Here is a 42,985-nt window from a genome sequence, read left to right as displayed (position 1 = left end):
CCCTCGCCGACTGGATCGCCACCCGCGGCTACGCCGCCTGATCCACACACCACCAACGACAAGGGCCGGCCCCGAACGGGGCCGGCCCTTTCGTCGTACGTCGGGTCAGGCCGCGTAGCGGGCGGCCAGGTCGACCGTGCGACGGGCGGCAGCCACCATCGCCCGGTCGGCGAACCGGCCGTCCGGCAGCACCACGGTCCCGGAGTCCCGGGTCTGCGCCTCGGCCACCGCGGCGAGCAGTTCCTCGGCCCGCGCGACCTCCCGCTCCGCCGGCCGGAACGCCTCGGCGATCACCGGTAGCTGGCGCGGGTGGATGGCCGCCCGACCGAGGAGGCCGAGCCGCCGGCCCACCGCGCAGGAGGCGGCCAGGCCGTCGGCGTCGGCCACGTTCGGGTACACCGACATGGCGGGCGGGGGCAGGGTGGCGGCGCGGGCCGCCACCACGATCCGGCCGCGCGCCCACGCCAGACCGGCCTCGTCGTCGACGCCGAGGTCGGAGCGCAGGTCGGCCTCGCCGAGGCCGATCGAGGCCACCGCAGGGTCGGCGGTGGCGATGGCGTACGCGGCCTCCAGGCCGAGGGCCGACTCGACCAACGGGTGCAGCGGGGTGTCCACCCGGGCGGCGAGGGCGGCGACGGCGGTCGCCGACTCCACCTTCGGCAGCCGCAGGCCCGCCAGCCCGGGGCGGCCGACCACCGCGGCCAGGTCGGCGTCGACGTCCGGGCCGGTCAGCTCGTTGACCCGGACCTGGACCGGCACGGGGTGCGACTGCCCGAGGAACTCGGCGACGGCCTGCCGCGCGTACGCCTTGCGGTCGGCGAGCACCGCGTCCTCGAGGTCGAGGATCACCGCGTCGGCACCGGAGGCGACCGCCTTGGCGAACCGGTCCGGCCGGTCACCCGGCACGTAGAGCCAGGTCAGCAGCATTCAGATCACCCCCTTCTCGCGCAGTTCCGCCAACTCGCCGTCGGCCAGGCCCAGCGACCGCAACACCGCGTCGGTGTCCTGGCCGTGCCGGCGCCCGGCATGCCGGATGTCCCCCGGCGTCTCCGAGAGCCGGAACGGCACGTTCTGCATCCGTACCTCGCCCAACTCCTCGTCATCGACGGTGCGGACGGTGCCGAGCGCGGCGTACTGCGGGTCGGCGAGGATGTCACGCACGTCGTAGACCGGGGCGACGGCCGCCTCGGCGGCCTCGAACGCGGCCACCACCTCGTCCCGGTCGCGCCGCGCGACCCAGGCGCCCACGGCGGCGTCCAGTTCGTCGGCGTGCGCGGCCCGGCCGCTGCCGGTGGCGAACCACGGCTCGTCCACCAGTTCCGGCCGGCCGACCAGCCGCAGCACCCGCTCGGCGATGCTCTGGGCGCTGGTCGACACCGCCACCCAGCGCCCGTCGGCGCAGCGGTACGTGTTGCGCGGCGCGTTGTTGTTGGACCGGTTGCCCAGCCGGGGCTGGACGTAGCCGAGCTGGTCGTACCAGGTGATCTGGGGTCCCAGCATCGCCATGATCGGCTCGATGATGGCGAGGTCCACCACCTGGCCGGCGCCGGTGAGGTCGCGGGCCCGCAGGGCCAGCATGACCGCGTACGCGGCGGCGAGCGCGGTGACCGAGTCGGCCAGCCCGAACGGCGGCAGCGTCGGCGGGCCGTCCGGCTCGCCGGTGGCGGCGGCGAAGCCGCTCATCGCCTCGGCGAGGGTGCCGAAGCCCGGCCGCCGCGCGTACGGGCCGACCTGACCGAAACCGCTGATCCGGGCGATCACCAGCCGGGGGTTGACCTCGTGCAGCTCGGCCGGGCCGAGCCCCCACCGTTCCAGGGTGCCGGGGCGGAAGTTCTCCACCAGCACGTCCGCGTCGGCGATCAGGCGGCGCAGCAGTTCGGCGCCCCGCGGGTCGGACAGGTTCAGGGTCACCGTGCGCTTGTTGCGCCCGAGCACCTTCCACCACAGCCCGACGCCGACCTTCGCCGGGCCGTGCCCCCGCGACGGGTCCGGCTTGGCCGGATGCTCCACCTTGACCACGTCGGCGCCGAAGTCGCCGAGGAACGCCGCCGCGAGCGGCCCGGCGAAGAGGGTGGCCAGGTCGACCACCTTCACCCCGTCGAGCGGGCGGGTCCGGTCGGCACCGGGGTCAGCTGGGCTGTTCACGGCGTTCCCTTCGTCGCGTCGACGGCGGCGAGGAAGACGTCGCCGTTGCCGAGCGCCGCCCCGCCCGACGTGGTTCCGGCGGTGAGCCCGGTGACCAGCAGCCGCCCGTCGGCGCCGAGGGTCGCGTAGACGTTCTCCTCGCCGAAGGCGTCGGCGGCGTCGTCGCGGGCGGTGCCGTACTGGGCCACCCCGGCCTGGCGGCCCCGCGCGTCCAGCCGCAGGGTCAGCACGTCCGCGCCGCCGACCGGCAGGCCGAGCACGCTGCCGGTGAAACCGACCACGGCGACCGCACCGTCGGGCAGCGCCACGACGTCCGCACCCGCGTCCGCGCCCCGCCCGCCGGTCACCGTCCGCCAGCGCTGCCGGCCGGTCCCGGTGTACGCCACGGTGAGCACGTCGCTGCCGCCGGCGGTGGCCTCGCCGCCGGTGGAGCCGGTGGTGACCACGAGGCCGTCGGCGCTGATCGCGACACCGCCGAGCAGGTCGTCGCCCGCGCCGCCCACCGAGGTCACCCACGTCCGGGTGCCGCTGGCGTCGAACCGGGCCAGCCACCCGTCGCTGCCGCCCAGCGCGGTGGTGTCGGGCAGGCCGGCGGAGGTGCCGCCGGCCACGTACACGCCCTCGGCGTCGGCCGTCACCGCGTACGCCTTGTCCTCGCCGGAACCGCCGAACTGCCGGCTCCAGGCGATCCGCCCGTCCGGGGTGATGCGGGCCAGGACCGCGTCCTTGTCGCCGGCGCCACTCTGCCCGGCGAACGAGCCGCTGGTGTAGCCGGCGACGTAGGCACCGCCGTCGGGGGCGGCCGCGACGGCGTAGAACCGGTCGGCCCTGGCCGGGTCACCGGCCTGGGTGAGCCAGGCCCGCTGCCCCGTCCCGGTCAACTTGACGACGAAGCCGTCGTCGGCGGGGCTGCCCGGGTGCGTCCCGTCGAGGTCGCCGCGGGTGTAGCCGGCGGCGACCACCCCGCCGTCGGCGAGCGGCACCACGCCGTGGAGGCGGTCGTTGGCGGCCGTGCCGAACTGCCTCGTCCAGGCCGGGGCCCCGCCCGCCGTGACGCGGCTGACCACGGCGTCCAGCCCGCCGGCGTACGGCTGGCCGGCGACCGGGCCGGAGGCGGCGTACCCGAGGGTGGTGCTGCCGTCGGGGTGGGCGGCCACGCCCCCGGCCCAGTCGGTGCCCACGGTGCCGTGCGGCGGCCCGGGCAGCCCGGCCGGCGGGGTGACGCTCAGCGTCGCCGCCAGGTGCCTCAGTCCGTCCGCGAAGGCGGGTCGCCAGACGTCCCAGTCGTGCCCCCCGTCGAGCACCCGGAACTCCGCGGCGATCGCGTCGGAGCGGCGCACGGTGTTGTAGAGGGTGGCGGCCTCGTAGTCGAGGTCGTGGGCGGCGTCGGCCGGGTCGGGGTTCGCCCACTCGTCGTCGCCGACCGCGACGTACATCCGCACCGGGGACTCCGCGTCCAGGCCCGGCAGCAGGGCCGGGTAGTTCAGTCGCCGGTAGACCTCGTCGGAGAAGCGCTGCTCGCCGGAGCCGAAGCCGCCGAACTCGCGCGCCGACGAGTCGGCCGGCGGCAGCGGCCGGTACACCGCCGGGCTGAGCACCAGCGCGTGGCCGAACAGGTCCTGGTGGGCCAGGGCGTAGCGCAGCGCGCCGGCGCCGCCCATCGAGTAGCCGCCGACCAGGCGCGCCCCCCGGTGGGCCGCGGTGCGGTAGGTGGCGTCGACGTGCCGCACCAGGTCCCGGGTGAGGGCGGTCTCCACCGGCCGGCCGGGTTGGTCCGCGCCGGTGTACCCGGAGTCGACGTACCAGCTGCCGCGGCTGCTCCACGGCGCGTCGGGCAGCACCGCGATCACCGGCGGCACGTCGCCGTCGGCGATCAGCCGGTCCAGGTCGGCCTTGACCCGGGTCCACGCCTGCATGGTGTCGCCCCGCCCGTGCAGCAGGTACAGCACCGGGTAGCGGCTCGCCGTCGCCTCGCCGTAGCCGTGCGGCAGGTAGACGGTGTAGTCGATCGGAGCGCCCAGCGCCGCGGAGGGCGCCGCGGCGGTGGTCAGCGTGCCCGCGCGGAGCCGCTCCGCGCCGGCCGCGCCGGGCACCGCGCCGGCCAGGCCGAACGCGAGGAGCACAGCGGCCACGCCGCCGCCGATCCGCCAACGTCTTCTCATCAGGGTCACTCCTCGGCGGGAAGGTCGGCGGCGCAGCGGAAGCCGACCTGGTCGGATCGGGTCAGGCCGGCGCCGAGCAGCAGCAGCTTCACCGACACGTCCGGCGGTTGCGGGCCGCCGTCGAGATACCAGTCGGAGCCCTCCGCCCGGTACGCGGCGCCACCCTTGAGGATCACGAAGCGGGTCCGCCCGTCGGAGTGCTCGCTCTCGGTCAGGTTCCACACCAGCGGTTCCCGGCGGTGCAGCAGCCCCGCCTCGGCGGCCACCTGCCACTCGTCCTCGGTGGGCAGCCGCAGCCCGGCCCAGGCCGCGTAGGCCCGGGCGTCGGCGAGGTCGACGCCGGTTACCGGGGCGTCGGCCGGGCCCTGTCCGGCGGTGAACCGCTCGGGGCGCGCCGGACGGTGGCCGGTGACGCGCAGGAACTCGGCGTACCGGCCGTGGGTGACCTCGTGGGTGTCGATGGCGAACCGGCCGAGCCGCACGGCGCGGCGCAGCGTGCCGGTGTGGTGCAGCCGGGGCGGCAGCGGCTTCCACTCGTCGACGTACGGGGTCTCGCCGTAGAGCCCGGTCTCCCGCACCCGGTGGCGCACGAGCAGCTCCCGCCGGCCGCCGTCGACCGCCACCATGCCGTCGGGCACGTCGCGCCGGGGCGCCCCCGGCACGCGCAGCCGCTGCGCCGTGCGGGCCGGGAAGGACGGGTCGCCGACCGCCGCCGGGTGCGACGGCACCGACGCGTCGGCGGTGGCGACGACCGCGGCGACCGCCCCGGCCGGCAGCGGACCACCGACGGTGACCGTGCCGTCCGGCTCGGCGGTGACGGCCAGCTCGGCGCCGGTGACCAGGTCGACGAAGCGCCGGCCGGGACGCGGTGCGGTACGCAGCCACGGCCCGTCGTGGTCGTCGCCCCGGTTCGCCACCGTCCACAGCGGCTCGCCGTCGTGCGTCCAGCGGGACGCGTACACCTGACCGTAGCCGGGGTGGTCGGCGAGCGGGACCCAGTCCTCGGCGCGCAGCCACGCGGCGTGGCTGGCCTGCACCCGGCGCATCGCCCGCAGCACGGCGCGGTCCCGGTCGTTCCAGCCCACCCAGACGCCGAACACGCTCTCCCAGACCAGCACGCCGCAGCCGTTGAGCCAGGCGGAGTGCAGCTCGTCGAGGTGGCTGCGGTGCCAGCGGCGGGTGTGGTGCAGCATGTGCCGGCGCTCGAACCACTTGGCGCGCAGCACGCCGGGGACCTCGGAGTCGGCGAACCACTGCGCCCACGACATCGCGTGGTCGGCGATGCGGGCCAGCGGCACCCGGCTCTCGCCTTCGAGGACGATGCCGGGGCGGACGGCGTCCAGCTCCCGGCGCAGCTCGTCGGCGCCCTCCTTGAGGGTGTCGAGGAAGACCCCGTCGACGCCGAGCTTGCCGGCCAGCGCGGCGACCTCCTGCGCGTCGGTGCCGGCCTCGCGCCGGGTGCCGGTGTCCCACGGGTTGTAGTCGACGAACACCCGCACCCCGCGCCGCTGGAAGGCGCGCACCACCTCGGGCAGCTCGGGGACGTCGCGGTAGAAGTCGAACTGGTTGCGTTCGTCCAGCCCGATCACCGGGTACGCGTGCCACAGGACGATCCCGTCGAAGCCCCCGAAGTCCCGCTCGGCGGCGTCGAGGAACGCGTCGACGGTGAAGACGCCCCGCTCGTGGTCGTAGAGCGTCTCGTCCCACAGCCAGGCGAGGCAGACGCTGAAGCAGTCGCCGGGGATCTCGTCGTAGTGCGCGCCGGTGTAGCCGAGGCGGGCACGGGCGTCGGCGCGCCAGCGGGTGAGCTGCTCCCGCCAGGCCGGCCAGTCGGCCGGGTCGTCCGGGGCGGCGAAGATCTTCGCCTCGTCCAGCGTGGTCAGGTCGGCGTGCCCGCCCAGCGGGACCTCCGTCGGCCGGTCGATGGGGCGCGGCACGTAGGGGTTGAAGCTCACGGGGCACCTCGGTAGGTCGCGGCGTACAGGTCCTCGATGGCGGCCCGGTCGGGCAGCGCGGTGGACGCGCCGGGGCGTTGCGCGCACGCCGCGCCGGCCGCGCAGGCCCAGCGCAGGACGGCGGCGACGGCGCCGGCGTCGCGCGCGGCGCCGCGTTCGGCCCAGCCGACGGCGAGGGCGCCGGTGAAGGCGTCCCCGGCGGCGGTGGTGTCCACCGCCGCGATGCGCGGCGCCGGGATGTCCAGTCGCGAACCGCGCCGGTCGGCGTACGCGGCGCCCCGAGCGCCGAGCGTCAGCACCACCCGGGGCACCAGCTCCAGCAGCGCGTCGAGCAGGACGGCCGGCTCGCCGGCGGCCGTCGCGGCGACGACGGCCGCCTCGTGCTCGTTGACGACCAGCACGTCGACCAGCCCGAGCAGCTCCGCCGGCAACGGCGCCGCCGGCGCGGCGTTGAGCACCACCGTGGTGCCCGCGGCGCGGGCCCGGCCGGCGGCCTCCACCACGGTCGGCAGCGGCACCTCCAACTGGAGCAGCAGCACGTCGGCCGCGCCGATCGCCGCCCCGTCGGCGGCGTCCAGGTCGGTCAGCGCGGCGTTCGCGCCGGGGGCGACCACGATGAAGTTCTCCGCCGCCCGGTCGACCCCGATCAGGGCGACCCCCGAGGGGCCGGGGACGGTACGCAGGCCACGCACGTCCACCCCGGCGGCGACCAGGTTGTCCCGCAGCTGCTGCCCGAACTCGTCGGCGCCGACGGCGCCCACGAACGCGCAGTGCGCGCCCGCCCGGGCGGCGGCGACGGCCTGGTTGGCGCCCTTGCCGCCGGGCACGGTCCGGAAATCCTCCCCGAGCACCGTCTCGCCGGGGCGGGGCAGCTGCGGCGCGGTAACCACCAGGTCCAGGTTGGCGCTGCCCACCACGACGACCCGCGCGCTCACGCCGGCCCGCCCTCGGTCGTGGCGACGCCGACGGGCGCCCCGGCGGCACCCGGCTCGGCGAGGGCGACGGTGCGGGCGGCCAGCTCGTCGAAGCCGATGCCGTCGAATCCGGCGATGCTGCTGGCGAGCCGGCCGCGCAGCGGGCCGACCCACCGCTCGGGCAGCCCGGACGCGCCGGTCAGCGCCCCGGTCACCGCGCCGACGGTGGCCCCGGTGGAGTCGGTGTCCCAGCCGCCGCTGACGACCGCGCAGATGGACCGTTCCAGCTCGCCCCGCCCGTACGCGAGGGCGGCGGCGACCAGCGCGGCGTTGTTGCGCACGTGCACCCAGTGCAGGTGGCCGTGCCGGGCGTACAGCTCGTCCATCACCGCCTCCCAGTCGTCCGTGCGCGAGCCGAGGGCGCGCGCCTCCCGGACCGTGGCGGCGAACCGGCTGCGCGGCGGCAGCACCGCCTCGCCGGCGTCGAGCACCTCGTCGACGTCGCCCGCCACCGTGGCGGCGGCGGCCAGGGCCGCGACCCACATCGCCCCGTACACGCCGGCGCGGACGTGGCTGACCGTGGCGTCGCGCCAGGCCAGCTCGGCGGCCAGGTCGGGGCGGCCGGGGTTGACCCAGCCGTACACGTCGGTGCGGATCTGGGCGCCGATCCACTCCCGGAACGGGTTGTGCCGCCGCGCGGTCCCCGGCGGGGCCAGCCCCAGCAGCAGGTTGCGGTAGGCCACCCGTTCGGCGGTGAAGACCCGCCCGCCGGGCAGCCAGTCCAGCCACGCCTGCGCCACGTCGGCGCTGGTGAAGTCCCGCCCGTACGTCTCCAGCACGCGCAGCGCCAGCAGCGCGAAGTTCAGGTCGTCGTCCTCGGGCATCCCGTCGATGTTCTCGGCCAGGCTGGTCGGGGCGCTGCGCCGGTTCCACGGCCAGCGGCCCGCCACGTCGGCGGGCAGCCCCCGGGCGGTGAACCAGTCGCGCAGCGGCCAGCGGCCGGTGGCGACGAGGATCTCCCGGATCCCGTGGCGGGGGATCTTCTCGACCGGCTTGCCGAGCAGGCAGCCGGCCGCCCGGCCGAGCCACGCGCCGTGCACCCGGTCGTACGCGGCCGGGCCGGCGGGCAGCGACCACTCCGCCGGCCAGGTGGCGCGGACGGCGGCCAGTTCCTCGGGCTCGTCGGGGCTGCCGGCTCCCGGCAGCGCGTCGGCCTCGTCGAGCAGCCGCGTGGCGAGGGCCCGCAGCCGGGGTGCCGCGGGCGTGGGCGACGCCCCGCTGACCGGCGGGGTGAGGTCCCCGCCGGCCGCGCGCCACTGCTCGGCGATCGCGCCGACGTCGCGCCCCTCGTCCCGGCTGGCCGCGATCTCGTGCGGCAGCAGGTCCTCGGGCTGCACCCAGGTGATCCTCACCGGCCCGACTCCCCGGGCGCCTGCTCCGGCCCGGCGGGGTCGGCGCCCCGCGCCGGAGCGTCGGCGAGGCCGGCGAAGCGCTCGGCCCGGCGGGCGAAGCGCTCGCGGTCGCGGTCGAAGACCTCCGTGGCCACCGCGGCGAGCACCCGGGCGGGCGCGACCAGGTCGGTGCGGGAGGCGGTGGCGACCGCCTCCGACCACTCCGCCGGCACCGCCGCCGCGCCGCCGAGCGCCCCGGCGATCGCCGCCGCCATGGTGGCGGTCGAGTCGGCGTCCCGGCCGTAGTTGACCGCGCCGAGCACCGCGGCGCGGAAGTCGCCGCCGGCCACCACCAGCATGCCGATCGCCACCGGCAGTTCCTCGATGGCGTGCAGCCGGCTCGGCCGCCGGGCGCCCAGCCCCGGGCTGCGGTACTCCTCCCCCACCGTGTCGAAGGGGGCGACCGCACCGCGCAGCGGGCCGATGGCGGCCCGCCAGTCGTGGTGGCCCCGGGCCTCCTTGACCACCGCGTCGATGGCCGCCCGGGTGCCGTCGCGGGCCAGGTCCAGCGCGGCGGCGACCACGTCCTCGACGCCCGCGCCGGGGGTCGCGGCGGCGGCGACCGCGGCGGCGAAGACCGCCGCGGCCTCCCGCCCGTAGCTGTGCTGGTGCGCTCCGGCGATCTCCACCGCCTCGGCGTACGCCCCGGCCGGGTCGCCCGCGTTGACGATGCCGACCGGGGCCATGTACATGGCGGCGCCGCAGTTGACGATGTTGCCCACCCCGCCCTCGCGGGGGTCGGCGTGCGCGTGGTGCAGGCGGGTGACCAACCACCGCTCGGCGGCGGCGAGCCGGTGGAAGGTCACCCCCTCGCGCTCCAGGTCCGGGATGTACACCACCCGCTCGATCAGGTCGGGGACGAGCAGTTCCACCACGTCGTAGGCGTCCAGGTGGTCGCGCTTGGCCGCGTACGCCCGCACCAGCGCGTGGGTCATCAACGTGTCGTCGGTGATGTGCCCGTCACCCTTGTGGTACGGCGCGAGTGGCCGCGCGGTCGCCCAGTCGGCGTGGTACGGGGGCACGATGCCCTCCACCCAGCCGCCGAAGCGGGCGCGGATCTGCTCCGGAAGTGCCGTCTCGGTCGCCCCGCCGAGGGCGTCACCCACGGCGGCGCCGACGAGACATCCGACCGACTTGTCGAGAAGGAGAGACATGGTTACCTCAGAACCTGCTTGCCACCGTCGACCAGCTGCGTGCCGAGCTGGTCCAGGGTGATCTTGTTGGCGAAGTACTGCTGGAGGGCCGGGGTGGCGTACTTGGTCTTCCACTCCGGGTAGCCGTCGGCCTTCTGGAACGGCGCGACGGTCAGGTCGGCGGCGCTGTCGGCGGCCACGTCCCAGCCCTGCTTGCCGCCGGTGAGCTTGACCAGCTCCTCGTTGGCCTGCCTGCCGGTCGGGATCAGCCAGTCGCCCTTGGCGAGGGTGGCCATGTTGGTCGGGTTGAGGAAGAACTCCAGGAACTGCGCGGCCTGCTTCTTGTGCGCGGAGTCCTCACTGACGGACAGCGTCTGCGGGTTCGCCGCGTGGGTGGCGGACAGGCCCTTCAGCGGCGGCAGGGTGACCCACTCGAAGCCGGCCGGCGCCTGCTCGACCATCTGCTGACGCAGCGACACCGAGCCGGGCAGCATCGCGTACTTGCCGCCGAAGAAGCCGGGCAGGGTGTCCGCGCCGCTCATCCCGAGCGCCTCCGGCGAGGCCGACTTCGCGGTGTAGATCATGTCGTGGATGCGCTTCGGGACCTCCTTCTCGGCGTCGCCCACCTTGACCTCGGTGCGGCCGCCGTCGGTGTGGAAGAACTTCCCGTCGAAGTTGAGCGCCAGGTTCAGCACGCGGTTGGTGGGCGACTTCAGGGCCCAGGCCGCGCCGTACTGACCCGGCTTGGTGAGCTTCTGCGCGTTGGCCTGGAACTCGTCCCAGGTCCAGCCGCCGTCGGCCGGCGGCACCGCGATGCCGGCGGCGTCGAGCAGCTTCTTGTTGGCGATGACGACCTGCGACTCCAGCAGGAACGGCACGCCGGTGATCTTGCCGTCGTAGGTGACGGTGTCCCAGATGCCCTGGTCGATCTGGCCCTTGAGGTCGTCGGAGACGAGCTTGGACAGGTCGGCCAGGTAGCCCTGCTTGCTGAACTCGCCGATCGCGGACGCCTCGTAGTGCACGATGTCGGCCGCGTCGCCGCCCTCGAAGGAGGTGAGCAACTGGTCGTGGACGGAGTTCCAGTCGCCCTGGACGTACTCGACCTGGATGTCGGGGTGCTCGGCGTTCCACTTGGCGACCAGGTCCTTGTTGGCCTGGAGCGACTCCTTCTGCCAGGCCAGGCTGAGGAATCGCAGCTTGACCGGGCCGGACGTGGACTCGTCGTCGCCGCCGTCGCCGCACGCGCTGAGCGCGCCGAGGCCGACGACCGCGACCGCGGCGGCCGCGGCGAGTCGACGGAATCTGGTACGGAGCATGGGGGTTACCTCCTGGGTGGTGGGTGGGGGACGGTGTCAGCCCTTGACCGCGCCGGCGAGCGACCCGGACGAGAGCCGGCGTTGCATGAACGCGAAGAAGATCAGGCTGGGCAGGGTGGCCAGCAGCGAACCGGCCGCGAGGGGGCCCAGGCGGGCGGTGCCCTCGATGCCCACGAACCGGGCGAGCGCCACCGGCAGGGTGGCCAGCTCCGGGGTCTTGATCAGCACGAGGGCGAAGAAGAACTCGTTCCAGGCCGAGATGAACGAGAACAGCGCGGTGGCGACCAGGCCGGGGGCGAGCAGCGGGAAGACCACCCGCCGCAGGATCTGCACGCGACTGGCGCCGTCGACGGAGGCGGCCTCCTCCAGTTCCCGGGGGATGTTGCGGACGAAGCCCTGCAGCATCCACAGCGCGAACGGCAGCGCCCAGACCACGTAGATGAGCACCAGCCCGGCGTGCGTGTTGGCCAGCCCGACCTGCCGCAGCACCAGGAAGATCGGGATGATCAGCAGCACGAACGGGAAGAGCTGGGACAGCAGCACCCAGCCCAGGGCCGCGGTGCCGAGCTTCGAGCGGAACCGGGCCAGGGCGTACGACGCGGGCAGCGCGACCAGCACGGTGAGCAGCGCCGAGGCGAGCGAGACCTGGAGGCTGTTCAGCGCGGCCCGGCCCAACTCCTGCTCGGTGAACGCCTGGACGAAGTTCTGCACCGTCGGGTTGGTGGGGATCAGGGTCGGGTGCAGCTGGACCAGCTCGCGGGGCGGCTTGAAGGCCGTCGAGACCAGCCAGACCAGCGGGAACCCGAGGAAGACCAGGTAGCCGGCCAGGGCAAGGTACTGCAGCGCCCGCCCGGTGCGGCTCGGCTTTCCGAACATCACTGCCCTCCGATCAGGACTGCGGGGCTCGCAAGCTCACTCCTCGCACTGATCACGACTAGTTCGCCTCCCTCAACCGGCGACGGAGATACACGGCGAGCAGCGCCACGATGATCACGACCATCACGTTGCCGAGCGCGGCGGCGTAGCCGTAGTTGCCGTAGCGGAACGCCTCCTCGTAGGCGAAGAGCATCGGCAGCATGGTCTTGCCGCCCGGCCCGCCGGCGGTCAGCACGTAGACCAGGCCGAACGAGTTGAAGTTCCAGATGAAGTCCAGCGAGGTGATCGCCACGATCACCGGGGCCAGCGCGGGCAGCGTGACGTGCCGGAACCTGTGCCAGGTGCTGGCGCCGTCCACCGCGGCGGCCTCGTGCAGCTCGCGGCCGACCCCCTGCAGGCCGGCGAGGAGCACGACGGTGGTCTGCGGCATGCCCGCCCACACCCCGACGATGATCACCGCCGGCAGGGCGGTGCCGAAGTCGCCGAGCCAGTTGGCCCGCAGGCCGTCGGCGCCGACGCGGTGGAAGAACTCGTTCAGCAGGCCCGCGTCCGGGTGGTAGACCAGCTTCCACAGGATGCCGACCACCACCGGTGGCATCGCCCACGGCACCACGGCCAGCACCCGTGCCACGCCCCGGAAGCGCAACCGCTGGTGCAGCAGCAGCGCGAGCCCGAGGGCCAGCAGGAACTGCAGGACGGTCACCCCGAACGCCCAGAGCAGGCCGACCTGGAAGGAGTTCCAGAACAGCTCGTCGCCGAGCAGTTCGCGGTAGTTCGCCAACCCGGTGAAGCTGACCTCCACGTTGCGCCCGGCCCGGGCGTCGGTGAACCCGAGGTACATGCCGCGTACCAGGGGGAAGACCGACAGCACCAGGATCGGCAGCAGCGACGGGAGCAGCAGCAGGTAGATCATCGTCCGGTCGGAGCGGGACCGGCTGTGCCGACGGGCCGCTCCGGCCCGGTCGACGTCCGGCCGCTCGGCCACAGTCGTCATGACGGCACCTCTTCGGTCGGCGGACGGGGGGTGGTCACGGCGGCCCGGCTGGAGGCGCGGACGACGAGGCTGGGCGACACCTGTTCGCGGCGGGGCGGCAGGGCGGGGTCGGCGATCCGCTGGAGCAGCAGTTCGGCCGCCCGGCGACCGCGCTCGGCCGAGCCGAGCGAGACGCTGGACAGTTGGGGGAACATCATCTGGGCCAGCTCGGTGTCGTCCATGCCGATCACCGCCACGTCTTCGGGCACCCGGTGCCCGGCGGCCAGCAGCGCGTGCAGCGCGCCGACCGCGATCAGGTCGTTGGCGCAGACCAGGGCGTCCGGGCGGGCCCGGGCGAGCAGCCGTTCGGTCGCCGCGCGACCGGCCGCGTACTGGAAGTCGCCGACCTCGACCAGGCGTTCGTCGAGGGGAACGGCGTGCGCGGCGAGGGCGGCGCGGAAGCCGGCGTCGCGGGCGGCGCCCGGGACGGTGTCCAGCGGGCCGTTGACGAAGCCGATCCGGCGCCGCCCGCTGGCCACCAGGTGGTCCACGGCCAGCGCGACGCCCCGCCGGGAGTCGGTACGCACGTTGTCGACGGGCGCGTCGGCGCCGAGCTGGCCGATCACCACCACCGGCACCGGACTCTGCACGAGCGCGGCGAGGTGGTCGTCGGTGACCCGGATCGGCGACAGGATCATGCCGTCGACGTAGCGGTTGGCCAGCCGGCGCAGCAGCGCGGTCTCGTTGGCGATCTGCCCGCCGGTGGCATGGACCAGCAGCTGCCGCCCGGACGCGGCCACCACCGCCTCGATGGCCCGCATCATCGACACGTAGACCGGGTTGCCGATGTCCTCGACCGCGAGCGCGACCAGTCCGGTGCGCTGGGACTGCAACGACCGGGCGATGGCGTTGGGCACGTACCCGACCTCCGCCGCCGCGGCGCGGACCTTGCGGATGGTCTCCTCGCTGCCGCCGACACCGTTGAGCACCCGGGAGGCGGAGGCGATGGAGACACCGGCGCGGGCCGCGACGGTGTGGACGGTGGGCCGACTGTCGGCCGACTCCGGTAAACGTTTACGACCCACGCCCTGGCACCTCCACCTGTTTCCTGTAAACGTTTCCGGGAGTCTGCGCCGCGCGCGGCGAGGAGGTCAAGGGTCCGTTACGAAAACGTTTCCAACAGGGGCGAGGCGCTGGTCAGCGCGTCATCGCCGGACTACCCGGGGTGCCCACGGAGCGGGACGGCCCTGCGTGCGGGCCCGCGCGGGGGCCGGCGCGGGCGTCAGGACCGGCGTTCGCGCTCCTGGCTCAGCCGCTCGTCGAGCCGGCCCAGCTCGTAGATGGCATTGAGGTTCGTCGGCAACCGGGTCACGTTGTCGACCAGGGGTTCCCCCGCGGGGTCGGGCGTGGGCGCGGGCGCGCCGGCCGGGCCCATCTGCGCGACGGCGGGCCGACGCCGGCGCAGGACGAGCAGCACCGGCACGGCCACGGCGGTCGCCGCCAGGCCGTAGAGAAGCCACCGCTCCGCCGGATCCCCGTCGCCGCGCAGTGGCGGGGCAGCGACCGTGGACGCATCGCCCGAGGTCCCGGTCCGCCCGTTCGGGGCGGGCACCGCCGCCTTGCGCTCGCCCGGACCCTCGGCCGTCCGGCCCGGGTCGACGGCGCGGGTGGACGTGCTTGTCGACGTGGACGGGCCCGGGGCGACCGGCGCCGCCGACGGGCGGGGCGACGCCGGGGCGGTCGAGCCGGACGGGACCGGCGTCGGGGAGGCGCCCGGGGTGGCCCCAGCCCCTCCGGTGAGCAGGTCGTCCACAATCTGCCCGACACCGCCGAGGAGGCCGCCGACCGGCCCGCCCGAGGCCGACGGTGTGGGCGCGGGAGCGAGCGCCAGGGTCAGGGCGAGTGCGGCCACGGCGGACATGGTTCACCTCGGAATGGGTCGATGTGTCACGCACGGTACCGCACTGCGGGTGGTCGCCGCGTGACACCCCGGCGCGGTGGCCCGGCCGACGACGGACGGGGGGACGCCGCGCGCGGCGTCCCCCCGGGTCGGGGTCGTCAGACCGGCAGACCGCCGACCTGGGTGTTGATCCAGGACCGGATGGACGGCAGGTCGACGTAGATGGACGGGCCGGTGGCGCAGGTGGAGTTGTTGTTGCCGGACCGGCTGGTGGCGCCGATCAGGCTCCACACCCCGTTGATCCGGCGCACCTGCGGGCCGCCCGAGTCGCCGTAGCAGGCGCCCGAGTTGCCGTTGGTGTTGTTGGTGCAGATCTCGTACGGGCCGTTGATGCCGATGCAGCGGCTGTCCGACACGATCGAGGTGTCCAGTTCGTACGCCACGGTCGGGGCGCCCCCGCAGCCGGGGGTCGGGCAGGTCTGGCCCCAGCCGATGATCCGGGTGGCGGTGCCGACCGCGCCCGAGGTGCTCGGGATCGGCGCCGGGGCGTAGCCGACCGAGCTGGACAGTTGCAGCAGCTTCACGTCGACGCTCGGGTGGTTGACCGCGCGGATCACGGAGACGACGGTGCCACCGCTGTTGCGGTAGATGCTGCCCACCCGCACCGAGGAAGGCGTCGAGCAGTGCCGGGCGGTGACCGCCCAGTTGGCCTTGATCAGCGTGCCGGTGCAGCCGGAGACGTACACCATCCACGGGTAGTTCTCGGTGGCCGGCCGGCCGCCGACGACGTACGGCTCGATGTCGTCGCCGTCGTTCCACGAGTACGTGCCGGTGGGCACCGCGGACGCGGCCAGGCCGCCGGCGAACAGCGAGTTCACCCGGGACGCCTCGGTGGCGCTCGGGTACGCGTTGCGGCAGGAGACCGGGGCGCTGCTGCCGGACATCAGGTCGGAACACAGCCCGGTGCGCCGGTCCGGCAGGCCGAGGATGTGGCCCAGTTCGTGGCTGGCGATGCGGGTGCGGTCGTACCCCTGGTTGACGGCGGTCCAGCCCATCCAGATCCGGCCGGAGCCGAGCCCGGTGACCTGCGCCCGCGGCCAGCCGCTGTCGACGTAGATGGTGACGTTGCCCGGCGTGCGGGCCACCAGTTGGACGTTGCTGACCTGGCTGTTCCAGATGGCTGCGGCCTGGTCGAAGTTGGTGCGGAACTCGCCGGCCCGGCTCGCGTCGTAGTAGACGGTTCGGGCGGCGGCGGACGCGCTGGCGTCGGTGGCGACCTGCATTCCGGTTGCGGCCAGGACCGCCGCCAGCACGGCGCCCGCCGTGCGCAGCAGTTGTCGTCGGAACATACACGCACTCCCTGCGGTTGTCCGGCGGCGTGCCACCGCCGGTCATCGATGTACGTGAATGTTAAAGCGGGGACCGCCAATATGCGGCATAACGGAATCGTCATACCGGCACCCCACGAGTTCACCGCCAGGCCAGGTCGAGGGGCACCCCGCCGCCGGTCCGCCGCCCCGGGGACGACGGCGAGCGACACACGGGTGAGCGCCGACGGCGGCGGGCGGGCGGTCGCGCCGGTCAGGGCAGCGGGTCGGGAAGCATCGCCAGGGTGGCCGGCAGTTGCGAGTGCAGCGGCGCCGGCAGGGCGTCGCGGGTGAACCAGCCGATCCGGTCGAACTTGTGCGGCTCGCCGATGGCCACCTCCGCCGGGTCCACCCGGACCGCGAAGAGCACCGCCACCCAGTGCGAGGGCGGGTCGTCGCGCAGCACGTTGCGCACGCCGAGCAGGGCGACCGACCGCGGCGTGGCCGCGTACTCCTCGGTGACCTCGCGGCCGACCGCCGCCTCGAAGCTCTCCCCGAACTCCAGCGCCCCGGCGCCGGTGTCCCAGGCCCCCGGCTCGTCCCGGGCGCCGGCCGCGCGCCGGGCCAGCAGCAGCCGGCCCGCGCCGTCGTGGCAGACGAAGACGCAGGAGACCTTCGGCGTACGGCCGGTCATGGGTGGTCCCTTCCGAGGGTCGGGGTGCGGCGGCAAGCGCAGTGCGCCGAGGTGCGCCGACACCGTACCCGGACGCAGCCCGCACCGGTCGGCCGGTTCCGTGGTCGAGGTCGGCACCGCCCGATCGAGCAGCAGCGCCGCGGGCACGGGCTGTTACCCGGGCGTTACCGCACGGCGAAGCTGCTGCCGTGGGGGCGTTCCACCGTGGATCCGACGACCCCGGCGACGAGGCCGGGCACCGACCGGGAAACGGAAGAACGGGAGAGGACGATGCGGATCAGGAGTGGACTGACGGCCCTGGTCGTGGTGCTCGCCGCGCTGGTGGCGGGTGCCGGCACCGGCACGGCGGCGACCACGACGGCGGCGGCGACCGGGTCGCCGTACTGCGGGATCACCTGGGGCAGCGCGGAGAAGTCGGCCGGCACGCCGAGCAGCGCCCCGCTGGTCGACGTGCGCACCGGGCGGCACGACTGCTTCGACCGGGTGGTGTTCGAGTTCGCCGGCCCGGTCACCGGCTACACGGTCGGCTACGGCGAGACGTGGACCGAGGGCGAGGGCCTGCCGCTGTCGCCGTACACCGCCGGCGACGAGCTGCTGCGGGTCTCGCTGCGGGCCCCGGCGTACGACGACGCGCACGTCGGCACCGTGCCCTACCGGGTCGGCGAGCACGCCGCGAACGTGCTGCGCCACCAGACGCTGCGGGACGTGGTCTTCGGCGGCAGCTTCGAGGGCTACACCACCTTCGCGGTCGGCGTGCGGGCCCGCCTGCCGTTCCGGGTGTTCGTGCTGACCGGCCCGGGCACGCACAGCCGGATCGTGCTCGACGTGGCACACCAGTGGCAGCAGTGACCGCCGCGGAACCGGGGGTCCGGCGCCGGCCGGGCCCCCGACACCGTCCGTTCCGCCAGGTCGGCGCGGGCCGTCGCGGGGCTACCCTCGGCTGGTGGAGGGCCGCGTGCTGGTCGTCGAGGACGATGCCTCCATCCGGGAGGTCACCGCACTCGGGCTGCGCCGCGCCGGTTTCCGGGTCGACACCGCGGTCGACGGGCGGGAGGCGCTGGCGGCGTGGCGTGCCCGGCCGCCCGACCTGATCGTGCTCGACGTCATGCTGCCCGGCCTGGACGGCATCGAGGTCTGCCGGGAGATCCGGCGCACCAGCGGCGTACCCATCCTGATGCTGACCGCGCGCACCGACACCGTGGACGTCGTCGTCGGCCTCGAGTGCGGCGCCGACGACTACCTGCGCAAGCCGTTCGACCTGCCCGAGCTGGTGGCCCGGGTCCGGTCGGCGCTACGCCGGGCGGGCGCCCCCGTCGTCGCCGCCGTCATCGAGGTCGCCGGGTTGGAGATCGACCCGGGCAGCTTCGTCGTCCGCAAGGACGGCCGGGAGGTGGCGCTGACCGCCACCGAGTTCCGCCTGCTGCGCGAACTCGCCCGCCGCCCCGGCCAGGTCTTCACCCGGGAGGTGCTGCTGGAGCGGGTGTGGCAGCACGGCTACCTCGGCGACTCCCGGCTGGTCGACGTGGCGGTGCAGCGGCTGCGCGCCAAGATCGAGGACGATCCCGCCCGCCCCCGGCTCGTGCGGACGGTACGCGGGGCCGGCTACAAGCTGTCGCCGGGCTGAGGGAGGTGCGCGATGGCCGGACGCGCCGTACCGCCCGGACGCCTGCGCCGCCGGCTGACCATCGCGTTCGTGCTCGTCGCCGGCGTCTCCGCCGGGCTGCTGGCCGGCGGCTCCTGGCTGCTGCTGCGGCAGGCCCGGTTCGACGCCTCGCTGCACCAGGCCGCCGCCGACGCCCGCTACCGGCTCGTCCTGGCCGGGCAGTTCCTGCCGCTGACCGAGGACCGTCGCGGCGAGCTGCTGACCAGCTTCGAGGGCAGCGGCCGGCACGTGGTGCTGGTCGACGACGGGCAGCACCCCTCCCACCCGGCGTACGCGCCGCCGCTGGGGGCGCGGCTGCGGGCCGCCGTCGCCCAGGGGCAGCTCGGGTACGAGCGGTCGTCGCCGCATGACCGGCCCCGGCTGCTCGTCGTCGGTGGCCGCATCCCCGGCTCGACGGCCGAGCTGTACGTCGTCACCGTCGAGGACGACATCGCCGCCGACCTGGACCAGTTGCGCACGGCCCTGCTGGCCGGCTGGGTGCTGGTGGTGCTGCTCGCCGCCGGGGTGGGGCACACCCTCGCCCGCCGCACGCTGGAGCCGGTCGGCCGGGCCAGCCGGGCCGCGCGGGCCCTCACCGAGGGGCTGCTCGACACCCGCCTGCCGGTACGCGGGCGCGACGAGTTCAGCGACTGGGCCGCCTCGTTCAACGAGATGGCCGAGGCGCTGGCGGCGAAGATCGAGGCGCTCTCCGCCGCTGAGGCGCGGGAGCGGCGGTTCACCGCCGACGTGGCGCACGAGCTGCGTACCCCCGTGACCGCCCTGGTGGCGGCGGCGTCGCTGCTGCGCGACCACCTGGACCAGCTGCCGGGCGACGCGCGGCGCGCGGCGGAGCTGCTGGTCGCCGACGTGGTCCGGCTGCGCCGCCTGGTGGAGGACCTGATGGAGATCTCCCGGCTGGACGCCGGGCAGGAGCGGCTCGCCGTCGCCGCCGTCGACCCGGTCGCCCTGCTGCGGGCGATCGTCGCGGCCCGAGGCTGGTCCGACCGGGTGCGGATCGACGGCGCGCCGGTGCCGCTGCGCACCGACCGGCGCCGGCTGGAGCGGGTGCTGGCGAACCTCGTCGCCAACGCGGTCGAGCACGGCGGCGGCGAGATCCGGGCCGCGGTCGCCGGCGACGGGTCGCGGGTCGTCTTCGAGGTCAGCGACCAGGGCCCGGGCATCCCGGCGGAGCACCTGCCGCGCCTGTTCGACCGTTTCCACAAGGTCGACCCGGCCCGCTCCGGCCGGGGCAGCGGGCTGGGCCTGGCCATCGCCCGGGAGAACGCCCACCTGCTCGGCGGGCGGCTGAGCGTGCGCAGCGAGCCGGGGGTGGCCACCCGGTTCCGGCTGGACCTGCCCGCCGAGCCGGCGTCGGACGGTGCGCGGTGAGCCGGCGCGCGGTGACCCGGCGGGTCGCGGCCGTCGCCCTGCTCGCCGCCGCGCTGCTGCCCGCCGGCTGCGCCGCGCCCCGGTCCGGCTCGCTCGGCCCCGCGCCCGCCGCGCCGCCGCCGGTCGCCACCACGTCCGCGCCGGCGCCGTCGCCCAGCTCTGCCGCGGCACCGCCGACAGCCGGCCCGGGCCGCTCCCCCACGCCCGCCGCGACCGCCGCCGCCCCGACGCGGGCGCAGACCGTCACCGTCGAACTGTGGTACGTCCGGGACGGGCGGCTCGCGCCGACCCGGCGCACCCGGCCGACCACGGTGGCGACGTCCCGGCTGGCGCTGACCGAACTGGCCGCCGGACCCACCCCGGCGGAGGCCGCCACCGGGCTGACCACCCTGCTGCCCGCCGGCGGCGAGGTCACCCGCATCGCCGACGGCGTGGCGACGGTCGCGCCCGCCCCGACGGACGGCGACGCGCCGACCCGGCGGCTGCGCGAGGCGCAGGTGGTCTACACGCTCACCCAGTTCCCCACCGTCAAACGGGTCCGCCTCGCCGCCGGTCCCCCGGTCGGCCGGGCCGACTACGCGGACCTGCTGCCACCCGTCGTGGTCACCGGCCCGCCCATCGGCGCACGGGTCGGCAGCCCGGTCACCGTCACCGGCACCGCCGACGTGTTCGAGGCCACCGTCACGGTCCGGGTGCTCGACGCGGCGGGCCGGACGGTGGCGACCACCTTCACCACGGCCACCTGCGGCACGGGCTGCCGGGGCGACTTCCGGGTCGCCGTCGCCTACCGGGTGCAGCGGGAGCAGCCCGGCACGATCGAGGCGTACGAGGTCTCGGCGGCGGACGGGACGCGCCGGCACGTGGTCGCGGTGCCCGTCACCCTCACGCCCGTCCGGTCCTGAGCACCGGGCCGGCGCGTCGGCGCGGACGGCCTGCGCCGGTCACGTCCGCCCCGGCGCCGGCCACGTCGCCGGGTCCGGCGTCGGCGCCCCGGGCCGTGGCCGTCGCGCCGCCGGCCGCCGTCACGCCGTCGCGGCGCTCACCCGCGCTGCCAGCGGATCTCGCCGCCGACGACGGTGGTCATGACCCGGGTGCGCAGCACCGCGTCCGGCGACTCCAGCCAGGGATCGGTGTCCACCGCGATGAAGTCGGCCAGCATGCCGGGCGCGAGGACGCCCTTGCGGCCCTCCTCGCCCGCGGCGTGGGCCGCGCCGAGGGTGTGGGCGGCGAGCGCCTCGGCCATGGTGAGCCGCTGCTCGGGCTGCCAGCCGCCCACGGGCGTCCCGTCGGGACGGGTACGGGTCACCGCGGCGTACAGGGCGGCGAAGGGGTTGGGATGCTCGATCGGGGCGTCCGAGCCGAAGGCCAGACCGACGCCGGCGTCTAGCATCCCGCGCCAGGCGTAGGAGGCCAGGTCGTGCCCGGCCAGCAGGGTGTCGACGAGGTCGATGTCGCTGGTGCAGTGCACGGGCTGCATCGAGGCGGCGACACCCAGCCGGGCCATCCGGGCCAGGTCGCCGGGCCGCAGGTGCTGGGCGTGTTCGATGCGGTGCCGCAGCCCCGGCGTGCGGCCGACGGCCTCGTAGGCGTCGATGACGAGGTGGTTGGCCTGGTCGCCGATGGCGTGCGTGGCCACGGCGATGCCGTTCTCCGCCGCCCTGGCGAAGAGCTTGACCAGGTCCTCGTACGGCGTGACGGCGATGCCGACGTTGGGGTGCTCGCCGGCGAAGGGCTCGCTCATGTGGCAGGTGTGCGAACCCAGCGCCCCGTCGCTGAAGATCTTCACGGGCCCGGTGCGGAACCAGTCGTCGCCCTGCCCGGTGCGGCGGCCCTCGGCGATCGCCTCCTCCAGGTGGACCGACGGAATGGCCTTGTGTACGCGCAGCTTCAGCTCGCCGGCCTCCCGCAACTCCAGGTAGGCCGCCCGGCAGTCCTCGCCGTCGATGTCGTGCACGCTGGTCAGACCGAGGGCGAGCAGTTCGTCCTGCACGACGCGGAGTTGCTCGCGCAGGTCGCGGGAGACCATGAGGTCCTCCAGCGGGCGACAGGCCGTCTCGCGCAGGATGCCGGTGGGTTCCCCGCGTTCGTCCCTGACGATCTCACCGCCCACCGGGTCGGGGGTGTCGGCGTCGATGCCGGCCAGGCGCAGGGCCGCCGAGTTGGCCCACACCGTGTGGCCGTCCGCGTTCGGCAGCACGACCGGCAGCTCCGGACAGACCGAGTCCAGGGCGTACCTGTCCGGCTGCCTCGGCGGATCCCAGGTGTTGCTGTTCCACCTGCCGCCGAACAGCCAGGCGCCCGGTCGCAGCCGCGCCGCGTGCGCGGCCACCATGGCCAGCGCGTCGTCCAGGGAACGCACGTCGCGCAGGTCCACCGCGTCCAGGCTCTGGGCGTACTGCGCGGTGTGGATGTGGGCGTCGTAGAGACCGGGGAGCACGGCGGCGCCCGCCAGGTCGACCAGCTCCGCGCCGGGTCCCGCGGCGGCGCGCACCTCCGCCTCCGTGCCGACGGCCAGCAGTCGCTCGCCGGCCACGGCCATGGCCCGGGCCGACGGGTTGCCGGCGTCCCCGGTGCGGATGGCGGCGTTGCGGTACACGCGGATGCTCATGTCACCTTCAGGGGCTCGAGTGATGGGTGACCACCCACTGTAGGAGTGGCGGAGAGAAGTCGGAAGTCACCGCCCCGGTCGCCCCCTACCGCGGTGGGCGCGACCTGCGGCCGCGCCCACCGATGCGTCCGGCGACGGGTCAGCGACGCGGGAGGAAGACGAACCGCCGCTCACCGTTGTCCGTGGTGGCCAGCGAGAACCCGCCGATTCCCGGCAGCGACAGGAACGGGATCTCGGTGTCCTGGGGAAGCTCCTCGATCTTCCCGGTGCCGACCGCGACGGTGACGGGCACGTTCGCGTCTCCCCCCTGCCCGTAGCCGTACGCGGTGCCGTCGTCGTCGACGGACACCAGGCGGACGCCCTCCTGCCCTTCCTCTTCGTCTTCGCCGAAGCAGCGGGCCACGCCCGTTTCGGAGTCGAAGGCGATGGTCCCCGCCACGGCGTAGCGGCCATTCGGCGACAGAACGGGATCGTAGGAGCGTCCGTCCAGCCCGCCCTGCGGGTCGCACACCACGGACGTCTGGAGCTTTCCGGACTTCAGGTCGTGCACGGCTGCCACCGGGATGCCGCCCTGCTTCGTCACGCCCTGCTTGGCGTACCACGAGGAGAAGACGTGGTCGCCGAGAACAGCCCACACCTTGCCGTTCTCGTACTTGCCGTGATTCTTCGGATCGGCGGCCGGTGGAACGGCGTTGCTGGCCTGCCAGACACCGGGGACGCCGAAGCCGCCCGGGTCGATCGCGACGAGCGGGCCGTCGGGGGAGAGCCCTGCCACCCGACCGCTGTTGCAGACCACGTCCTCTTCCTCGCAGTAGGGCAGTCGCACGCTCTCGTCGTACGTCTTGATGCGTTCCGTCGACAGGTCGATCGCCGCAGCGTGGTAATCGCCCCTGTCCTCCCAGTGGACCAGGAGGCCATTCCCGCCGTCGACGACCTTCACCGAGCCGGAGTCCTCCCTCGAGACGGAGCGGGTGTGGGCGGGGGCGATTCCCTTCCCTGAGGAGTCGGCCGGGTAGAGGACGAGGGAGACCACGTCCTCGTCCGTGAACGAAGGGGTGTACGACCAGACGACGACATACTCGCGTCCGCCCTCATTCACGACGAGGAGCCGCGGAAGGTACGACGGATCCGGCGCCACGTTCTCGGGAAGAGCCGGTGGCTGCCACTCCTGGCTGTCCCAGCGGGGCGCGCCGGTGGCGGCGTCCCGAGCATCGACGACGTAACCCGCACCCTTCTTCTGGAGGAAGGCGACCACGCCCGCCTTCGCCGCGGCTCCCACCGTCAGGTTCTCCGCGTTCTCCGGCAGCCAGCCGACGGTCTCCTGCCAGCCCTTGGCGGTGTCGAACCCCTCCGGCGCGTTCACCACGGGCTGCGGAGACGCCCCGACGCCCGGCGACGAGCCGCCCGGATCTCCGCTGCGCGCCGCGCCGTCGTCACCGTCGCCACAGGCCGTCAGCATCGCGGCCGCCACCATGATGGTGACGGCCCTTCCCATACCCCTCATGCACACCTCCGCAGAGCAGGGAGGCGTTCCTGGTACTGCGCCTCCCGCAAGATCATCCAAATCGCCGGGAGGGGAGCCTGTCAAAACGGACAGGCTCCGACATGAGCACGGTGGCCGCGATCGGCGACCGGTACGAGCAGCTGGAATCCGGGACCGTCGCCGCGGACAGTGTCCATCATGGCCATGATCACATCCGGGCCGTCGCCGTCCTGGGGCCTGGACCGGATCGACCGTCGACGCTGTCGCCAGGCGCCGGGCGCTTCGGCCGGCGGCGGCACGGACCGGGGCGGCGTCGCGGCCGTCACATGCCGGTGCACGGGTCGTCGCCCACCACGCAGCCCTCGGGCGCCTTGGTCGCCGGGTCGCTGTCGCGGACCTCGAACGTGAACGTCCGCGACTGTCCGGCCTTCACGGGCGGCCCGGTGAAGGTGACGGAGTGCCCGTCCTGCCGCCAGTCGGCGCCGCTGGCGTCGGAGACCCGGCCGCCCTCGGCCAGCGTCACGACCACCGTCCAGTCCTTCGCGGCCGCGCCGCCCGAGTTGTCGACCACCACCTCGCCGGTGTAGCCGAAGAGCCGGGTCGACACCGTCTCGTAGCGGGCGGTCACGGCGGGCCCCGACGGCGCGGCGGAGGTGGACGTACGTGAGGGCCTCGCCGTGGGGGTGCGGCTCGGGCGGGTGGCCTCCGGGGTGGCGGTCCGGGTGGGGCGGGCGGAGGGGGTCGACCGGGGCGAGCCGCTCGGGGCGGTCGTGGCGGTGGGCACCGGCGCGGGCGCCGGTGCGGCGGCGCGGTCCGGCTCGGCCGGCAGCACCGCCCACACGGTCACCCCGGCGGCCAGCGCGGCGCCGGCCAGCCCGGCGACCAGCAGCGGCCGGCTGCGGCGGCCGGCCGGCGCCGGCTCGTCGTCGAACGCCTCCGTGACCGGCATCTCGGCCGTCATCCCGGCCTCGCCACGGCGCAGGTCCACCTGCTGGAAGGCCAGCCAGTCGAGGATCGCGGGCAGCCGATTGGTCAGGGCCTGCCGGTAGCACTCCGCGCGGCTCTCGCGCTGCTCGTCGGCCCAGACGCCGTGCTCCAGCACCTCGCGGACCGACAGCCGACAGCCCTCGGCGGTGGCGGTGACGGCACAGGTCAGCCGGCTGCGCCGGCCGCCCTCGAGGCACCGCAGCGCGATCAGCTCCGGCTCCTGCCGTTCGGTGACCTCCGCGTCGACGGCGGCGCCGAAGCCGGGCAGCCCCGCCGTGTGCAGCAGCAGCCGGTTCCGCGTCCCCGCCATCATCTCGACCTCGGCGAACCACCGGGCGAGCAACTCACGATCCGTCAATGCGCGCCACACCCGCTCGGCGGGGTGGAACAGGTCGACCTGCGTGCCGATCTCGCTCACGGCGAGACTCTACGGTCCCGGTCGCGGGACCGCCGGGCGGGGCGGCACCGACGGGCAGATCCGACGTCCATCCCGGACGCCCACATCCACCGGTGCGCGGGCCGCGTCGGCGCGGCCCCGGCCTCGCTGCGAGCGGAGGACTCGAACCTCCATCGCCCGTTCCAGAGACGGGTGTGCTGCCGATTGCACCAGCTCGCAAGGGGTTCCGTCCCGCGTCGCGGATCCGGACCGTGCCCCGACCAGGATTCGAACCTGGGCTTTCCGGTTTCGTGGACCAGCGCTCTCTCCGCTGAGCACCGGGGCGGACGACCGGCGCCCACCCCTCCTGGGCGCCGGTCGGCGGTCAACCCTTCACGCAGACGACCTGCTTGAGGTGCGCCACCACCTCGACCAGGTCCTCCTGCTGCGCCATCACCTGGGTGATGTCCTTGTACGCGCCGGGGATCTCGTCGACCACCCCGGCGTCCTTGCGGCACTCCACGCCGGCGGTCTGCGCGGCGAGGTCGGCGGTGCTGTACGTCCGCTTCGCCTGCGCCCGCGACATCCGCCGCCCGGCCCCGTGCGACGCGGAGCAGTACGCGTCCGGGTTCCCCTTGCCCCGCACGATGTACGACCCCGTGCCCATCGACCCGGGGATGATGCCCAGGTCCCCCCGACCGGCCCGGATCGCCCCCTTGCGGGTCACCAGCACGTCGACGCCGTCGTAACTCTCCTCCGCCACGTAGTTGTGGTGGCACGAGATCGGCTCGTCGTAGCGCACCTGCGGGAACTGCTCCCGTACCACGCCGCAGAGCAGGGCGAGCATGACCGCCCGGTTGCGCCGCGCGTACTCCTGCGCCCACCACAGATCCCGGCGGTAGGCGTCCATCTCCGGCGTGCCGGCGAGGAACACCGCCAGGTCCCGGTCGGGCAGGTCGGTGTTGTGCGGCAGCCGCCGGGCGACGGCGATGTGCCGCTCCGCCAGCTCCTTGCCGATGTTGCGGGAGCCGGAGTGCAGCATGAGCCACACCCGGCCCTCGTCGGCGCCGCCCTGCTCCAGGCACACCTCGATGAAGTGGTTGCCGCCGCCGAGCGTGCCCAGCTGCCGCTGGGCCCGCGTCTCCAGCTGCGCCACCCGCCGGTCGAGGTCGGCGAACCGGCGCCAGAAGTCGTCCCAGCCCGCCTGCTCCAGGCCCCGGATCCGGCGCGGGTCGACCGGCGTCTCCCGCTGGGCGAACCCGACCGGGATGGTGGCCTCGATCGCCGACCGCAGCCCGGCCAGGTCGTCCGGGAGGTCGGCGGCGGTCAGCGAGGTCCGGACCGCGGACATGCCGCAGCCGATGTCGACGCCGACGGCGGCCGGCGAGACGGCCTGCCGCATCGCGATGACGGAGCCGACCGTGGCGCCCTTGCCGAAGTGCACGTCGGGCATGACCGCGACGCCCTCCACCCACGGGAGCGCGCCGATGTTGCGCAGCTGCTGGGCGGCCTGCGGCTCGATGCCGTACGGGTCGGTCCAGACCCGGACCGGCGCGCGGGTGCCCGCGAGCGGGGTGAAACTCATCGTCGTCTCCTCGTGTCGTCGGCTGGTCGGCGCCCGTCTCGGCGCGACCGGAAGGATCGACGACCGCCCGGGAATCGAACCCGGTGGGAGGGGGCGTGCACGACCCCTCTGCGCCCAGCGCGCGGCCGGCCCGGCGGGCGCGGGGCCCGGCGGGTGGAGCGGTTGGCCGGATTCGAACCGGCGATCTTCACCGTGGCATGGTGACGCGCTGACCTGGCTGCGCCACAACCGCGTGCCGGCGACGCCGCTCCGGCGTCGCCGCGTAGGCCGTACGGGATTCGAACCCGTGACCTCCCGGCTGAGAACCGGGCGAGCTTCCAACTGCTCCAACGGCCCGTGTCAGGGCAGGGTCGACGCCCTGTCCTGCCGTCCGGGACCGGGGAATCGAACCCCGTGTCTCTCGCGCCCAAAGCGAGCGGGTCAGCCAGCTCCCTCGTCCCGGTGATGGTGTCGTCTCCCCGGTCGGCCCGTGGTGGGCGGCGACCGGGATTTTGCTTCCACTGTGGAGTTGAAAAGGGTCGACGGCGCCGGAACGGGGCGGAGTGATGTCGGTACGGGTGGACGAAAAAGCCGCCCGGTCCCCGGTGGGGTGGGCGGCTGCGCGTACGCGCTGACGCTAGTCGCGCCGCCACCCCGACTGCCGGCCCTGCTCGGGACGGCACTGGCCTAGGGCACGCTCCCCTGTGGGCAGCGAGGCACCGCCGCGCGGCGTCGGCCACACGGCGTCGGTGCGGGTGCGCTGCGACACGGCGTACTCCCTGGGTCGTTCGGTTGACCTTGCGCCGATGACGGTAGGCGCGCCGGACGGTGGCCGCAATGGATATTCGACTACGGGCGCACGAGCGCACGAGCCGCGCGTCACAGGGACCGGGAACCACTCCCCCGGCTTCCCTATCGCTCCCTATCTGCACTAGACTAGGGAGTGATGAGTGAGGAAATGTACTCCGTCGAGCAGGTGGCCGAGCGGCTCGGTCTGCACGTGCGCACCGTGCGCGGCTACATCCGCGCCGGCCGACTGCGGGCGGTGCGGATCGGCAAGCAGTACCGGATCGCCCGCGCCGACCTCGACGCCCTGACCGGGCGGCCGGAGCCGTCCCGTCCCGCCGCGGGCCCGGCGGTGGAGGTGTCGAGCATCGTGCAGATCGACGGCGTCGACCGGGCCGCGGCCGACCGGCTCGGCACGCTCGTCGTGGCCGGGGCGAACACCGGCCACGACCCCGGCCACCCGTTGCGCGTCCAGACCGTCCACGACGAGGAGCGACACCGCATGAAGATCGTGATACTCGGCGGCGCCGCCGACACCGCCGAGGTGCTGCGCCTGCTCGACGCGGTGCTCGACGGCGACAACGGCCTGCTCACCCGGGAGGTCGGGAATGCCTGACGTGGTGCGGGAGCGGGCCGGCGTGCCGGTGCTGATGTGCGACCCGGACGGCCCGCCGGTGGCCACGGCGCAGGACGCGCTGGACCTGATCGGCGCGGCCTTCCTCGGCGCCGAGGTGGTGGCCGTGCCCGCGCACCGCTTGGACCCGTCCTTCTTCTCCCTCGGCACCCGCTTCGCCGGCGAGGTCATGCAGAAGTTCGTCAACTACCGGCTGCGCCTGGTCGTCGTCGGCGACATCTCCCGACACCTCGCGGCCAGCGCTGCCCTGCGCGCCCTCGTACAGGAGTCGAACCAGGCCGACCACGTGTGGTTCGTCCCCGACCTCGACGCGCTCGACGACCGGCTGCGGGCCACGACCCGGCGGACCGGCCCGGCAGCCGGCTGAGCCACCGCACCGCCCCGGTGGGCGCCGGCCGAGGATGGGCTACGGTCGACGACCGTGGCCCTGATGCGTGCTGACTTCTACTCCGAGGTGCTCGGTCTCAGCACCTCGATGACGGTGCTCCTGCCGCAGCGAACCTCCTCGCAGATCGGCATGGCCGGCAGTGCCCCGGACGGGGACCCGCCCGTGCTCTACCTGCTGCACGGCCTGTCCGACGACGACACGATCTGGCTGCGCCGCACGTCCATCGAGCGGTACGTCGCGCCGCTCGGCCTGGCGGTGGTGATGCCCCAGGTCGGGCGCAGCTTCTACAGCGACGAGGAGCACGGCAACCGGTACTGGACCTTCCTCAGCGAGGAGTTGCCGGGGCTGTGCCACCAGTTCTTCCGGCTCTCGGCGCGCCGGGAGGACACCTTCGTCGCCGGGCTCTCGATGGGCGGCTACGGGGCGGTGAAGTGGGCGCTGCGCGACCCGGGCCGGTTCGCGGCGGCGGCGAGCCTGTCCGGCGCGCTCGACGTGGCCGGCCGCCGGCACCATCCGGCCCACCCGATCGACGCCCAGGTCTGGCACACCGTCTTCGGCGAGCGCGCCGTCGCCGGCAGCGACGACGACGCCGTCGCCCTGCTCGACAAGGCGGGCACCGACCTGCCCGCGCTCTACGTCGCCTGCGGCACGGAGGACTTCCTGTACGAGGACAACCTGACCTTCGTCGCGGCGGCCCGCGAGCGGGGCGTCCCGCTCACCGTGCACTTCTCCCCCGGCGCGCACGACTGGGCGTACTGGGACGCGAAGATCCAGGACGTGCTGGCCTGGCTGCCGCTGCGCGCCGACGGCTGACCGCCGCGCCCGGGCGCCCCCGCTGCCGTCGCTGCTCCCCAGGCGCCGGCGATGCCGTCGGTGCCGGTCAGGCGCCGACGGTGCCGTCGATGCCCTCGCGCAGGAAGTCGGCGTGGCCGTTGTGCCGCGCGTACTCGTGGATCAGGTGCAGCATCACCAGCCGCAGCGACACGTCCTCGCCCCACCTGGCGTTGTGGCCGGTCACGTCGAGCGACTCCGCCTCCCGCTCGATCCGGCGGGAGTGCGCGACCTCCCGCTGCCAGGCGTCGAACGCCTCCGCCCGGGTGGCGCCGCTGGCGTCGTACGCCACCTGGAAGTCGCCGGAGTCCGACCAGACCAGCGGGACGTCCTCGCCGTCGATGGTCCGCCGGAACCAGTTGCGCTCCACCTCCGCCATGTGCCGGACGAGGCCGAGCAGTGACAGCGTGGACGGGGGCATCGACTGCCGGCGCAGGTCCTCGTCGGACAGCCCGTCGCACTTCATGGCGAGGGTCGCCCGGTGGTAGTCGAGGAAGGCGCGGAGCATCTCGCGCTCGCCTCCGGTGAGCGGTGGGCCGATGCGTTCGGTGGTCACTGCCGGCTCCCCTCGCCGACGACGCGCCGCCGTCGGAGTGTCCCGCGGGCCCGCGCGGCGCCCCTCCCGAGGCGATCATGCCGGACGGGCCCGCCCCGCGCCGCATCGCGTCCCGCCGCGCGCCTCGCCGAGACCGGCCCTTGCCCCGCCGCGCCGATCGCCCGCCGCGCCGGCGGGCCGCTCCGCCGGCTATCCGCTCGGCACCGAGGTGCGGGCCACCGGCACGTCGAAGTAGGTGTCCGGCCAGGGCTCGTCGCGGTAGCGGTAGTGCCACCACTCGCGGTCGTAGTTGACGAAGCCGCCGTCGGTCATCAACTGCCGCAGCAGCCGCCGGTTCTCCCGCGCGGTGCCGGTGATTCCCGGCGAGTCGGTGTGCGCGAGCGGGTCGAAGCAGTCGAAGCCGGTGCCCATGTCGACGCTGTTGTCGCCGAACCGCTGCCCCCTGGGGGCGGTGCAGGAGACCAGCGGCTGGCCCGGGGCGTACGGGGCCTGGGTGGGGGTCGGCACGTCGACCAGGGTCAGGTCGAGCGTGCTGCCCCGGCTGTGCGCCGTGGGGGCGCCGATGTACCCCTCGTCGAACAGCTTCGACTTCGCCACCCGGGGATAGAACTCGGCCTTCATCTGCTGCTCGCCGGGCTGTTTCGCCCAGGTGACGAAGTCGTCGGCGGCGCGCCGGGGGCGGTAGCAGTCGTACACCTTCAGGCTGCGGCCCCGGGCGAGCGCGGCGTCCTGCACCCGGCGCAACGCCTCGGCGGCCTGCCGGGTCAGCAGGCAGAGCGGTTCGAGGTAACCGGCGACCGGCCGGCCGACGAAGTTGTGCGCGGTGGCGTACCGGATGTCGGTGCGGATCCTCGGGTCGACGTCGGTGAGGACGACGAAGCCCGGCGCGCGCGGCGTCGCGGTCGCGGTCGGGGCCGCCGACACCGACACCGACACCGACGGCGACGGCGACGGACCGGGCCGGGTGCAGGCCGGCGCCAGCGCCGTGACCACCACGGCCACGGCGACGGCCCGGGCGGCGGCGCCCCGGGGCCGCCGGCCGGCCCGGCCCGCCCTGTCCACGCCTCCTGTCTATCAGGGTGCCGGCCCGTCGGACCCCGGGTCCGGCGACAGGCGTACGCGCGGGAACCGCCAGCCCCGCCCCCGCCCGGCCGAGGGACGGCCGGGCGGGGCGGTGGAGACGGTCAGTGGTGGTGGTGCCGGACGGCCCGGCGGATGTCGACCGGCAGGGCGGGCGCGCCGTCCACCGGCGCCGGGTCCTCGGCCGTGGGGGCGATGCCGCCGGCGGCGATCCGGTCGAGCGTGGCCAGGCCGGCGGCGTCGATCGAGCCGAAGACGGTGTAGTTGGGGCGCAGCGCCGAGTCGGACTGGACCAGGAAGAACTGGCTGCCGTTGGTGTCCGGGCCGGCGTTGGCCATGGCGAGCGTGCCCCGGGCGTAGAGCCGGCGCACGCCGGTCGGGTCGGTCGGTGCCGGCGGCAGGTCGGTGGGCAGTTCGTCGAGGTACCGGTAGCCGGGGCCGCCCGAGCCGGTGCCGGACGGGTCACCGCACTGGAGCACCTTCAGCGTCGGGTACGCGGTGAGCCGGTGGCAGGAGGTGCGGTCGTAGAAGCGATGCCGCACCAGGTGCAGGAAGCTCTGCAGGGTGCACGGCGCGGCCTCGCGGTCGAGCGTCAGCCCGATGGGCCCCTGGTTGGTCCGCAGCGTCACCCGCACCGTGCCCCGGTCGGGCGTGCGCCTCGGGTCGGGCGGCAGCGGAACCGGCCGGGCGGCCGGCTCCTCCGGTGTCTCGGTGTAGGCGCACGGTCCCGGCGTGACCCGGGGACCGGCGGCGGAGCCGGCCGGGGACCCGGCGGGCGCGGCGACCGCGGCGGCGCCGCCACCGGTCACCAGCGCACCCGCCACCAGGGCCACCCCGGCGAGGCGGGTCAGCGCGCGGGCCGGTCGGCGGGGCGCCGCGATCGACGGCGGGACGGGGTGCGGTCGGGATTCGCTCGGCACGTGGATCCTCCCTGGACGTGCGACACCAGAACGACCGGAGTCTATGGACCCCGTCGCCGGTTGTCGATCCGCTCCGCACCTGCGGCGACCTGCGGCAGGTGGGTGGCCACGAGCACCTGGTGGCTGCGGCGACACACGTCCCGCCCACGGTCAGGGGGTCCGGCGCCGCCCCGCCCGGCGCCGCCAGAGCAACGCCACCGCCGCCAGCCCGAGCACGGCCACCGCGAGCGCGGCCGCGGGCCACCGTCCGAGCAGCCCGTCCTCCAGCGGGCCGCTGGCCGCGGCCGGACGAGGTTCGCCGGCGGCGGCGAGCGCGGGCGGCGTGGCGGCCGCCGAGGCGGCCAGTTCCCCCGGCTCGACGAGCCGGCCGACGGCGGAGTCCCGGGGCAGCGAGAAGCCCCAGTCGAGCAGCGCGGCGCCCTGCTCCCAGCCCCGCGCGGGCCGCGGTTCGGCGCCGAGCAGCGTGACGACCAGTCGGCGGCCGCCCCGGTGGGCCGCCCCGACGTAGGTGTGCCGGGCCAGGTCGGTGAAGCCGGTCTTGCCGCCGAGCGCCCCCGGGTAGCGGTAGATGAGCTGGTTCTCGTTCTGGATCTCGAAGCCCTTGGTCCGCTGCGCCGGCTGGGCGGGGATGCGGTGGGTCTCGGTCAGCGCGTACCGGCGGAAGGTGGGGTCGGCGAAGCAGACCCGGGCGATGAGCGCCAGATCGTACGCGCTGGTGAACTGGCCCTTCCCGTCGAGGCCGGACGGGGTGACCGCGTGGGTCTGCAGGGCGCCGAGCCGGTGCGCCTCCTCGTTCATCGCCCGTACGCCGCCGGCCATCCCGTCCGGGCCGCCGCCGAGGCGGGCCAGCAGGTTGGCCGCCTCGTTGCCGGACTGCAGCAGCAGCCCGAGCCAGGCGGTCTCGATCCGGTAGCGCCCGCCGGCGACGAGCCCGACGGCGGAGGAGCCCGGCTCGATGTCCATGTCGCCGTCGGTGACGGTGACGACCTGCTTCGGGTCGAGCCGGGGCAGCATGGTGGCCGCCAGCAGCAGCTTCTGCACGCTGGCGGGGGTGCCGTACTCGTGCGGGCCGCAGCCGCCCAGCACCTGGCCGGTGTCCAGGTCGGCGACCAGCCACGAGGTCGCGGTGACCGCCGGCGGTCGCGGCACCCCCGCGGGGACGACCAGGCCGGCGGTGGCCAGCGCCGGCCCGCCCACGGCCCGCTCCTCGGGCACGGCCGGCGGCGGCGACGGGCGCGGCGGCCGGGACACCGCCGGCGCGGGCGCTTTCGGGCACGGTGCCGGCGGCACCGCGCCGGACACGCCCGGCAGGGCGGCGGTACGAGCGGTCGGGGCGCCCGCCACCGGGGCGGGCGCGCCGGCGGCGAGGAGGACGGCGGTCGCCGTGGCCGCCAGCAGCCGAACCTTCATGCCCCGCACCCTAGTCGGCCCGATCCGGGGGCCGGGCCGGCTTCCCGATGCCCCGGCGGCCGGCGTGGCGGCGAGAACGGAGAGGTCCGCCGCCGCGGGCGACCCGGGCGGCCGGATTCCGGGACCATCGGCCCTGCCGCCGGGCGGGTCCGGCGCGGAAGCTGGTAACCGAAAGCGGTAGACGATCTTCCGGTTTGCGCGACGGTCGGCGCCGCACGGACTGCCCCGCCCCGCGCACCGGCGCGCCACCTCACCGGAAGGACGCACGATGGAAGGCCACTCGCTGACCCGCCTCGCCGACGAACAGCTCGCCGCCGCCCGGGAGGCCGACAGCGGGCGCAGCGCCCACAACCTGCACCGCGGCCGGGACCGCCGGTTGCGGCAGACCCTGCTCGCGCTCCGGGGCGGCCGCTCGCTCGACGAGCACGACAGCCCGGGCGAGGCGACGCTGCAGGTGCTCCGGGGGCAGGTACGCCTGGTGGCCGGCGACGAGTCCTGGGAGGGCCACGCCGGCGACCTGGTGGTCGTCCCGCCGCGGCGGCACGCGCTGCACGCCGTGACGGACGCCGCCGTCCTGCTCACCGTGACGCCACGCCCGTGACCGCCGTCCCCGCCCGCCGTCGCCGCCCGGCCGGACCGCCCACGGCGACCACCACCGGCCGCGCGCGGGCCGGGGGCCGGTCACCCGGCTGGCTGCCGCCGCAGCACGGCGCCTGGGCGATGCTGCTGCTGCCGTTCCTGGCGGCGGTGACCGTCACCGGCCCGCACCCGCTGCACCTGCCTCTGCTCGGGGCGGTGCTCGCCGCCTACCCGCTGTCGTACTTCGGGTTGCAGGCGGTCAAGACCGGCCGGTTCCGGCGGGTACGCCCGCAGTTGGCCGCGTACGGCGTCGCCACCGCGCTCTGCGCCGCGCCGGTGCTGGCGGCCCGGCCGGCGGTCCTCGCGTACGCGCCGCTCTACGGCGTCCTGGCCGTCGTCAACGCCGGCTACGCGCGTCGGCGCCGGGACCGGGCGCTCGTCAACGACCTCGCCTTCGTGGCGCAGTGCGGGCTGCTCGGGTTCGTCGTCGCCACGGTCGCCGGGGTGCCGCCGGCCCGGGTGACCGGCGCGACGGTGGTGGCGCTCGGCTACCTCGTCGGCACGATCCTGTACGTCAAGACGATGATCCGGGAGCGGGACAGCGGTCGGTACCGGTGGGCGTCCTGGGCGTACCACGCCGTCGCCGCGCTCGCCGCGGCGCTCTGGGCGCCGGTGCCGGTCGCCCTGGTCTTCGCGGCGCTGCTGGCCCGGGCCGTCGCGCTGCCCGGGCGCCGGCTCACGCCGAAGCGGGTGGGGCTGGTCGAGACGGCGTGCACCCTGCTGGTGCTGGCGGCGGTGGCCGTCTGAAACCCGGCCGGTTGGTCGTGCGGCGGCAGGGCGACAGCGGCCGCGATCCGCCGATCCCCGCGGCCGCCGGGGTGGGTACATTCGACCCCGATGGACATCGACGGTGCGGTCAGGCGCTTCCTCTTCCTCCTGGGTAGTTCACGCCCCGGTGGCAACACCGAACTCCTGGCCCGACGCGCGGCAGCCGCGCTGCCGGCCGGTGTCGAGCAGCGCTGGCTCCGCCTCGCCGACCATCCACTGGCGCCGTTCCACGACATCCGACACGGCCAGTTCCCTCCCCCGCCGTCCGGCAACGAGGCGCTGCTGCTGACGGAGACCCTTGCCGCGACCGACCTGGTGATCGCCTCACCGGTCTACTGGTACAGCGTCAGCGCCCCCACCAAGCTCTACCTCGACCACTGGTCGACCTGGCTGCGGCTGCCCGGTGTCGATTTCCGGCCCCGCATGCGCGGCCGCACGATGTGGGCGGTCAGCGCCCTCAGCGACGAGGACCCGGCCAAGGCGGACCCGATGGTGAACAGCCTGCGGATGAGCGCCGACTACCTCGGCATGCGATGGGGCGGTGCGCTGCTCGGCCACGCCGACCGCCCCGGCGACGTGCTCGGCGACGCGACCGCACTCCGCGCCGCGGACGCCTTCTTCGCCTCGACGGCGCTCGGCGAGGCACGGGACGGGCGGGTCGCGGGGCGCGCGTCCGGCTGACCGCAGGTCATGGCCAGGGCCTCGGCCGGCCGGGCCGGACAACACCGCGTCGGCGACGCCCTCGCGCTGCCGCTACGCGACTCCACGATGGACGCCGCGTGGCTGTCCACGATGATCCATCACGTCGCCGACCTGGACGCGGCGGCCCGCGAGCTGCGCCGGGTGCTCCGGCCGGGCGCGCCCGTGCTGATCCGCTCGCCGTTCCCCGGCCGGCACCAGCGGATCGCCCTGTTCCACTGGTTTCCCGAGGCGGTCCGGGTACTGCGGCGCTACCCGGACCTCGCGCGGGTGCGCTCGGCGTTCGCGGCGGCCGGGTTCACCGTGAGCAGCGTCGAGCCGGTCGCGCAGACCACCGCCGCGTCGCTGGCGGAGCTCGCCGAGCACCTCGACCGCCGGGCCCACACCCCGCTCCAGTTGATCACCGACGAGGAGTACGCCGGCGGCCTGGCGCGACTGCGGGCCGCCGCCCGCGAGGCGACCGGCCCGGTCGTCGACCACCTCGACCTGTTGGTGCTGCGCTGAGTCAGGCCGGCAGCGTCGGGTCGCGGTGCCGCAGGTAGTCGTACAGCGCCGCCGAGGCGCGCAGCCGCCGCAGGCTGCGCCGGTGCAGCTCCTGCTCCCGCCGGGCCAGCTCCGCGTGGACCCGTTGGGCGCTGCCGGTCGTGCGCATCTCGTCGAGCACGGCCGCGATGATGTCGAACGGGTACGCGCCCCGGCGCAGCAGCGCGACGACCTGTGCGGCACGCAGTTCGGCCTGGTCGTACACCCGGTAGCCGGTGCCGCGCTCGCGGACCGGCCGGACCAGGCCGCGTTGCTCCCACAGCCGTAGCTGGGAGGTGCGGACCCCGACCAGGTCGGCGACCGCGCCGATGCGCACCCCGCGCCGCGGCGCCGGCAGGGTCGCCGGCGGGCTGGTCACCACGGTCTCGAACGCGCCGAGCACCCGCCGGATGTCCGCCCGCTCGCGGTCCAGCTCGGCGTGGCCTCCGTCGAGCGCCGCCAGCGCCGCCGCCAGGTCGCCCCGGTGCACGGCGGCCATGATCTCCCGGGTACGCGCCCAGCCGTGGCCCTCGGCCATCCGGCGGGCCACGGCCAGCGCCCGGAGGTGGTCGGCGGTGAAGATGCGGTAGCCGGCGGGGGTGCGTTCGACCGGTGGCAGCACGCCCAGGTCGACGTAGTTGCGGACCTGCTGGACGGAGATCCCGGCGGTCGCGGCGAGGTCCACGGCCCGCAGCCGGCCACTGCCCTTCCGCGCGGTCACCACCGGGCCACCGTACCGCCCACCCACCGGCCGGAACTTCGTGCCCGCCCGGCGGTCGACGCCGGGGATGTGCGGAAGGGCCCCTTCCTGTCCACGACTCGACAGGAAGGGGCCCTTCAGACCGGGCCGGCGGGCTCAGCGCGTGAGCCGGTACAGCTCCCCGCCCCGGGCGTAGTACATGACGCCCGACGCGTCCATCGTCCACACGTCGCTGATGCCGGTGGCCAGCTTCTCGACCGAGAGCGTCTCGGGGTCCACGCAGGCGACCGTGGTCCGGAAGTTGCCGCACACCGCGCCGTCCGGCGCGACCGCCAGGTGGTCGCTACGCCAGACGTGGGAGACGTTCCAGTCGAAGGGCTCCACCTCGACGGTCCGGACCACGGTCCGGCTGACCGGGTCGAACTCGAAGAGGGTGCCGACCGTGGACCCCCAGATCCGGCCGTCCGGCGCCACGATCAGCCGGGTGATCGCCTTGGCGCCCGGAATCGCGGTGCCCTCCCAGACCTTCGTCGCCGTCGCCGGGTCCCAGAGGAAGAGCTTCGCCTCCGTCTGGGTGGGCGCGATGCCGAGCCCACCCCAGATGCCGGTGCCACCCAGGATCAGGTTCCCGACGGTGGCCAGGGCGGTGACGCTCTGCTCCGGCACGACGTTGCGGTGCACCTCCTTCGCCCCGGTGGCCGGGTCGACGAGCGTCAGCGCCCCGCCGAGCTGGCCGTACTCCGGGATGGTGCCGAAGGCGATCCGGTTGCCGACCCCGGTGATGGCGAACGGCCGGTCCTGGTGCTCGGTGCGAAGCGTCGCGAACTGCCGCGGGTTGGTGCCGCGCACGACGGGCTTGGTCGGGTCGAGTTCGAGCAGGTTCGCGCCCGGGTACACGCCGGCGTAGATCTTGCCCTGGTAGGAGTGCAGGCCCTCGGCCTGGCCGAGCGCCCCGGCATTCTCGCTGAAGGCGCCGGTCGTCGGGTCGTAGGAGGTGATGCCGCCGCTCGGGTAGGCGCTGGACCAGATCTTGCCGTCCGGGCCGGCCTCGACCGTCTGCAGCTGGGCGGGCAGCCCCTTGACCCCGGCGGAGACGACCTTCTTGGCGCCGGTCTGCGGGTTGTAGTAGGACAGGTTGCCGCTCAGGCTGATCGTGACGAGCGTCCTGCCGGGCCACGCCGGGTCGTCCAGGTGCGCCCAGCCGAATCCGCGGGCGGTGCCGAACCCGGTGAAGCTGGTCGGGGTGAGCGTCCGGGTGTCGAGGTTGTAGGCCATCAGGCGGCCGGCCGAGGAGCCGAAGTAGACGTTCTTCTTCGCGTCCGGCGGGGAGAAGTTCAGGCCCGCGGCGGTACCGAGTTCGCCGATCCACCGGCCGGCCTTCAGGTCGTGAACGAGCACCTGGTTGCTGTTGGCGAGCCGGGCGAAGAGCGTGTGCTGGTAGACGTCGAGGTCGTAGACGAACTGCTCGCTGCGGTACTGCTCGGGCAGCGGGATCTCCCGCCGTTCGCCGGAGTCGACGTCGACCTCGACGAGCCGGGCCACCGTGCCCAGGCCGACGTAGATCTTGCCGTTGGCGACGCCGATGCTGCGCGCGTACTGCTCGCCCGGCCAGATCTGCCCGTAGTCGCGGACCGCACCGGTGCGGTGGTCGAACGAGTAGACCTTGCCGGTGGGGAAGGTGCCGACGAAGACCCGCTCCCCGTCGTTGGCCAGGCGCCACGTCGTGGTCTCCCCCGGCACCGGCGAGCCCAGGTCCTCCACGTGGTCCGCACCGGGCCGGTAGCGGAACAACTTGCTGTCGGCGCCGATGTACGCGGTGCCGTCCGGGGTGACGGTGCCGCCCCACGAACCGCCGGCACCGGGCAGCGGCAGGGTCCGGACCACCGTCGCGGTGCGGGTGTCGATGACGTTGAGCGCGCCGGTGGTCCCGCGTGCCACGGCGTACGCGTAGTCGCCCGCGGGCGTGGAGCCGAAGGTCGCACCGTAGATGGCCAGGTTGTGGTGCGGCACGCCGACCAGGGTCTCGGTCGGCGTGGCGGCCACGGCCGGGGTACCCGACACGGCGGTGGCGGCGACGAGGGTCGCCACGATGGCGACCGACGCCAGGCGGCGGCGCTGCTGGAGAGGCATAGGCATCCCTTCTGCGATTTCGGCCATCACCGTAAATCTCGGCACATCGAAGGTCAACCACGGATCGCAGCGACTTCGTGCATCGCAGCAGACCTCACCGACCAGACTCCACTCAGGACGCCGGTTACGGTCCAGCCGTTATCCATCGGCGCCGGTTTGACGCGCCACCTCCCACGTGGATCGCACCCTTCGGACGCCAGCGTCACCCCTGCTTACACGTTATTTGAGACTTCCCGTACCTCTCTGGGCGTGGGAGGCAGGCCAACGCGGCAGAACCCTCCACACGCACGTCAATGAGACGATCGAAGGAAGCCGCCCCCGAAGACACACCCGGGCGGAACCCCGCCCACAATCTCGCGAAGGGTTCGCATGCAGCAGCCAGCACGGTCCGCCGCCGACAGCCACGACATGATCGAGGTACGCGGAGCGCGGGAGAACAACCTCGCGGCCGTCTCCGTCGACATCCCCAAACGCCGGCTGACCGTCTTCACCGGCGTCTCCGGGTCGGGGAAGTCATCCCTGGTCTTCGGGACCATCGCCGCCGAGTCGCAACGCCTGATCAACGAGACCTACAGCGCCTTCCTCCAGTCGTTCATGCCGAGCCTGAGCCGGCCCGACGTCGACTCGCTGCGCAACCTGACCCCGGCCATCGTGGTCGACCAGGAGCGGATGGGCGCCAACTCCCGCTCCACGGTCGGCACCGCCACCGACGCGTACGCGATGCTGCGGATCGTGTTCAGCCGACTCGGCACCCCGCACGTCGGCGGCGCCGGGGCGTTCAGCTTCAACCTGGCCGAGGGGATGTGCCCGACCTGCGAGGGCCTCGGCCGGGTCTCCGACCTCGACGTCAACGAGATGGTCGACGTCGAGCGCTCCCTCAACGGCGGCGCGGTCACGGTGCCGAACTTCGCCGTCGACTCCTGGTACTGGCAGACCATCGTCAACTCCGGCCTGTTCGACCCCGACGTCAAGCTCCAGGACTACACGCCCCAGCAGTGGGAGGACTTCCTCCACAAGCCGGCCACCAAGATCAAGGTGGGCAGCAACAACTGGACGTACGAGGGCCTGGTGGTCAAGGTGCGCCGGCTCTACCTGGCCAAGGACCGCGAGTCGATGCAGCCGCACATCCGCGCGTTCGTCGACCGGGCGGTCACCTTCACCACCTGCGCCGCCTGCCGGGGCGCCCGGCTCAACGAGGCGGCGCTCTCCTCCCGGATCGCCGGGCGCAACATCGCCGAGTGCTCGGCCATGCAGATCAGCGACCTGGCCGGGTTCGTCCGCGGCATCGACGACCCGTCGGTCGCCCCGCTGGTCGGCAACCTGCGTGAGCTGCTCGACTCGCTGGTGGAGATCGGCCTCGGCTACCTCAGCCTCGACCGCGAATCCGCCACCCTCTCCGGCGGCGAGGCGCAGCGGGTGAAGATGGTCCGGCACCTCGGCTCCAGCCTCTCCGACGTCACGTACGTCTTCGACGAGCCGACCGTGGGCCTGCACCCGCACGACATCGCCCGGATGAACGACCTCCTGCTGCGCCTGCGCGACAAGGGCAACACGGTGCTGGTCGTCGAGCACAAGCCGGAGACCATCGCGATCGCCGACCACGTGGTCGACCTCGGGCCGGGGGCGGGCGCCGCCGGCGGCCAGGTCTGCTACACCGGGGACGTGCCGGGCCTGCGCCGCTCCGACACCCTCACCGGCCGCCACCTCGACCACCGGGTCCGCCTCCGCGAGCACGCACGCCGGCCGTCCGGCCACCTGTCGATCCGCGGCGCCGACCTGCACAACCTGCGGGACGTCAGCGTCGACATCCCGCTCGGGGTGCTGACAGTGGTCACCGGCGTGGCCGGCTCCGGGAAGAGCTCGCTGATCCACGGCTCGCTGCACCGCCGCGACGGCGTGGTGGTCGTCGACCAGACCCCGATCCGGGGTTCCCGGCGCAGCAACCCGGCCACCTACACGGGCCTGCTGGACCCGGTCCGGACGGCCTTCGCCAAGGCCAACGGAGTCAAGGCGGCGCTGTTCAGCGCCAACTCCGAGGGCGCCTGCCCCACCTGCAAGGGAATCGGCCTGGTCTACACCGACCTGGCGATGATGGCCGGCGTCGCCTCCGTCTGCGAGCAGTGCGACGGCCGGCGCTTCACCGACGAGGTGCTCACCTACCGGCTGCGCGGGAAGAACATCAGCGAGGTGCTCGCCATGTCGGCCACGGAGGCCCGGGACTTCTTCCCCAGCGGCTCGGCCCGGGTGATCCTCGACCGGCTGGTCGACGTCGGGCTCAGCTACCTCACCCTGGGGCAGCCGCTCAACACCCTCTCCGGCGGCGAGCGGCAGCGGCTCAAGCTGGCCATCCACATGGCCGACAGCGCGAGCACCTACGTGCTGGACGAGCCGACCACCGGCCTGCACCTCGCCGACGTGGACCAGTTGCTCGCGCTGCTGGACCGGCTCGTCGACGCCGGCAACACGGTCATCGTCATCGAGCACCACCAGGCGGTCATGGCGCACGCCGACTGGCTGATCGACCTCGGGCCCGGGGCGGGGCACGACGGCGGCCGGATCGTGTTCACCGGCACCCCGGCCGATCTGGTCGCCCACGGCGACACCCTGACCGCCCGCCATCTGCGCGAGTACGTCGGCCGCTGAGAAGGCGGCGCGCCCTGGTCCCGGTGCCGCAGACCCCGGGACCAGGGCAGCCACGCGGCACGGGAACGCTCATCGGCCGGGCAGCGGGACGGCCCGGGCGGTCGGGGCCGCCAACCGGCGCACCCAGCGCCGCAGCGGCGGCACCGAGGCGGCGACGGGGGTGAGCAGCCCGACGGTGATCAGCAGGGCGTCGAGGAAGAGCGTGGCGAGCACGACGAGCACGGCCAGCGACGCGACCGTGCGGGCGATCGTCGGCACCGGGCGCGCGGCGGCGCGGTGCACACCGCGGTAGCGGACAAGGGTGCGGGGTGGGGCCATCGTGCTGGTACCTGCCTCAAGGTTCGGACGAGGTGTCCCTCTTACCCACCGTGAGCTGCGCAAACCTCACCGATGACACGAACCACGACAAGGTGGCCGGCCGTGCGTGCCACGATCGCGCCGGATCAGGCGAGGCGGCGCAGCCAGCGACGCTGCCAGGGGGTCTCCACCGCCCGCGGCCGGTAGGCGGCGCGCACCCAGTCCACGGCCCGCTCCGGCGGCAGCCCGTCCAGGATCGCCAAACCGGCCAGCGCCGTACCCGTGCGTCCGGTGCCGCCCTTGCAGGCCACCTCCACCCGTTCGCCGGCGCGGGCCCGACGCAGCGCCTCTGTCAACGCGTCGACCGCGTCCGCCCGGTCCAACGGGACCCAGAAGTCCGGCCACCGGATCCGCCGGTGCGGCCACGCCGGCGCCGGCCCAGGCGCCAACAACAGGGCGAAGTCCGCAGACGAGGCCACGTCGGCGACGCGGCGCCCGCGCACGGCCGCCCCACTCGGCAGTACGACCACACCCGGCTGGTCGCGCCACTCCCGCTGCACATCCACCGGCCCATTCTGCCTCCCCCGCGCCCACTCCCCCGCCCCGCCTCGCAGTACGCGAGGTCGTGGCGGCGTCGACCCGCACGGGTCCGCCACCGTCGCCACACGAGGACGAACGCGGACAGGAGACAGCGCCGCCCCCGGGCCGGATCGGCACGGGGGCGGCGCTGGGCGTCGGTGTGCAGGTCGCCTCTCGGCGCGTGGCGCGACGCGGCTCCAGCCGAACGGTATTCCGCGAAGGCAATTCAGGTGAGGCCCGGGGACACTGGGCACACCGACACCTCATTCAACCAGCCGACGGCCGTCGGTGTTCCCGCACCTGCCGTACTTTCCCGGCCGGCCGGCTGTCGGCTGGTGAAGATGTGCCGCTGGCCGGCGCCCGTGTCGGGTGCCGGCCAGCGTTCCCCCTTGTGGTGGAAAGTCTGTCTCTGGTGTCAGTTGTTCCAGTGTTCGGCGACGAGGTCGGCGGCCTGCTGTTCCCACTGGGCGTAGTGGTCGGGGTACGCCGACACCTGCACGGTCTGTGCGGCCTCGGTCAGGGGCATGT

38 protein-coding genes and 5 tRNA genes are annotated in these 42,985 nt (G+C 74.6%); 12 read left to right on the top strand and 31 right to left on the bottom strand.

Annotated features, from left to right (window positions below; all coding sequences use genetic code 11):
* Positions 1–105 precede the first annotated feature (105 nt).
* From ABT006_RS32565 to ABT006_RS32500, 14 genes are all read right to left on the bottom strand, one after another.
* The gene (locus ABT006_RS32565; protein ID WP_350712316.1) at positions 106–927 is read right to left on the bottom strand and encodes an HpcH/HpaI aldolase/citrate lyase family protein; all 822 of its coding nucleotides are present in this window, start codon (positions 925–927) and stop codon (positions 106–108) included.
* Positions 928–2,145, bottom strand: coding sequence for a CaiB/BaiF CoA transferase family protein (locus ABT006_RS32560; RefSeq protein ID WP_350712315.1), 1,218 nt, complete (start codon positions 2,143–2,145; stop codon positions 928–930).
* Positions 2,142–4,307 carry an alpha/beta hydrolase-fold protein gene (locus ABT006_RS32555; protein WP_350712314.1) on the bottom strand — a complete coding sequence of 722 codons (2,166 nt, stop codon included), beginning with the start codon at positions 4,305–4,307 and terminating at the stop codon, positions 2,142–2,144. Before ABT006_RS32555 ends, ABT006_RS32560 begins: the two co-directional genes overlap by 4 nt.
* A gap of 5 nt (positions 4,308–4,312) precedes the next feature.
* Positions 4,313–6,262, bottom strand: coding sequence for an SUMF1/EgtB/PvdO family nonheme iron enzyme (locus tag ABT006_RS32550; RefSeq protein WP_350712313.1), 1,950 nt, complete (start codon positions 6,260–6,262; stop codon positions 4,313–4,315).
* Positions 6,259–7,197: a PfkB family carbohydrate kinase gene (locus ABT006_RS32545; protein ID WP_350712312.1), complete on the bottom strand. Its 939-nt coding sequence runs from the start codon at positions 7,195–7,197 to the stop codon at positions 6,259–6,261. The genes ABT006_RS32550 and ABT006_RS32545 overlap by 4 nt, the downstream gene beginning before the upstream one ends.
* On the bottom strand, positions 7,194–8,588 hold the full coding sequence (locus tag ABT006_RS32540; RefSeq protein ID WP_350712311.1) for an ADP-ribosylglycohydrolase family protein: 1,395 nt from the start codon (positions 8,586–8,588) through the stop codon (positions 7,194–7,196). The genes ABT006_RS32545 and ABT006_RS32540 overlap by 4 nt, the downstream gene beginning before the upstream one ends.
* Positions 8,585–9,781: an ADP-ribosylglycohydrolase family protein gene (locus ABT006_RS32535; RefSeq protein WP_350712310.1), complete on the bottom strand. Its 1,197-nt coding sequence runs from the start codon at positions 9,779–9,781 to the stop codon at positions 8,585–8,587. The genes ABT006_RS32540 and ABT006_RS32535 overlap by 4 nt, the downstream gene beginning before the upstream one ends.
* Positions 9,782–9,783: 2 nt before the next feature.
* Positions 9,784–11,076 (bottom strand): ABC transporter substrate-binding protein, encoded by a 1,293-nt coding sequence (locus ABT006_RS32530; RefSeq protein WP_350712309.1) that lies wholly within the window; start codon positions 11,074–11,076, stop codon positions 9,784–9,786.
* A gap of 36 nt (positions 11,077–11,112) precedes the next feature.
* Positions 11,113–11,952 carry a carbohydrate ABC transporter permease gene (locus tag ABT006_RS32525; RefSeq protein WP_350712308.1) on the bottom strand — a complete coding sequence of 280 codons (840 nt, stop codon included), beginning with the start codon at positions 11,950–11,952 and terminating at the stop codon, positions 11,113–11,115.
* Positions 11,953–12,010: 58 nt separating this feature from the next.
* Entirely contained in the window at positions 12,011–12,946 is a 936-nt protein-coding gene (locus ABT006_RS32520; protein ID WP_350712307.1) for a carbohydrate ABC transporter permease, read from the bottom strand.
* Positions 12,943–14,010, bottom strand: a complete 1,068-nt coding sequence (locus ABT006_RS32515) for a LacI family DNA-binding transcriptional regulator (RefSeq protein ID WP_350712306.1) — start codon at positions 14,008–14,010, stop codon at positions 12,943–12,945. The genes ABT006_RS32520 and ABT006_RS32515 overlap by 4 nt, the downstream gene beginning before the upstream one ends.
* Positions 14,011–14,207: 197 nt before the next feature.
* The gene (locus tag ABT006_RS32510; RefSeq protein ID WP_350712305.1) at positions 14,208–14,846 is read right to left on the bottom strand and encodes a hypothetical protein; all 639 of its coding nucleotides are present in this window, start codon (positions 14,844–14,846) and stop codon (positions 14,208–14,210) included.
* 137 nt (positions 14,847–14,983) lie between these two features.
* Positions 14,984–16,108: a snapalysin family zinc-dependent metalloprotease gene (locus tag ABT006_RS32505; RefSeq protein ID WP_466025826.1), complete on the bottom strand. Its 1,125-nt coding sequence runs from the start codon at positions 16,106–16,108 to the stop codon at positions 14,984–14,986.
* Between the two features lie 298 nt (positions 16,109–16,406).
* Positions 16,407–16,826, bottom strand: a complete 420-nt coding sequence (locus tag ABT006_RS32500; protein WP_350712303.1) for an NUDIX domain-containing protein — start codon at positions 16,824–16,826, stop codon at positions 16,407–16,409.
* A gap of 270 nt (positions 16,827–17,096) precedes the next feature.
* On the opposite strand from ABT006_RS32500, the gene ABT006_RS32495 reads away from it, so the two are divergent.
* The 4 genes from ABT006_RS32495 (at position 17,097) to ABT006_RS32480 (ending at position 20,759) form a co-directional block, all read left to right on the top strand.
* Positions 17,097–17,675: an AMIN-like domain-containing (lipo)protein gene (locus ABT006_RS32495; protein ID WP_350712302.1), complete on the top strand. Its 579-nt coding sequence runs from the start codon at positions 17,097–17,099 to the stop codon at positions 17,673–17,675.
* Positions 17,676–17,769: 94 nt separating this feature from the next.
* The gene (locus tag ABT006_RS32490) at positions 17,770–18,450 is read left to right on the top strand and encodes a response regulator (protein WP_350712301.1); all 681 of its coding nucleotides are present in this window, start codon (positions 17,770–17,772) and stop codon (positions 18,448–18,450) included.
* A 12-nt stretch (positions 18,451–18,462) separates the two neighbouring features.
* Positions 18,463–19,857 carry an ATP-binding protein gene (locus ABT006_RS32485; RefSeq protein ID WP_350712300.1) on the top strand — a complete coding sequence of 465 codons (1,395 nt, stop codon included), beginning with the start codon at positions 18,463–18,465 and terminating at the stop codon, positions 19,855–19,857.
* Entirely contained in the window at positions 19,854–20,759 is a 906-nt protein-coding gene (locus tag ABT006_RS32480) for a Gmad2 immunoglobulin-like domain-containing protein (protein ID WP_350712299.1), read from the top strand. Before ABT006_RS32485 ends, ABT006_RS32480 begins: the two co-directional genes overlap by 4 nt.
* Positions 20,760–20,896: 137 nt before the next feature.
* Here the strand turns inward: ABT006_RS32480 and ABT006_RS32475 are convergent, their stop codons facing one another.
* The 9 genes from ABT006_RS32475 to ABT006_RS32435 form a co-directional block, all read right to left on the bottom strand.
* On the bottom strand, positions 20,897–22,465 hold the full coding sequence (locus ABT006_RS32475) for an amidohydrolase (protein WP_350712298.1): 1,569 nt from the start codon (positions 22,463–22,465) through the stop codon (positions 20,897–20,899).
* A gap of 139 nt (positions 22,466–22,604) precedes the next feature.
* The gene (locus ABT006_RS32470) at positions 22,605–23,969 is read right to left on the bottom strand and encodes a hypothetical protein (RefSeq protein WP_350712297.1); all 1,365 of its coding nucleotides are present in this window, start codon (positions 23,967–23,969) and stop codon (positions 22,605–22,607) included.
* 301 nt (positions 23,970–24,270) lie between these two features.
* Complete coding sequence (locus tag ABT006_RS32465; protein WP_350712296.1) at positions 24,271–25,353, bottom strand: SRPBCC family protein; 1,083 nt, start codon at positions 25,351–25,353, stop codon at positions 24,271–24,273.
* 126 nt (positions 25,354–25,479) lie between these two features.
* Positions 25,480–25,551, bottom strand: a tRNA-Gln gene (locus ABT006_RS32460).
* 33 nt (positions 25,552–25,584) lie between these two features.
* Positions 25,585–25,656, bottom strand: a tRNA-Arg gene (locus tag ABT006_RS32455).
* Positions 25,657–25,696: 40 nt separating this feature from the next.
* Complete coding sequence (locus ABT006_RS32450; RefSeq protein ID WP_350712295.1) at positions 25,697–26,896, bottom strand: RtcB family protein; 1,200 nt, start codon at positions 26,894–26,896, stop codon at positions 25,697–25,699.
* 154 nt (positions 26,897–27,050) lie between these two features.
* A tRNA-Gly gene (locus tag ABT006_RS32445) sits at positions 27,051–27,128 on the bottom strand.
* Between the two features lie 31 nt (positions 27,129–27,159).
* Positions 27,160–27,232: transfer RNA gene (locus ABT006_RS32440), tRNA-Glu, on the bottom strand.
* A 33-nt stretch (positions 27,233–27,265) separates the two neighbouring features.
* Positions 27,266–27,338, bottom strand: a tRNA-Pro gene (locus ABT006_RS32435).
* Positions 27,339–27,821: 483 nt separating this feature from the next.
* Between ABT006_RS32435 and ABT006_RS32430 the strand changes: the two genes are divergently transcribed.
* The 3 genes from ABT006_RS32430 to ABT006_RS32420 are packed head-to-tail and all read left to right on the top strand — an operon-like array spanning position 27,822 to position 29,496.
* Positions 27,822–28,277, top strand: coding sequence for a helix-turn-helix domain-containing protein (locus ABT006_RS32430; protein WP_350712294.1), 456 nt, complete (start codon positions 27,822–27,824; stop codon positions 28,275–28,277).
* A complete protein-coding gene (locus ABT006_RS32425) occupies positions 28,270–28,662 on the top strand; it encodes a DUF4180 domain-containing protein (RefSeq protein WP_350712293.1) in 393 nt (130 codons plus the stop codon). The genes ABT006_RS32430 and ABT006_RS32425 overlap by 8 nt, the downstream gene beginning before the upstream one ends.
* Before the next feature lie 54 nt (positions 28,663–28,716).
* Positions 28,717–29,496, top strand: coding sequence for an alpha/beta hydrolase (locus ABT006_RS32420; RefSeq protein ID WP_350712292.1), 780 nt, complete (start codon positions 28,717–28,719; stop codon positions 29,494–29,496).
* Between the two features lie 67 nt (positions 29,497–29,563).
* Here the strand turns inward: ABT006_RS32420 and ABT006_RS32415 are convergent, their stop codons facing one another.
* From ABT006_RS32415 to ABT006_RS32400, 4 genes are all read right to left on the bottom strand, one after another.
* Entirely contained in the window at positions 29,564–30,070 is a 507-nt protein-coding gene (locus ABT006_RS32415) for a DinB family protein (RefSeq protein ID WP_350712291.1), read from the bottom strand.
* A gap of 189 nt (positions 30,071–30,259) precedes the next feature.
* Positions 30,260–31,132: a M15 family metallopeptidase gene (locus tag ABT006_RS32410; RefSeq protein ID WP_350712290.1), complete on the bottom strand. Its 873-nt coding sequence runs from the start codon at positions 31,130–31,132 to the stop codon at positions 30,260–30,262.
* A 122-nt stretch (positions 31,133–31,254) separates the two neighbouring features.
* Complete coding sequence (locus ABT006_RS32405; protein ID WP_502891046.1) at positions 31,255–32,070, bottom strand: peptidylprolyl isomerase; 816 nt, start codon at positions 32,068–32,070, stop codon at positions 31,255–31,257.
* A 150-nt stretch (positions 32,071–32,220) separates the two neighbouring features.
* Entirely contained in the window at positions 32,221–33,480 is a 1,260-nt protein-coding gene (locus ABT006_RS32400; protein ID WP_350712289.1) for a D-alanyl-D-alanine carboxypeptidase family protein, read from the bottom strand.
* A gap of 268 nt (positions 33,481–33,748) precedes the next feature.
* Between ABT006_RS32400 and ABT006_RS32395 the strand changes: the two genes are divergently transcribed.
* The 4 genes from ABT006_RS32395 (at position 33,749) to ABT006_RS32380 (ending at position 36,090) form a co-directional block, all read left to right on the top strand.
* On the top strand, positions 33,749–34,081 hold the full coding sequence (locus ABT006_RS32395; protein WP_350712288.1) for a cupin domain-containing protein: 333 nt from the start codon (positions 33,749–33,751) through the stop codon (positions 34,079–34,081).
* Positions 34,078–34,866 carry a YwiC-like family protein gene (locus ABT006_RS32390; RefSeq protein ID WP_350712287.1) on the top strand — a complete coding sequence of 263 codons (789 nt, stop codon included), beginning with the start codon at positions 34,078–34,080 and terminating at the stop codon, positions 34,864–34,866. Before ABT006_RS32395 ends, ABT006_RS32390 begins: the two co-directional genes overlap by 4 nt.
* A gap of 90 nt (positions 34,867–34,956) precedes the next feature.
* Positions 34,957–35,568: a flavodoxin family protein gene (locus tag ABT006_RS32385; RefSeq protein WP_350712286.1), complete on the top strand. Its 612-nt coding sequence runs from the start codon at positions 34,957–34,959 to the stop codon at positions 35,566–35,568.
* A gap of 9 nt (positions 35,569–35,577) precedes the next feature.
* Positions 35,578–36,090, top strand: coding sequence for a class I SAM-dependent methyltransferase (locus ABT006_RS32380; RefSeq protein ID WP_350712285.1), 513 nt, complete (start codon positions 35,578–35,580; stop codon positions 36,088–36,090).
* A gap of 1 nt (position 36,091) precedes the next feature.
* Here the strand turns inward: ABT006_RS32380 and ABT006_RS32375 are convergent, their stop codons facing one another.
* Together ABT006_RS32375 and ABT006_RS32370 are read right to left on the bottom strand one after the other, a co-directional pair.
* The gene (locus tag ABT006_RS32375) at positions 36,092–36,832 is read right to left on the bottom strand and encodes a MerR family transcriptional regulator (RefSeq protein WP_350712284.1); all 741 of its coding nucleotides are present in this window, start codon (positions 36,830–36,832) and stop codon (positions 36,092–36,094) included.
* A gap of 132 nt (positions 36,833–36,964) precedes the next feature.
* Positions 36,965–38,938: a hypothetical protein gene (locus ABT006_RS32370; protein WP_350712283.1), complete on the bottom strand. Its 1,974-nt coding sequence runs from the start codon at positions 38,936–38,938 to the stop codon at positions 36,965–36,967.
* 369 nt (positions 38,939–39,307) lie between these two features.
* Here ABT006_RS32370 and ABT006_RS32365 point away from each other — a divergent pair, with 369 nt between their 5' ends.
* The gene (locus tag ABT006_RS32365) at positions 39,308–41,581 is read left to right on the top strand and encodes an ATP-binding cassette domain-containing protein (RefSeq protein ID WP_350712282.1); all 2,274 of its coding nucleotides are present in this window, start codon (positions 39,308–39,310) and stop codon (positions 41,579–41,581) included.
* Between the two features lie 69 nt (positions 41,582–41,650).
* Here the strand turns inward: ABT006_RS32365 and ABT006_RS32360 are convergent, their stop codons facing one another.
* Entirely contained in the window at positions 41,651–41,899 is a 249-nt protein-coding gene (locus ABT006_RS32360; RefSeq protein WP_350712281.1) for a hypothetical protein, read from the bottom strand.
* 125 nt (positions 41,900–42,024) lie between these two features.
* Positions 42,025–42,444, bottom strand: a complete 420-nt coding sequence (locus ABT006_RS32355; protein WP_350712280.1) for a protein-tyrosine phosphatase family protein — start codon at positions 42,442–42,444, stop codon at positions 42,025–42,027.
* Positions 42,445–42,985: the final 541 nt, after the last annotated feature.

This window comes from Micromonospora sp. NPDC002717, from assembly GCF_040295705.1.
GTDB lineage: Bacteria > Actinomycetota > Actinomycetes > Mycobacteriales > Micromonosporaceae > Micromonospora.
The sequence above is the reverse complement of the archived record's forward strand: the minus strand, read 5'-3'. Positions and strand labels throughout refer to the sequence as shown.

What these genes read in the sequence shown, in the direction of transcription:
- ABT006_RS32565 (WP_350712316.1), bottom strand. Translation starts at nt 927, where the DNA reads ATGCTGCTGACCTGGCTCTACGTGCCGGGTGACCGGCCGGACCGGTTC.
- ABT006_RS32555 (WP_350712314.1), bottom strand. Translation starts at nt 4,307, where the DNA reads ATGAGAAGACGTTGGCGGATCGGCGGCGGCGTGGCCGCTGTGCTCCTC.
- ABT006_RS32535 (WP_350712310.1), bottom strand. Translation starts at nt 9,781, where the DNA reads ATGTCTCTCCTTCTCGACAAGTCGGTCGGATGTCTCGTCGGCGCCGCC.
- ABT006_RS32530 (WP_350712309.1), bottom strand. Translation starts at nt 11,076, where the DNA reads ATGCTCCGTACCAGATTCCGTCGACTCGCCGCGGCCGCCGCGGTCGCG.
- ABT006_RS32525 (WP_350712308.1), bottom strand. Translation starts at nt 11,952, where the DNA reads ATGTTCGGAAAGCCGAGCCGCACCGGGCGGGCGCTGCAGTACCTTGCC.
- ABT006_RS32520 (WP_350712307.1), bottom strand. Translation starts at nt 12,946, where the DNA reads ATGACGACTGTGGCCGAGCGGCCGGACGTCGACCGGGCCGGAGCGGCC.
- ABT006_RS32510 (WP_350712305.1), bottom strand. Translation starts at nt 14,846, where the DNA reads ATGTCCGCCGTGGCCGCACTCGCCCTGACCCTGGCGCTCGCTCCCGCG.
- ABT006_RS32505 (WP_466025826.1), bottom strand. Translation starts at nt 16,108, where the DNA reads ATGCAGGTCGCCACCGACGCCAGCGCGTCCGCCGCCGCCCGAACCGTC.
- ABT006_RS32500 (WP_350712303.1), bottom strand. Translation starts at nt 16,826, where the DNA reads ATGACCGGCCGTACGCCGAAGGTCTCCTGCGTCTTCGTCTGCCACGAC.
- ABT006_RS32495 (WP_350712302.1), top strand. Translation starts at nt 17,097, where the DNA reads ATGCGGATCAGGAGTGGACTGACGGCCCTGGTCGTGGTGCTCGCCGCG.
- ABT006_RS32485 (WP_350712300.1), top strand. Translation starts at nt 18,463, where the DNA reads ATGGCCGGACGCGCCGTACCGCCCGGACGCCTGCGCCGCCGGCTGACC.
- ABT006_RS32475 (WP_350712298.1), bottom strand. Translation starts at nt 22,465, where the DNA reads ATGAGCATCCGCGTGTACCGCAACGCCGCCATCCGCACCGGGGACGCC.
- ABT006_RS32470 (WP_350712297.1), bottom strand. Translation starts at nt 23,969, where the DNA reads ATGAGGGGTATGGGAAGGGCCGTCACCATCATGGTGGCGGCCGCGATG.
- ABT006_RS32450 (WP_350712295.1), bottom strand. Translation starts at nt 26,896, where the DNA reads ATGAGTTTCACCCCGCTCGCGGGCACCCGCGCGCCGGTCCGGGTCTGG.
- ABT006_RS32430 (WP_350712294.1), top strand. Translation starts at nt 27,822, where the DNA reads ATGAGTGAGGAAATGTACTCCGTCGAGCAGGTGGCCGAGCGGCTCGGT.
- ABT006_RS32425 (WP_350712293.1), top strand. Translation starts at nt 28,270, where the DNA reads ATGCCTGACGTGGTGCGGGAGCGGGCCGGCGTGCCGGTGCTGATGTGC.
- ABT006_RS32400 (WP_350712289.1), bottom strand. Translation starts at nt 33,480, where the DNA reads ATGAAGGTTCGGCTGCTGGCGGCCACGGCGACCGCCGTCCTCCTCGCC.
- ABT006_RS32395 (WP_350712288.1), top strand. Translation starts at nt 33,749, where the DNA reads ATGGAAGGCCACTCGCTGACCCGCCTCGCCGACGAACAGCTCGCCGCC.
- ABT006_RS32385 (WP_350712286.1), top strand. Translation starts at nt 34,957, where the DNA reads ATGGACATCGACGGTGCGGTCAGGCGCTTCCTCTTCCTCCTGGGTAGT.
- ABT006_RS32380 (WP_350712285.1), top strand. Translation starts at nt 35,578, where the DNA reads ATGGCCAGGGCCTCGGCCGGCCGGGCCGGACAACACCGCGTCGGCGAC.
- ABT006_RS32370 (WP_350712283.1), bottom strand. Translation starts at nt 38,938, where the DNA reads ATGCCTCTCCAGCAGCGCCGCCGCCTGGCGTCGGTCGCCATCGTGGCG.
- ABT006_RS32365 (WP_350712282.1), top strand. Translation starts at nt 39,308, where the DNA reads ATGCAGCAGCCAGCACGGTCCGCCGCCGACAGCCACGACATGATCGAG.
- ABT006_RS32360 (WP_350712281.1), bottom strand. Translation starts at nt 41,899, where the DNA reads ATGGCCCCACCCCGCACCCTTGTCCGCTACCGCGGTGTGCACCGCGCC.